The organism is Lysinibacillus sp. FSL M8-0337, assembly GCF_038593855.1.
In the GTDB taxonomy this organism is placed as follows: domain Bacteria; phylum Bacillota; class Bacilli; order Bacillales_A; family Planococcaceae; genus Lysinibacillus; species Lysinibacillus sphaericus_D.
Map to the genome: position 1 here is coordinate 3,689,738 of NZ_CP151996.1, position 57,671 is coordinate 3,747,408.

General features: G+C 37.1%; 45 protein-coding genes, 1 tRNA gene and 1 other RNA gene (2 of these 47 running past the window's edge). 7 read left to right on the forward strand and 40 right to left on the reverse strand.

Annotation, left to right across the window (positions count from 1 at the left end):
* Window positions 1–594: the 3' portion of a nucleoside transporter C-terminal domain-containing protein gene (locus MKY08_RS18040; protein ID WP_069514431.1), read on the forward strand. It extends 585 nt beyond the left edge of the window; 594 of the gene's 1,179 nt are visible here — the last part of the coding sequence; its start codon lies off the left edge, out of view; its stop codon occupies window positions 592–594.
* A 61-nt stretch (window positions 595–655) separates the two neighbouring features.
* Here the strand turns inward: MKY08_RS18040 and MKY08_RS18045 are convergent, their stop codons facing one another.
* The 6 genes from MKY08_RS18045 to MKY08_RS18070 all read right to left on the reverse strand — a co-directional run bounded on the left by MKY08_RS18045 (window position 656) and on the right by MKY08_RS18070 (window position 7,587).
* Window positions 656–1,504 carry an MBL fold metallo-hydrolase gene (locus MKY08_RS18045; protein ID WP_069514433.1) on the reverse strand — a complete coding sequence of 283 codons (849 nt, stop codon included), beginning with the start codon at window positions 1,502–1,504 and terminating at the stop codon, window positions 656–658.
* A gap of 272 nt (window positions 1,505–1,776) precedes the next feature.
* On the reverse strand, window positions 1,777–2,784 hold the full coding sequence (locus MKY08_RS18050; RefSeq protein WP_024364191.1) for a hypothetical protein: 1,008 nt from the start codon (window positions 2,782–2,784) through the stop codon (window positions 1,777–1,779).
* A gap of 263 nt (window positions 2,785–3,047) precedes the next feature.
* Window positions 3,048–4,751: a hypothetical protein gene (locus MKY08_RS18055; protein ID WP_069514436.1), complete on the reverse strand. Its 1,704-nt coding sequence runs from the start codon at window positions 4,749–4,751 to the stop codon at window positions 3,048–3,050.
* Between the two features lie 359 nt (window positions 4,752–5,110).
* Complete coding sequence (locus MKY08_RS18060) at window positions 5,111–5,683, reverse strand: hypothetical protein (RefSeq protein ID WP_081328068.1); 573 nt, start codon at window positions 5,681–5,683, stop codon at window positions 5,111–5,113.
* A gap of 105 nt (window positions 5,684–5,788) precedes the next feature.
* Entirely contained in the window at window positions 5,789–6,628 is an 840-nt protein-coding gene (locus MKY08_RS18065) for a GIY-YIG nuclease family protein (protein WP_069514438.1), read from the reverse strand.
* Window positions 6,629–6,669: 41 nt separating this feature from the next.
* On the reverse strand, window positions 6,670–7,587 hold the full coding sequence (locus MKY08_RS18070; RefSeq protein ID WP_069514441.1) for an HNH endonuclease signature motif containing protein: 918 nt from the start codon (window positions 7,585–7,587) through the stop codon (window positions 6,670–6,672).
* Between the two features lie 345 nt (window positions 7,588–7,932).
* Between MKY08_RS18070 and mutT the strand changes: the two genes are divergently transcribed.
* Window positions 7,933–8,331 (forward strand): 8-oxo-dGTP diphosphatase MutT, encoded by a 399-nt coding sequence (gene mutT, locus MKY08_RS18075; protein ID WP_069514444.1) that lies wholly within the window; start codon window positions 7,933–7,935, stop codon window positions 8,329–8,331.
* Between the two features lie 24 nt (window positions 8,332–8,355).
* On the forward strand, window positions 8,356–11,247 hold the full coding sequence (locus MKY08_RS18080) for a DEAD/DEAH box helicase (protein ID WP_069514447.1): 2,892 nt from the start codon (window positions 8,356–8,358) through the stop codon (window positions 11,245–11,247).
* A gap of 779 nt (window positions 11,248–12,026) precedes the next feature.
* Here MKY08_RS18080 and MKY08_RS18085 read toward each other — a convergent pair.
* From MKY08_RS18085 to MKY08_RS18140, 12 genes are all read right to left on the reverse strand, one after another.
* A complete protein-coding gene (locus MKY08_RS18085) occupies window positions 12,027–14,936 on the reverse strand; it encodes an HsdR family type I site-specific deoxyribonuclease (RefSeq protein WP_069514450.1) in 2,910 nt (969 codons plus the stop codon).
* 83 nt (window positions 14,937–15,019) lie between these two features.
* A complete protein-coding gene (locus MKY08_RS18090) occupies window positions 15,020–16,171 on the reverse strand; it encodes a restriction endonuclease subunit S (protein WP_081328069.1) in 1,152 nt (383 codons plus the stop codon).
* A 4-nt stretch (window positions 16,172–16,175) separates the two neighbouring features.
* Entirely contained in the window at window positions 16,176–17,660 is a 1,485-nt protein-coding gene (locus MKY08_RS18095) for a class I SAM-dependent DNA methyltransferase (RefSeq protein ID WP_069514452.1), read from the reverse strand.
* The gene (locus MKY08_RS18100) at window positions 17,653–20,070 is read right to left on the reverse strand and encodes an N-6 DNA methylase (RefSeq protein WP_081328070.1); all 2,418 of its coding nucleotides are present in this window, start codon (window positions 20,068–20,070) and stop codon (window positions 17,653–17,655) included. The genes MKY08_RS18095 and MKY08_RS18100 overlap by 8 nt, the downstream gene beginning before the upstream one ends.
* 10 nt (window positions 20,071–20,080) lie before the next feature.
* Window positions 20,081–21,067 carry an HNH endonuclease gene (locus tag MKY08_RS18105; RefSeq protein WP_069514455.1) on the reverse strand — a complete coding sequence of 329 codons (987 nt, stop codon included), beginning with the start codon at window positions 21,065–21,067 and terminating at the stop codon, window positions 20,081–20,083.
* A 14-nt stretch (window positions 21,068–21,081) separates the two neighbouring features.
* Window positions 21,082–22,698: a restriction endonuclease subunit S gene (locus MKY08_RS18110; protein ID WP_069514458.1), complete on the reverse strand. Its 1,617-nt coding sequence runs from the start codon at window positions 22,696–22,698 to the stop codon at window positions 21,082–21,084.
* A gap of 939 nt (window positions 22,699–23,637) precedes the next feature.
* On the reverse strand, window positions 23,638–24,219 hold the full coding sequence (locus MKY08_RS18115; RefSeq protein ID WP_069514461.1) for a hypothetical protein: 582 nt from the start codon (window positions 24,217–24,219) through the stop codon (window positions 23,638–23,640).
* Between the two features lie 514 nt (window positions 24,220–24,733).
* Window positions 24,734–25,318, reverse strand: coding sequence for a hypothetical protein (locus tag MKY08_RS18120; protein ID WP_069514464.1), 585 nt, complete (start codon window positions 25,316–25,318; stop codon window positions 24,734–24,736).
* A gap of 1,920 nt (window positions 25,319–27,238) precedes the next feature.
* Entirely contained in the window at window positions 27,239–27,922 is a 684-nt protein-coding gene (locus MKY08_RS18125; RefSeq protein ID WP_069514471.1) for an HNH endonuclease, read from the reverse strand.
* A 459-nt stretch (window positions 27,923–28,381) separates the two neighbouring features.
* Complete coding sequence (locus MKY08_RS18130) at window positions 28,382–29,221, reverse strand: DNA adenine methylase (RefSeq protein WP_069514474.1); 840 nt, start codon at window positions 29,219–29,221, stop codon at window positions 28,382–28,384.
* A gap of 4 nt (window positions 29,222–29,225) precedes the next feature.
* The gene (locus MKY08_RS18135; protein WP_069514477.1) at window positions 29,226–30,044 is read right to left on the reverse strand and encodes a hypothetical protein; all 819 of its coding nucleotides are present in this window, start codon (window positions 30,042–30,044) and stop codon (window positions 29,226–29,228) included.
* 922 nt (window positions 30,045–30,966) lie between these two features.
* Window positions 30,967–31,383: a hypothetical protein gene (locus tag MKY08_RS18140; RefSeq protein ID WP_069514480.1), complete on the reverse strand. Its 417-nt coding sequence runs from the start codon at window positions 31,381–31,383 to the stop codon at window positions 30,967–30,969.
* An 812-nt stretch (window positions 31,384–32,195) separates the two neighbouring features.
* Here MKY08_RS18140 and MKY08_RS18145 point away from each other — a divergent pair.
* On the forward strand, window positions 32,196–32,507 hold the full coding sequence (locus tag MKY08_RS18145) for a helix-turn-helix domain-containing protein (RefSeq protein WP_256093282.1): 312 nt from the start codon (window positions 32,196–32,198) through the stop codon (window positions 32,505–32,507).
* Window positions 32,508–32,616: 109 nt separating this feature from the next.
* Complete coding sequence (locus MKY08_RS18150) at window positions 32,617–33,780, forward strand: site-specific integrase (RefSeq protein ID WP_305143797.1); 1,164 nt, start codon at window positions 32,617–32,619, stop codon at window positions 33,778–33,780.
* A 138-nt stretch (window positions 33,781–33,918) separates the two neighbouring features.
* On the opposite strand, the gene ssrA is transcribed toward MKY08_RS18150, so the two are convergent.
* From ssrA to MKY08_RS18240, 18 genes are all read right to left on the reverse strand, one after another.
* Window positions 33,919–34,274, reverse strand: a transfer-messenger RNA (tmRNA) gene (ssrA, locus tag MKY08_RS18155).
* A 244-nt stretch (window positions 34,275–34,518) separates the two neighbouring features.
* Window positions 34,519–35,883: a hypothetical protein gene (locus tag MKY08_RS18160; RefSeq protein ID WP_069514486.1), complete on the reverse strand. Its 1,365-nt coding sequence runs from the start codon at window positions 35,881–35,883 to the stop codon at window positions 34,519–34,521.
* Entirely contained in the window at window positions 35,864–36,403 is a 540-nt protein-coding gene (locus MKY08_RS18165) for an RNA polymerase sigma factor (protein ID WP_069514489.1), read from the reverse strand. Before MKY08_RS18165 ends, MKY08_RS18160 begins: the two co-directional genes overlap by 20 nt.
* A 353-nt stretch (window positions 36,404–36,756) precedes the next feature.
* Window positions 36,757–37,224, reverse strand: a complete 468-nt coding sequence (gene smpB / locus MKY08_RS18170; RefSeq protein WP_024363920.1) for an SsrA-binding protein SmpB — start codon at window positions 37,222–37,224, stop codon at window positions 36,757–36,759.
* A 60-nt stretch (window positions 37,225–37,284) separates the two neighbouring features.
* On the reverse strand, window positions 37,285–39,735 hold the full coding sequence (gene rnr, locus MKY08_RS18175; RefSeq protein WP_069514492.1) for a ribonuclease R: 2,451 nt from the start codon (window positions 39,733–39,735) through the stop codon (window positions 37,285–37,287).
* Between the two features lie 37 nt (window positions 39,736–39,772).
* Window positions 39,773–40,519 carry a carboxylesterase gene (locus MKY08_RS18180; RefSeq protein WP_024363918.1) on the reverse strand — a complete coding sequence of 249 codons (747 nt, stop codon included), beginning with the start codon at window positions 40,517–40,519 and terminating at the stop codon, window positions 39,773–39,775.
* A gap of 204 nt (window positions 40,520–40,723) precedes the next feature.
* The gene (gene secG / locus MKY08_RS18185) at window positions 40,724–40,951 is read right to left on the reverse strand and encodes a preprotein translocase subunit SecG (RefSeq protein ID WP_024363917.1); all 228 of its coding nucleotides are present in this window, start codon (window positions 40,949–40,951) and stop codon (window positions 40,724–40,726) included.
* A 246-nt stretch (window positions 40,952–41,197) separates the two neighbouring features.
* Window positions 41,198–42,490, reverse strand: a complete 1,293-nt coding sequence (eno, locus tag MKY08_RS18190; RefSeq protein WP_024363916.1) for a phosphopyruvate hydratase — start codon at window positions 42,488–42,490, stop codon at window positions 41,198–41,200.
* A 2-nt stretch (window positions 42,491–42,492) separates the two neighbouring features.
* Entirely contained in the window at window positions 42,493–44,034 is a 1,542-nt protein-coding gene (gene gpmI, locus MKY08_RS18195; protein ID WP_069514495.1) for a 2,3-bisphosphoglycerate-independent phosphoglycerate mutase, read from the reverse strand.
* Complete coding sequence (gene tpiA, locus MKY08_RS18200; RefSeq protein WP_069514498.1) at window positions 44,027–44,788, reverse strand: triose-phosphate isomerase; 762 nt, start codon at window positions 44,786–44,788, stop codon at window positions 44,027–44,029. The genes gpmI and tpiA overlap by 8 nt, the downstream gene beginning before the upstream one ends.
* Window positions 44,789–44,842: 54 nt before the next feature.
* Entirely contained in the window at window positions 44,843–46,027 is a 1,185-nt protein-coding gene (locus tag MKY08_RS18205) for a phosphoglycerate kinase (protein WP_069514501.1), read from the reverse strand.
* Between the two features lie 427 nt (window positions 46,028–46,454).
* A complete protein-coding gene (gene gap, locus MKY08_RS18210) occupies window positions 46,455–47,471 on the reverse strand; it encodes a type I glyceraldehyde-3-phosphate dehydrogenase (protein WP_069514503.1) in 1,017 nt (338 codons plus the stop codon).
* A 37-nt stretch (window positions 47,472–47,508) separates the two neighbouring features.
* Window positions 47,509–48,537, reverse strand: coding sequence for a sugar-binding domain-containing protein (locus tag MKY08_RS18215; RefSeq protein WP_069514507.1), 1,029 nt, complete (start codon window positions 48,535–48,537; stop codon window positions 47,509–47,511).
* Between the two features lie 246 nt (window positions 48,538–48,783).
* Window positions 48,784–48,906 carry a hypothetical protein gene (locus tag MKY08_RS18220; protein WP_255313811.1) on the reverse strand — a complete coding sequence of 41 codons (123 nt, stop codon included), beginning with the start codon at window positions 48,904–48,906 and terminating at the stop codon, window positions 48,784–48,786.
* A gap of 366 nt (window positions 48,907–49,272) precedes the next feature.
* Window positions 49,273–49,500, reverse strand: a complete 228-nt coding sequence (locus MKY08_RS18225) for a glutaredoxin family protein (RefSeq protein ID WP_069514510.1) — start codon at window positions 49,498–49,500, stop codon at window positions 49,273–49,275.
* A gap of 147 nt (window positions 49,501–49,647) precedes the next feature.
* On the reverse strand, window positions 49,648–51,924 hold the full coding sequence (locus MKY08_RS18230; RefSeq protein WP_069514514.1) for a S9 family peptidase: 2,277 nt from the start codon (window positions 51,922–51,924) through the stop codon (window positions 49,648–49,650).
* 239 nt (window positions 51,925–52,163) lie between these two features.
* Entirely contained in the window at window positions 52,164–52,922 is a 759-nt protein-coding gene (locus MKY08_RS18235) for a TPM domain-containing protein (RefSeq protein WP_069514520.1), read from the reverse strand.
* Complete coding sequence (locus tag MKY08_RS18240; RefSeq protein ID WP_069514523.1) at window positions 52,922–53,503, reverse strand: LemA family protein; 582 nt, start codon at window positions 53,501–53,503, stop codon at window positions 52,922–52,924. The genes MKY08_RS18235 and MKY08_RS18240 overlap by 1 nt, the downstream gene beginning before the upstream one ends.
* 157 nt (window positions 53,504–53,660) lie before the next feature.
* Here MKY08_RS18240 and MKY08_RS18245 point away from each other — a divergent pair, with 157 nt between their 5' ends.
* Entirely contained in the window at window positions 53,661–54,275 is a 615-nt protein-coding gene (locus tag MKY08_RS18245) for a spore coat protein (protein WP_069514527.1), read from the forward strand.
* 49 nt (window positions 54,276–54,324) lie between these two features.
* Here the strand turns inward: MKY08_RS18245 and MKY08_RS18250 are convergent, their stop codons facing one another.
* The 4 genes from MKY08_RS18250 to MKY08_RS18265 form a co-directional block, all read right to left on the reverse strand.
* A complete protein-coding gene (locus MKY08_RS18250; protein ID WP_024363904.1) occupies window positions 54,325–55,047 on the reverse strand; it encodes an amino acid ABC transporter ATP-binding protein in 723 nt (240 codons plus the stop codon).
* Window positions 55,044–55,748, reverse strand: coding sequence for an amino acid ABC transporter permease (locus tag MKY08_RS18255; RefSeq protein ID WP_024363903.1), 705 nt, complete (start codon window positions 55,746–55,748; stop codon window positions 55,044–55,046). Before MKY08_RS18255 ends, MKY08_RS18250 begins: the two co-directional genes overlap by 4 nt.
* Window positions 55,749–55,843: 95 nt before the next feature.
* Window positions 55,844–56,638 carry a basic amino acid ABC transporter substrate-binding protein gene (locus MKY08_RS18260; RefSeq protein WP_069514530.1) on the reverse strand — a complete coding sequence of 265 codons (795 nt, stop codon included), beginning with the start codon at window positions 56,636–56,638 and terminating at the stop codon, window positions 55,844–55,846.
* Between the two features lie 505 nt (window positions 56,639–57,143).
* Window positions 57,144–57,218: transfer RNA gene (locus MKY08_RS18265), tRNA-Arg, on the reverse strand.
* A gap of 307 nt (window positions 57,219–57,525) precedes the next feature.
* Here MKY08_RS18265 and clpP point away from each other — a divergent pair.
* Window positions 57,526–57,671 carry the 5' end (the start) of an ATP-dependent Clp endopeptidase proteolytic subunit ClpP gene (gene clpP / locus MKY08_RS18270; RefSeq protein WP_024363901.1) on the forward strand. It continues 442 nt past the right edge of the window, so the window shows 146 of its 588 coding nt (coding positions 1–146); its start codon is at window positions 57,526–57,528; the stop codon falls past the right edge of the window.

Here is a 57,671-nt window from a genome sequence, read left to right on the forward strand (position 1 = left end):
GCTTTAGTTTTAAATTTATTTGGCGGTTTTATCATCGCTTCAATTATGAATCCATATGACATTGACCCGAAAGAAGATATTTTAGAAATCGAGCACGAAAAGCAATCGTTTTTTGAAATGCTTGGCGAATATATTTTGGATGGCTTTAAGGTGGCAATTATTGTCGGTGCCATGTTAATCGGCTTTATTGCATTGATGGCAGGATTTAATAGTGTCTTCGAGTTACTGTTCGGCGTTACTTTCCAAACGATTCTAGGCTACATCTTTGCGCCAGTTGCCTTTATTATGGGCATTCCTTCCTCGGAAGCGGTTAGTGCAGGATCCATTATGGCGACGAAACTAGTAACAAATGAGTTCGTAGCGATGTTGGATTTATCTGGAGGCGATTATCACTTTAGTGAGCGGACAATGGGCATTCTTTCCGTATTCCTTGTGTCCTTCGCCAACTTCTCTTCAATTGGCATTATTGTCGGTGCTGTAAAAAGTCTTAACGAAAAACAAGGAAATGTTGTCGCACGCTTTGGCTTAAAATTATTATTTGGCGCTACCCTTGTAAGTGTCCTTTCAGGTATTATCGTAAGCTTAATTTTATAAAGAAAAGGAAGTGGTGAGCTCCACTTCCTTGTGCCAGGCACTAAAACAATTCTGACGATTGTTAATAACCATTCACAAAGTCAGAGATAGTTTCAATTTCATCTTCTGTTAGTTCTCTTTTCACATGCTTTTTATATGCTTGCATAATTTTTTGTGAATCTCCATCACAACTATCGGTATATGTAGCAATCGTTCTAAGCATCGCTACTTCTTGATTAAACGCTTCTTTTGTTATTGGCTGTTGATGCGAAGGAATATATGTATCCGCATCAAATTGCTCTAATTCAGCCAACAGACGAAGCGTTTCCTTAACTGTATAATGTACTTTTTCAGCATACAGATTAGGATAAATACAATCAGCAAGGAACAAAATCTTTTCTTCTTTTATATAAACCACAACCGAGTCAGCCGCATGATCCCCTCCAACATGTTGAAGGATACAAGTGACACCACCTAGGTCAATCTCCACCCGTTTATCAAACGTGACATTCGGCAAAACAATCTGAATATCTCGGTGATCTTTGAATTCTTCTTTAATAGCTCTGGCACAAAATTCAATTTCTATCCCTTCCTTCACACGTGCGTCAAGTGCCTCATCTGACCAAGAAAATGGAATTAACTTCTCCATTGCTGTTTTTGTTTTTTTCGAAGCAATGGACACGATATGACGTAATGCGGAAAGTCCAAAAATATGATCCCAATGCCAATGCGTTAAAACGACCATATCCGGATTAGGAACGCCCATTTTTAAAAGTTCTTCCTGAAAATAGTGTGCATGCTCCTCCGAATTCCCTGCATCGATCATTAATGTTTTGTTATGACCAACTACCATCCCTAAAATGGGACGATCCGTTTCCGCTATAGGCGTCATATACCAAAAACAATCACCTATTTTATTTATTGAATGCATAATAGATAAGCCCCCCCTTTCATAATAGTTTAATTCAAAAAAGGGCAATTTACTCTTTGAAAGAATTTTTTTATACATATAACCGCTTTAGAATCACTTTAGGAATTGTAGCTACCGTTTTAGCAGTCCCACTTACTACTGTTATTAGAAAAGGTAAAAACGTCAAAACCCTTAAATTTAAAGGTTTTGACGTTATAAATTTCAAATAACAACAAAATGTAATACTTAATAAAGATGAATTTTTAGAATACCGCCTCAATACGCTTTGTCTCTTAAATATTTTTTACTGCTTCTTTTGACAATGAAATAACTTCATTGACCTCTTCTACTAATACTGTAGGTAATTGGTCTTCTTTTTCTGCAGGCGTTATTAAATCTTGTGTTGATAATTTAAATAATATTGACACTAACTTTATATTATTATCTACGATTAGACGTTCTTCAAATGAATAATTATCATAATCGTTTTTATATGCAACTAAAGCTTCTAACTTAGAAACCTCTTTTAAATAAACATTGTGAATAATTGATAATTCCTTTTCAAAATTTTTGGCAAGTAAAGTTACTTTCTTTAAAAATTGCACTGACTTATTGATAACAGACACTATTTTCTCAACTTCACGTTCAGCTTCTTCCGCTTTATCGAGACTAGAATTTCCTTTGGCATTTAATAATAATCCACCAACTGCAATTATAGGTCCTGCTACTGCTCCTGTTAAAATCTGTGTACCCAATGCAATGCCACCACCACCACTAGCAATTGAACCGCCTCCTAATGCTGCTAATGCCGCATTCGTTGCAGCTACACCGGATAATGAGCTAATTGCTGTCCCTGTAGATGCTGTGCCTAAAGCGAGTACACCACTATATGCAGCCATCCCAGTTACAGCACCTGCGCCTGCAGAAGCCATTGTAGTACCAATAATTTCAATAGCTTTAATTTGAACTTGTTTAATTTCAATTAATGCATGCTTAGGCATAGTAAATTCTCCAGAAATCTTTTCTTCAAAGTCTGGACGATTATGAATTTTTTCAAATGCATTTGAAAAACGCTCAAAATCTTTCCACACTTGTACTTTTAAAGCACCTAATATATCTAATTGATTTGTCGTTTTCATTTCGGTCTCATTTAAAAGAGATTTAGAATTTTCATATTTTTCATCAGCTTCATTAACGCGCGATTTTGCATCAGCAATCTTTTTTGCACCTTTTGCTCCTGTTACTAGTCCTGCTGCACCTGCTGCAAGTGCAATTCCTCCAACGATAATTGGTAATGGCATTCAAATCTTCTCCTTCATTTTTAAGTTTTTACAACCTTCATAATTTAGCTCATAGTACTGTTCTAACGTTAATGTTTCTTTAAAGTATTTGTCATACATATCGTCAATTCGACATTTTAACGGTCTGTTATCATAAATAGTGCAAAGATTCGTAGCTTCACTAAAATACTTACATATTCCATCACCACGATTTAGATCTTTGTATAGCTCCGAATCATTAAGTGCTTTACAACATAATCCACATTGATCACAATTAAATTTCATCATAGTTTAAATGTTAACGTTGAATTTTTATTTTTTATAAATTGATTTAGCCCTTCAACGGTTCCATCATATGGCAAATCTATTTTGAATTCTTTAACAATTGATGTTAAAGTAACATTCATTTCTTGTGTTGTATTTGCCATTTGTAAACTTACACTCATTTTTTGTACAGCATGCACTTTATTTTGAAACGTATCTAAATCAATTTCAGCTAACTTTGCTGCATATTTTACAAGTTCTGCATGTACTTCACGATAATAGTCAATTTTATAATCTATCGACGACTTTAATTGATTTGCCCAATCAACAAATTTTTGAACCATAGAAGAGTGATCCAAAAAGTACAATAAACTAATACTCATTAGCCCTGTCACGACAGCACCTACAAAATTAGGTAATACATCACCTATAATAGGAATTTTTAATGCTGGGATTTGTCCCATTGCTTCAGAAACAACCGTTCCTAACACTACAGAGGATGCTGTACAAATGATTACTGCAACTGCTTTTATGACATCTCCAAATGGTAATTTATTTGGATTAAATAACAAAATATTTAACGCTTCAACAATTGACGACCAACACTCACGAATTATTTTCCCAACATTTTTTGCCGATGTAGTAAAAATATTAATAAACGTTGTCATTAACGATGATAAAATACCGGAAAGTAACCCATTTGAATAACTTTGAATTACTTCTTTGTATGCTTCTTGAACTTTTTTGAAAGCCCCTTTAAAAATGTCAACTAGCCCATTAAAGAAACACTTTAAGTCGAATTTTACTTTTAACTTTGTTACTAGTTTTGGCACTTCTTCACGAACACTCATCCACACAGCAGTTAAAATAGTTCCCAAAGCCTGTCGAAGACCCATTTGCATTCCCTTTTTATAACTAGCTTTCAATGTGTCATTAATAAACTTCTGACTTGTATAATATTTAGAAGCTATTTCTTTTTCATAAGCTGCACGAGCTACTTCATCAGCCTTTTTCATTTTTTTGATGTCTACTGCTTCTAAATTTTCAAGCTTACGTAATTCTTTACGTTCTATATCTGTTAATTGCTTAGTTGTTTTTAGTTCCGCTATACGATTTTGGCGAATTTGACGATTATTTTCTAACGTATCTGCAAATTGATTTACAGTTTTCTTTCCCTTGGAACGATTGGCAGAACGATTAGTATGCTGTAGATTAGTATTTTGATTGGCTAATTCTACACCGTTAATCTCCGCTAATATGCGCCCAGCATCCTCATGTATTTCTTTAGCAGATATCACATGATCCAAATCAACTTTTTCATTTTGAGCAATCTTCTTTCCTGTATACGCATCTACTAAAGTACCATTATCCTTTTGCACAGAAGCTTGTCTATTTCGCTCAATGTAACGTGAATCACTATGATAATCATGAGAAATATGCTTATCATATGTTTCATTTTTAGAATAAGCATCCTCATTCTTTTTATTTGCATATCCATCAAAGCGATTATCACCTTTTTGCATTTGGCGAACATTATGAATAGTATCCACATCTCCACCATGTCGATCTTTAATTAATAAAAAATCCATTCCAAATGAGGTAATTAAACTTTTTACAATAACTTGTTCATATTCATTAAATAGTTTTTTCAGGGTACTTTCATTAGAATCCTCTATTTCATTATTTTGTAACTCATTAAGGACCCCATAAGTTTCAATAGCCATATAATCACCTCAACTTCATTTACGATAATATTATTATCCCATCCAGTTTCATTTTTTTTACATAAAACAAGGATATTAAACTCAATTATATACCATGTATTGGACAAAATAAGTCCATTATAATCTTTTTATAAAATTTATATCAAAGCAAGCAATGATTTTTAAAGAATTAAAACAGTCTACGCTCTCGACCTCCATCATACTTGCTAACCTAAGATATTCTAGCGGTATATAATTTCTGAATGTCAAAAGATTACGGTAGCCTAGTAGGATAAAAAAAATGACCAATAAAGTCTTATTTGGACTTTATTGGTCATTTTTTATTTATATACTATAATTAGCTTTCAAAAGTATCCTTATTATATGCTCGCCTCAAGTTCTTCAAGAAGTCCAAAAACAAGACAATATAATTGTGCTAACACTTCATGAAACGGCTGTTGCGCACTAAATCCATCGAGCGCATCTAACGCAAGATTCACTTCCCAAAGACCATCTTCCCCAGAAAATACCGCACTATACGTCATCTGCTTATGTTTCAAATGTGCTGTAAAATAGGAATGCAAAAACGCACTATACTTCTTTTGCAATCGCAGTCCAAACAAGGCACTGTACACACCAAACGCCCCATCAAATTCAAGCGCAAACGAATCCACACGGATCACATCCAAACGTTCAGACGTCACATACATAAATTCATTCGCATGCTCTTTTAAATAATGCACAGGCTTTGTTAGAAAAGAAGCTGTTTCTTCCCCTAGTAATTCTTCCGTTTCCTTATGGCAACGTTCAATCACGTCAAATGGCAAAGAAATTGTTTCTACCGTTGCATCCTCGTCTAACAATTCGTGCTTTTGGGCGTATGTCTTTTCTACATCTAGTAATTTACTATGGACTTGGTTATTTATTAATGATTCAATTTGATTTTTTAACACTTAGTATCCTGCTCCATTCGATTGGTTTAGGTATAAGTATAGCTTAGGAGGGGTGGGGTATGGGGATAATTTATAAATAGGATTTCCCCCAATTGGTTCAAATTATCAAACTAAATCCTTCAGACTTTTTCCATTTCTATCTTTCCATTCAATCAATCCATTCGCACTTCGCCCCGTTACAATATCAGCAGCTGCCGACGGGCTAGTAAATAAAAGATCTTCCATTACTACAAATTCATCATTAACAACTTTCACTTTTTCTGTATGTAATAAATCATTTCTTTTTGCTAATAAACGCTCTGAATACGAATTTACAATGCTATTTGCAATTTTAGATCCCTTTAATACGACAAAACCTTCTTGTGTTTGGATACCTTTAGCATCCACACCACGAGTCGATTTTATAGATAAAACATCATCTGCATTAACTTCTGAGCTATCTTTGATCTCTTCAAATAATTTATGGCCCAATGTATTGACCATCATTACAAGATTGCTAATATATTCATCCATTTCTGCACGGTCTGCTTCAGAAATGGATGGCATGGGAGGGATATTGCCATTCATTAGAAAGTAACGATTTGCGACTTTAGCTTTTTCATATAACTTGTTTTCAATGTACTTAATATGAGCTTTATTTAGATTCTCATCTTTACTTATAAATACAATCACTTCATTCCAAAAATCTTTTTCACGCAAGTGGTTTTGTAATCGAGTATAAACTTCCTCTGCTTCCCCTATGTATACAGCCTCTTTATCATCAACATTTCGACCAAATAACATATACACACCAGTAGAATTCAAATTAGGGCGATCCGAGCATTTTTTCACTTCAGTTCTAGGGATTCTATACGCCAGCCCCGTCCAGTTAGATAATTCACACGTTAATCTTCCACTTGGGTCTCCATCAATCAAAAACATTTTTATTGTTTTGCCGAAAGTCATTTTAATCACTCCTATTGAGGGAAGCTTTAACGCCTCCCTACTTATTGAAATATATATTTCCTATGCCATCTAAAATACGACTTATTCTCTTCATACCTTGAAACCTTCATCTTTTGATGGATGTTATACATTCCATAGTCTGTGGCTGGAATCCGTTCTGAAATGTGAATTAAGCCAGTTCCATCAAATGTAATATAACCTTGGTCGTATAACGCATCATGATTACAGCAAAGCAATACACCATTATACGGATCTAAGCGTTCTTTATTCGAACTCTCCCGCCAAGGCTTTGAGTGGCTTGCACGTAAAAGAGCAGGTAGCTCGATACCACAAAGTGCACATTGATGATTCCATAAAGGTAATAAAGCTGCTTTAAATTTCTCTTGGCCAATCCGAATTTTACGTTTCGCTTCAGCTTCTGTTTCTGTAATCACAGGAATAAGCGTATTTCTTTCTGTCCGTACTACAGTTCCAATCGCAAATTCTAGCTGTTCATCATCTACTTGATAAATATTCATATCACTAATAATATCCAGCAGCTTGATTGCCAGCTCTTCATTACAGGGATATAGGTAACCTTGGTTTCCATCTCCATCTTGCTGAAAAGCAGAATATTTAACAGGCAATAACATTTTTAACTCATTAAAATAATCTTTAATCGTTAATGGTTGTTCTAATTCATGATATTGCAGCTTTACGAGAAAACCTTTTTCTTCCCATTGGTCATATGATGTCATTGACGTAGGCTTTATGCCTTCCTCACAATTAGACAAAGCAATGCTAATTGCGACGATCTTACCTTTTACATAATGAAAAATACGGTCTCCCTCGTTCACTTCCATCATACGTCGCCATGAGTGCGGAGTGTTTCCGCCTTTATCTTTTTGTGGTGACCAAATGATTTGTGCTTCTTTTTCTTCTTGATAGGTGTGCCCTTGCATGACGATGTAGTGGTTCATTTTTTTCTCCTATTCTATTATCCATTTCTTCTATTATAACTAAAGTACAATTTCATTTAATCAATAGAATGAATGTCTTTCTTTTGTTCTTGTACCATTTCTTTTTAATAACGTACTTATTTTTAATCCCGTCATCATATGAGACCTTTGTTTTTAGTATGCTTTTGATTATTTTTACTTTTTTGTTCACCTTCCAGATAAATCTTATCCTCAAAAATAAGAAAAACCTAAGTATTATTTATAAAACTAGGCTTTAAGGAATATGATTGAGTTCGTCTATGAGATGTAATATGCTACTAAAATAAGCTAAACTTAAATTATTAAAAAGAAAAAAGGTGATATATTATGAAAAAAACTGTCCATGTCGTTGGTGCGATTATCGAAAATGAAAAAAATGAAATCTTCTGTGCCCTAAGAAGTCCAGAAATGGATTTAGCAAATCACTGGGAATTTCCTGGTGGGAAAATTGAAATTGGAGAAACACCTGAACAAGCGTTAAAACGAGAAATTCAGGAGGAATTTGCTTGTACGGTTCAAGTAGGTGCAAAAGTAGAAGATACAACATATGAATATGAAAGAGTAATTGTTCGACTCGAAACATACAAAGCAAAATTAGAAGAAGGACAACCAAATGCATTAGAACATGCTGCCACAAAATGGGTTACGCGAGATAAACTTACACAGTTGAATTTCGCCCCTGCGGATGTCCCTGCAGTAATGAAGATTACAAATGAAGCAAAATAAATGAATGAAATGATGTGAATTTATATGGAGCAATTGCAACTGATTCAAAAAATCGAAAACTCTCTTTACAAGGGGTTTATAGATCAAAACAAGACTGTCACTGCACAATTTAAACCAAAACTTCTAACAAACAAGCATCATGAAACTGTCTTATCGACAATACTTCAAGAATTAAAAACATGTAAGACATTTATTTTTTCAGTCGCCTTTATTACTGAGGGGGGTTTAGCAACCTTAAAAACAATGCTTTACGACTTAAAGCAAAAAGGAATTAATGGGCGCATTTTAACGTCAACGTTTCTAAACTTTAACCAGCCGAAAATGTTTAAAGAGCTTCTTAAACTTGAAAACGTTGAAGTGCGAGTAACTAGTGAAAAAGGTTTTCATTCAAAAGGCTATATTTTTGAACATCAAGACTACTACTCTTTAATTGTCGGAAGCTCCAATTTAACTGATAGTGCTTTAAAAGCAAACTATGAGTGGAATGTATTTTTAACTTCATTAGTAAATGGAGAAATTATTAATCAATTAAAAAATCAATTTGAAGATGCTTGGAATAAAGCGCTTCCTTTAAAGGAAGAATGGATTGCTAATTACAAACAACATTACGAGTTACAGCCTCTTGTTAAATATACTACTTCGAATACATTAGAACTAAATGCTGAATATTTAACAAATACGCTTAAAGAAAGCTTAGCAATTCAACCAAATAAAATGCAAACAGCTGCATTAGAACAATTAAATACGCTTCGTGCAACAGGCGCTAAAAAAGGATTAATTATCTCTGCAACAGGTACAGGTAAAACGTATTTATCTGCTTTTGATGTTCGAAGCTTTTCACCTAAAAAAATGCTATTTATTGTACACCGTGAGCAAATCTTAAAGAAAGCGATGCAAGATTATCGGAAAATTCTTGGTGGAAATGAAGATGATTTTGGCATTCTTTCCGGTACTTCAAAAGATGTTCATGCTAAATACTTATTTGCAACAATCCAAACAATTTCAAGGGACGGATACTTACAACAATTTTCGAAAGATCAATTTGATTATGTGTTGATAGATGAGGTTCATAAAGCAGGTGCTGAATCCTATTTAAAAATTATCAATTATTTTACTCCAAATTTCTTACTTGGTATGACCGCAACACCTGAACGAACAGATAGATTCAATATTTATGAGTTGTTTGATTACAACATCGCCTATGAAATCCGTCTACAAGCAGCCCTTGAAGAAGAGATGCTCTGCCCTTTCCATTATTTCGGTGTTTTGGACTACGAAAAAGATGGAATAACTATTGATGATGCAACAGAACTTCAAAAATTAGTATCTTCTGAACGTGTAAAACATATTATTGAAAAGATTAATTATTATGGCTATTCAGGTGATCATATTCGCGGATTAATGTTTTGTAGTTCCAAAGAGGAAGTTCATGAACTTTCTACTTCTTTAAACAGTGAAGGTCTTAAAACAATTGGTTTAACTGGTGATAATTCTCAAAATGAACGCGAAGAAGCAATTCAAAAATTGAATAGTGGTGAACTGGAGTATATTTTAACAGTTGATATTTTTAACGAAGGCATTGATATCCCATACTTAAATCAAATCGTAATGCTTCGCCAAACGCAATCGAGCATTATATTTATACAACAGCTTGGTCGTGGTCTACGTAAACACAATTCTAAAGAGTATGTAACAATTATTGATTTTATTGGAAACTATAAAAATAACTATCTAATTCCGATCGCACTCTCTGGGGACCAAACTATGAACAAAGATAACATCCGCCGAAAAACGGTAAATACAGAATATATACACGGTGTATCGACGATAAACTTCGAGGAAATTGCCAAAAAGAAAATTTTTGATGCTATTAACAATACAAATTTATCGACATTAAAAACTTTACGGGATGCTTATACAGAAATGAAAAACCGTTTGGGTCGAATCCCTTTCCTCATTGACTTTATTGAGCAAAACTCAATCGACCCCGAAGTTATTATAGGGTATGCAGATAACTATTATAGTTTCATATTGAAAATGAAAGAGTCCATTCCTTCTCTCACTGAATACGAACTTTCTGTTTTAACAATGTTTTCAAAAGAGTTTTTGAATGGAAAACGAATACACGAAATTCTTTTAATTGAAACGTTACTTTCTGATGAATCTATTTCAAGAGAGTCTTTCGTTCGAAAATTAGAGGAATTTGGAACATATACAGATGATGCAACAATTCAATCAGTTGAAAACATGTTCTCACTAAAATTCCATGTTCAAAATGACGTGAAAAAGTATAAATTTAAGCCAATTATTGAAACCTCTGATGGACACTATCAATTTAACAAGGAAATTCAAGAAAGTTTGAGAAATTCGTATTTCAAAGGATATATTGAGGATATTGTAAAATGCGCTTATGAAAAAAATAAAAAGTATGATAAAACAAAAGCATTGACGTTATTTGAAAAATATTCCCGTCGTGATGCTTGCCGATTATTGAATTGGCCACATGATGATTCATCAACCATTTACGGTTACCGCGCAAAGCATAACACTTGTCCAATCTTTGTTACATATCATAAAAAGGATGAAGTCGAAACAAGCCAAGCTTATAGTGATGAATTTTTAGCACCCGAATTATTTAGATGGTTCACCCGTAATCGCTTAACACTGGAGTCCAGTGAAGTAAAGAACATATTAAATTATAAAAAGTCAGGGATGGAAATTCATCTATTTACGAAAAAAGATGACGGTGAAGGCACAGATTTCTATTACCTGGGCCAGGCAGACATTGCAGATGGTAGTGCAAAAAACGAAGTAATGCCTGATGGGAAAGGAAATCATCTATCAGTCGTTACAATGAATTTAATACTAAAGCAACCTGTACATTATGATATTTATCATTATTTAGTTGGTGAATAGAAGTTAAACTCGAAGTGAATTAATTGCTTCGGTTTTTCCCATCTTTATTTCTCCCTGCTTATACAAAGCATAAATTTTTTAAATAATAATAATGGAGTGAGACAATGACACACTCCATTATATATTATTTTTATTTAAACTTATTTTAGTAAATACTCAATCCGCACTTACATATGATAAGGTTTATCGAAAATAATGAAAGTGCAGTTCTCTTCTGAGTTCATATCTATTTATATCCATTCACCGTAGCCATTTTTCTCTGTGATTTAGCTTTTTTAATTTCTAATTCCCATTCTTTAACTTTTTCGCTATTAGGATTATCATTTATTTTCTTTTGGAATATCTTTATATGTCTATTAAGTTTTCAGCCAAACTAAACTTATGGAGACGGCGGGAGTCGAACCAACCGTCGTGGGATATTGTTAAATCAATGCTTGCGGGGGCATTTGATTTTTTTGACTACGTTTTTGACTACGTTTAACATATAACATTACATTTTATAGCCCCTAATTCCTTAACACTGCATATTATTTCTTTCAATGCCCACATCAACTGCTGCGTTGAAAATAATCCAGTTTTCTTCTGTAGAAGGCAGAAAACTTTTCTCACATGGATGTCATCTACTTAGAAATAGGAAGATTCTAAAATGATATACGTATAAAAACCATCACCCACCTCATAATTAAATGAGGTGGGTGATGGTACGATGAATATTGTTATAGGAATAACCCTCAAAATATCTTTCAAATAAAGTATATTGTTTTATGGATATACCACCATTAATAATACTGCTCAATATAGCTATATGCTTTATCAAATACTTCTTTATCCTTAATCTTGTACTTAATCCAGATGACACTGCGAAGCGCCTTCTTTACTTCATTTTTACCTGTAGTAGTTCTTTGCCATCCGTCGAAACGTACAATTTTTACGATGTCGTCTATATCGGCAACAATACGCTCAACAATGATAGGAGTTTTATCATTTTTAACGCCTTTAAAGAGCTCTGTGAGTGCTGATTTACCACGGTCGATTTCTTCTTCAGGCACAACTTCCTTCTCTGCCTGCGCTGCCTCTCTTGCGAGTTCAAGCAGGAGCTTCAGGAACTCTATGCTAGTAATAAGTCCTTGTTCATGGCGGTCACGGAGTTCTTCCAGCTTCTCTCCTAGCTTTACGAATTTAGGGTCATTTGTATGTTCACGAATCTTAGCAACCAGATCGATTTCTACCTTCATGGTTGTCTTTTTAACATCCCTCTGCTTACGGATAAATTCGTCTATCAGGTTTGCATCAAGCGTAAGAATATCAAGGTCATCATGAACCTGGCCAACTTCGATGTTTGCGTGAACAAGTTCCAATGTCTTAGCACCAAGAGCTGCCCATACAAGTGCACCACGATTGTCTGTTGGCTTTACAGATTCATAAACTTTACTAAGCCATACATAGTCGAATTTGTATTTATCAAGGAATGGATCAGGAGACAGCGCATCCCAGGCTCTATTCAGAACACGATAATCTGCTGCGAACTCATCCTTATCCTTATTTTTAGGAATACACTCCTGTGCAGCCAGTAAACCTTCCCAGCCTTCAACAGTACGGTCAACACCCATAAAGTAACTGAGGCATTTTCTAAGAAGGGCAGGAATCTGCATCTTTACTTCTTCGATATTAGTAATAACCTTCTTCATGCTGGCTTCATCAAAGTCCAAAGCCTTAGCGACATTATCAAAAATACCGATATAGTCTACGATTAATCCATGTGTCTTGCCTTCATCATAGGTACGGTTTGTACGACAGATGGCCTGTAGAAGGTTATGATCCTTCATCGGCTTATCCAAATACATCGCCTGAAGAATAGGGGCATCAAACCCTGTTAAAAGCTTTGCAGTTACAATGACGAACTTCAGAGGATTACCCTTATCACGGAACTGATCCAAAACCTTTGCTTCCTCATCACGGCTGCGGCGATACTTCTTATAACGGTCTTCCTTATCATTGTTGGTATCCATTACGATTGTGGTTGCATCAGGAGGAAGCAGCTTATCCAGCTCTTCCTTGTACTTAAGGCAACACTCACGGTCGTATACAACAATCTGGCCTTTGTAACCGTTAGGCTCAATCTTCTCTTTGTAATGTTTTACGATGTGTTCACACACTTTACGGATACGCTTAGGGTCATACATAATTGCCTTCATATTTACGCGTTTGGACAGCTCTGCACGGTCAGCATCTGATAGCGTTTCTGTAAGAGCATCAAACTCCGCATTTACTTTATCCTTATCAACATGGAGGTCAACTGGAACCGGCTCGAAGTTAAGAGGAAGAGTCGCATTATCTCTGATGGAATCAGAGAAGGTATATCGACTCAAATATCCGCTCCTATCTTCGGTTGCGCCAAAAGTACGGAATGTATTCTTATCAATACGGTTAATAGGCGTACCGGTAAGTCCGAAGAAGAATCCATTTGGTAACGCTGCACGCATCTTTTCACCAAGATCACCTTCTTGTGTGCGATGAGCCTCGTCGACCATGATGATAATGTTATCTCTAGGATTAAGAACACCTTCCACATCGCCAAAGCGGAAGATAGTCGTAATAGCAATCTTACGAATGTCCTGCTTGAAGAAGTTCTCAACCTCTTCTTTAGAAGCAAGTGACACTAGGTTCGGAACATCTGAAGCATTAAAGGTTGCTGTAATCTGTGTTTCAAGGTCAAGACGATCATCAACGATTACTACGGTCGGATTCTTAAGCTCAGGAATCATACGAAGCTTCTGTGCCGCAAATACCATAAGCAATGACTTACCAGAGCCCTGGAAATGCCAAATAAGGCCTTGCTTAGGATATCCAGCAACAACACGCTGTACGATAAGGTTAGCTCCTTCATATTGCTGATAACGGCAGATGATCTTGTACTTTACATGCTTCTTGTCTGTTGCAAAAAGGGTAAAGAACTGGAAAATATCCATAATCTTCTCAGGCGTAATCATATCTCCTACACTGACTTTAACATCGGCAAGACTACCTTCTGACTTATGGTCAGGAGTATGCCAAGGTCCCCACATGTTGATTGGCATTCCAACAGAACCATAGCGATAGCATTTACCTTCTGTAGCGAAGTTGAAGACATTAGAAACAAACATCTCAGGTATGCTCTTTTCGTAGGAAGATATATCACTGGCAGCGTCTAACCAAGTTATCGCATTGCGAACCGGAGTCTTGAGCTCACCGATAGCAATCGGGAAACCATTGATCAGCAAAACGATATCAAGTCGCTTTCCATCTTCCTTTTTGGGATAAACCCACTGGTTCGTGACGACGTATTCGTTAAGTGCAAGATCTTCCTTTTTCATTGTGCCGAAAAAGCGTATCGGAATCATTCGACCATCTTTCCCAAAAGGATAGGCGTTTTCCTCAAACACTATCTTCTTAAAAAGCTCATTCTGGGTGATAAGGTTACGCGGCTGCACCGATAGAATGATTGTACGCAGTTTGTATATGACTTCATCTGCACGGGATGGTTCTTCTGCAATTTCTGGATTCAGGCGGATAAGGGCATCTTTGACCATAGGCTCTACCATGACATCGGAATAATCTCGAGACAGCTCTTCTGCAGGGATGTAGTTCCACCCATTTCCTTTAAGAGTTGAGATTACCATCTGCTCCATTGTATTATCTTCGTTGAACATAAACATTTCCTCCCATCATTAAGTTTTTCAAATCCGTGCCGGACAGCATCTTTGCGTCAGCCAGGCACCTCGATTCTTTGGATTTAACCAAGGTTTTCAGAAATTATCTTCTTAAAGGTGGCAGTTAACTCTGCGAGCGCTTGTTCCAGTTCAAATTTTGATTTATCGCTCTGCTGGACAAAGGCTGCAAATTGCTCTTGCAGGGCCAGTGGTGGTAGCGATATCTTATAATCAGCCAAGTACGAAATAGGAACTCTCCGCTGTCCGCCTGTGCCAGTCATAACTTTTTCAGCATCAGTTCGGAATTTGCTAAACATCGTAATGATGTATAACCAGTATGGATTGCTTTTCCCGACTATAGGACGTAGTACATGGAACTCCGTAGAGCCAAAGGCGGCACCATTTTTCAGTCCTACAGCCACACCGCCCTTGCCATTTTCCATACAAGGCGTAATTTTTGCAAACAAAACATCATTCTCTGCAAAATATGTGAAACCCTTGCATACTTCTGGATATGGACGCCAGATACTTGTATCTACAATGCCTTTTTCGCTAACTGATGGCATAGCTACAAATGAATATTCCGCTTCCGTATCCATGTCTTTCGGACGTCTTGGATTAAGTTCGCAACATTCCCCAAGTGTAGTGAGTCCCCAGCCTTTTTCATCAGCTCCGGGTATTCCAAACATCTCGATAAATTGAGCTTTCACTAACTCGTCCGTTTTCAGCAGTAACTTCTGGTAGGATCTCTTTGTGGCATACATAGCCCACAGCACCTTGGCAAGCTCGTGCTGTTTTTCAATGTCAGGCAATTCAAACTCATAATCTGCAAGATCTGAGAACAGTACATATGGATTTGTTGAACCTTTTGACTTCATAATTGACCATTGCGTAAATCCTTCTGAGAGCATAACAAATGGCAGCAATTCTTGAAGAAACTTTTTTTCATCACTAGTTTCAAGGACGAATGTAGTGTTAGCAGTTACGCCATCAAAGTCCGCTACAGCGACCTTCTTTAAATACGTTCTCCTGGAACCATATAATACCTGTCCTGCTTTAAACTCTCTGATAAACGCCGGTCCAACGTCATCAGTTGCAAATTTCCCTCTACGATGAATTTCAAGGTCTTCAGAATCCATATGATTACCAGCAACATAGAACTCGTAAGGATTATTATTTCGGTCTACCTTGTTTTTTACATCTGTCACTATATCTCCGAATCTTACTTTACTCACATTCTTAGACCTCCATTTCCATCATAGCATGTAACTTTGCATAACTTTGTTTCGCAGTTTCAGATAACCCTCTCCAGTTCTCATAGCGTTCTTGCACAGAACGCTCATCAACTTCACCCTCTCGTAGAGAATGCTTGATGTAAAGGGGAATACTGAGAGAAAAGTTATTATCTTCAATATCTTTGAGAGTAACGACCTTTGCAAAATCCGGAACGTCTTCATATTTGTTGTAAGCCAAAGCGATTTTCTGGATATGGTTATCTTCTAGATAGCTCTGAGCATTTTTTCTCCCCACTTCATTGATAGCATTGATTAGGAGGACCTTTCCTCTACGTTCTGGCCTCTTGTAGGTTCTACAGATTACAACGCACGCTTCCATACTCGAGTTATAGAACAAATTGGGCCCTAAACCTATAACACATTCTAACAAGTCGTTTTTCACAAGTTTTTCGCGCATTGCACTTTCTTCATTTCTAAAAAGAATTCCATGTGGAAGGAGAATAGCACAACGTCCAGTGTCTTGCTTTAAGCTTTTTAGGATATGCTGGATAAAGGCATAGTCAGCACGACCTTGTGGGGGTATACCCAGGAAGTTACGTCCATATTTATCGCTTGCAAATGCTTCTCTGTCCCACTGACTAATTGAATACGGGGGATTAGCAAGAACCATATCGAATTGTTTGATCATTCCGTTTTCTACAAAATATGGTGATTTTAAGGTGTCACCATTCACAATATCAAAGTCCTTCACACCATGAAGAAAAAGATTCATCTTGCCAATTGCAGAGGTTAGTACGTTGATTTCCTGACCGTAAATAGCAACGTTTCGCCATTCTTTTTTCTGCTGCTTTAGGTACGCAATAGCAGAGATTAGCATGCCGGCACTGCCGCATGTCGGATCATAGATTGACTCGCCAGATTCTGGCTTGAGCATTTCTGTCATCAGATGGACTACGGTACGATTCGTATAGAATTCCTGAGCTGTGTGACCGCTGTCGTCAGCAAACTTTTTGATCAGATATTCGTATCCCTGTCCAAGTTCGTCCTCAGGACAGTTTTCGATAGACAATGTCTTAGTGCTGAAGTGCTCGATGAGCTCTTTCAGCAGACGATCTGGTAAACGGTTCTTGTTTGTCCAGGTACCATCACCAAAAACGCCTTGCAGTTTATCTAAATTTGCATTTTCTATCTTACGGAATGCGTCTACAATGGCAACACCGACATTTTCCGAAACCGCTCGAACATCATTCCAGTGGGCACCTTTGGGCACCTGAAAGCGGTGATTTTCCTCAAACTCCAGAGCTTCTTCGTCACCATATTCTTCTATGATCCGCTGACACTCTTCATCATAAACGTCACAGATGCGTTTGAAGAACAGTAACGGGAAAATGTATTGTTTATAGGACCCCGCATCTATACTGGTACGGAGAAGAACAGCAGCATTCCATAGATAGGACTGCAGTTCTTCGATTGTTATGCGTTTACTCATTGACGTATCCTCCTTCCATGAGAAGATTTCTCATTGTTTTCTCTGCCTCCAGCATTTCATTAAAGACTCCGAAGTATTGCTTGCGTACTTCAGCCGGAGGAACGATTTCTTGTGCTTTCTTTTCGATATAGTTGTTAATAGCTAAGGTGTAGTCTTTTTTTCTTACATCTGGGATAGTGACAACCTTCACCTTATCGATAACATCTTCGTAGTCTGTGTAGAGTTTGTAGACCTTGTTGATATCATCTTCCGTCATTATGTTTTGTGCCCGCTGCGGGGTATAGATGTCAGAGGCATCGATCATGCATATACGCCCTTTGTGGTCGTTCTTTTTATCGTTATTTAGAAGAAGAATACAAGCCGAGACACCCGTGGCGTAAAAGACACCACCTACCAATGTAATTATACATTCCAGCTTATCCGATTCAACGAGCTGCTTGCGAATTTCGCCTTCTTTGCCGCCTCGGAATAACACGCCCTGCGGCAGAACAACTGCACATCGACCGGTCTTCTCATTCATTGATTTCACCATATGCTGCAACCATGCATAGTCGGCATTTGAATCCGATGGACAGCCCCACATGTTTCTACCATATATATCTGAACTAAACTGTTCGGCGCCCCAGCTCTTCAGGGAAAACGGTGGATTTGCAACGACACAGTCAAAAGTCTTCAACTTGCCACCTTCATGATAATTCGGAGAGTGAAGAGTGTCACCCTGCGTTACCTTAAAGTCCTTTGCTCCATGTAAAAAGAGGTTCATTCGGGCGATTGCGGAAGTGGATAGATTTTTCTCCTGACCATAGATGCGACCGTATGTCAATTTATCATCCTTCATATAACGGATGGCTTCAATCAGCATGCCGCCTGTTCCGCAAGCGGGGTCATAGACCATTTCTCCAATCTTGGGATCCATCAGCATGATAAGAAGTTTAACAATGGAACGCGGGGTATAGAACTCACCTGCGTTTTTCTTGGACAGATCGGCAAACTTCTTAATAAGGAATTCATAGCTATCGCCCATAACGTCTGCAGAGTAGTTAGTATTACCGACTTTTATCTTGGACATATGCTCAATGAGGTTTTTCAGTCGCTCATCGGATAGCTTCGTTTTGTCAGTCCAGTTGGCATCATCAAAGCTACTGAACACACCACTTAAAGTATCTGGGTTAGCACTCTCAATTCCATTCATCGCTTTGACGATTGCGACACCTACGTTTTCGCTGGCCTCACGGACATTCTTCCAGTGGCACCCTTCCGGAATGTCGAAGCTGTGGTTTTCCGGAAAACTAGCATATTCTTCATCGCCTCCAGAGCGCTCAAGGGCATCTTGTGTTTCTTCATCGTAGACATCACTAATTCTCTTGAAGAAAAGGATAGGTGTCACATAGCTTTTGTACTCATCTTGGTTTATTGGTCCTCGAAGAATATTACAAGCCTCAAAAAGGTGATTAAATAACCGCTGACTAGTTGTTTCTTCGTTTGTTGGAATGGAGTCTTTTAATTCTTTATCCGCTGTTTCTACAGAGGACTGAATCATAGCATTTCGATCTCCTGTCTCAACTTTAATTTCTTTGCGTCTTTCGATACCAATACTACCATCGGCATTTAATTTTTCCATCTTGGATGGATACTTGTTTTCAAACTCTACAAGTATCTTTAGCAGACGCTCATCAAGGAAGGTCAAAGCGTGTTTTCTAATATCTGTAGGTATCCCGTAGTAAGCTTCTGCAATGCCCCCTGTAACGGCAGCAAGGGTATCGCTATCACCGCCGATAGATATTGCATTACGAATTGCATCTTCAAAATTCTTTGACTCGAAGAAAGCTTCCAATGCTTGAGGCACTGTATCTTGACAACTTTCGGTAAACTCATAGCTGTCACGGATTTCATCAAGAGTAAAATTCAGTGGGTAATAGTTCTTCGTAATGTAGTCACGAATCTCAAGTAGGTTCTTTCCAGAGCAAGCGAGGAAGATAGCAACTGCTGTTGCTTCAGCACCTTTTAATCCCTCTGGATGATTGTGCGTTACTTCGGTCACTGCTTTGGATAGCTGTTTAGCCTCTTCCAGGCTGTTGGCCACGAAACCACACGAACTGACACGCATTGCCGCTCCATTTCCGTAGCTTCCATAAGGCTTCGGATTATCAGAATGTATCCAGCCTCTGAATCGACTACCATATCCGCAATTCGGATAGTGCACTCCGATACTTTGCATATACTTCACAGCATTTTCAGACAGGTCACTATAATCTGCTTTGCTTTCCAACAGAGCTTTAGCTATAGCTAAAGACATGATGGAGTCATCTGTAACACTGCATTTATAAGTCAGGAAGTCAAACTGCTTGCTCCTGTTATTATTCCATTCGAAACGAGAACCGACTATGTCCCCGATAATAGCTCCTAACATAATGTACCTCCTATTTATAATAAGACAGTAACTGATCGAGTGTTAATGAAAGTCCACATGCGTCCAGCGCTGTCTTACGGTCTTCGTATATTTTTGTAACAATAGGTATTTTATCTTCAAATTTCCCGTAATGAAGAAGATTATGACAGTGGCTACAAAGTGAAACCATGTTCTCCAGAACATCGAGTGAATATGGAAACTCTCTATATTTGCATATCGGGATTAAATGATGAGGCTCAGTGTAAGGCTTTCCATTCTTGCGAAGGAAGGTACGGTCAGTTGGATCATACTCACACAAGAAATCTGCTTTAAGCAGAGCATCTACAGCGCGCTTTGGATTTCGCGCCGGTTTCTCTCTCCCTGTAGCTGATGAAGTTGTTGTTGCCTGCTTCTCCCGAATACCACTCCAAGTTGGCTTTGCTATTGAAGCAGACTCTTCTGCTAACTTATTGATAGCATCTTTCTCAAACTCATCGTATTCAGATTCTTTATCTTCAATTACACTATTAAGGGCATCCTCTAATACACCAAGAATTTTTGCATCCGTCTGTTTCTTTTTAATTTCGGTAAGAAGATAAATCGCATATTCATCATGAAGATGATTCATGTACTTTCCCTGACTAACGGCTCCATTTACATTGAATACTCCACCAGCGTTGTGGTGAGCTGCAATCCATTTTGAATGATCATTAATTTTTATGGGGTTTACATCCAAATACTCGACGTCCACCTTATAACCATTAGTGCTCCAGCCGCCGCTTACTCCCACGGTAAAAGCAACTGGCTTAGGACTATCGTAACAATCTGTAGCAGCTATCCCGATGGAGACAATACTTCCCTTACAATGGTTAAGTATAGTGTCACCCTTTCTTACTTGCGACATAGTTGTATATCCAGGAATTATAGCTTTATTTCTTGCCACTTTCGGTGACCAAACAAAACCACCAGTGCGTTCCTCTTTATATGTTTTAGACTGTACTACATAAAACACCGCCATAATTTAACCTCCAATCAGAATTCTCGTAGCTTATCCACGGCCTCATTCCAGCGATTTTCAGCAGCTACAATGGTTTCCTTATAGATTATCAACTCTTTTGTGTATTCATCAGCCTTCCTTTGCTGTTCTTCTATAGAAGGAAGAGGTATTTCTAAAGCATACAAGTCTTTATAGCTGATATTAATTATTACGCTTCCTTGTTGCACACTACTTATCATCTTTTCACCAAGCGGGCTATCTAAAAACAGTTTTAGATAAGTACTGTTAAGCATCTTAGTTTCCGGGCGAATCACAATTATATTTGATGAAGCGATGCAAGGATAACTTTGCTCTTGGAAGATGGCAGTTCTAATTGCTGTACCTCTTGCAGGTATGAGCACATCGCCTTCTTTAAGCAAGTAATTTTTAATCTTACGTTCTTCTTCATCAAAGTGATCAAGGCTATCATAATCAATGTCGTATTCTCCAACATTCGAGATGTTTACAACACCAATGCTTCCGGTTGGATCTTTCTTTGATACTGATTTCCCACGGAAAATTTCTGCAACATCTCCCATTGCTACTTTACGAACAGACGACTCTTGGAATTTAAGCCACTCTTCATCTTGTTGTGAGAAAATTTTGTTTATGTTCCAGTCACCAAGTTCATCAAGCTCATCTGACATTACAAACGTCTCTTCTTCTATAACAAGTTCGTCTGCTATATCACGCCTATTTTTACGCTTCTCAGCTTTGTAACGACGAACTGTGACATCATCATCACCAGGCTTAGTATTAACAACATCAATGAGGTAAGTTTTAATTCCCGTTCCTTCAAAGGTTCCTTCCGGAAGCTCAGCAATTTCCTTAACACGATAAGTCTGTTGCACAAACCTCCTAAGCTCACCGTTCTTTCCTTGAGCGTATGTGATTCTTGCTGGCATTGTGATTACAAGCTCGCCACCAGCAGTTGTATGCAGAAGCAAGTTTTCAAGCGCTACAGCATCTGGATCTCTACACATGAAATTCTCATCTTCTGCAAGGTTTCTCGTTCCAAAGTTAGGAACAGAGAATATTAGGTCATAGCGGTTGGTTGTAAAGCCATACTGATATATGCTGGCATTCAATATCTCTACATTCTTGTATCCAGCAAAAATCTTGTTAATTACATGAAGACTGATTGTATCTTCAGTTGTGATGGTGAAATTGCAACCAGGATGTTCATCAACAAACTTCTTTAGGTTAGGGATGAATTTTTCACCTTCAGCAATAAGCACTGTATCTGACTCAAGATTGAAGCGACTATTGTACTCATTAAACAGAGCATTAGATACTGATATATATCTAAATCCTCTAGAACTCTTCGCCATCAAAATCTCCCACTCGAAATCTCCCCTGAAATCACTGCAAGCTTTATATACTCTGACAAATTGCGCCTTATCCTTAAACGGATTAACAATGTCGAGCCTATCAGCCACAGAGAGCATCGTCTCATAAATTCGTTCTTCCGATTCGTCTGATATTTCTCTACTAAGGTACTCTTCCTTAGTTTCAGCCACAAGAAGTGCAGCAGGGACGTAGGAGTCCATCTCCATATACGCTCTGAATAGATTTATGTATTCAAAGGTAGCCTTTTCGCTTTCTTTAACCATGATTTATCCCCCCAATACTCAATTACATCTTTAATTGCACTAAGAATATCACACTAAAATTCCGCCGTCAACATTTTATCTAATTTTGGTATTCGAATACTAAAATATTTTACGAGCGTAGTTTATTGGTGGTTTATGCTCTTCGTTAGAAGGTATTACTACTCAAACCGCAACAGTTATCTATTTTCAACCATATAGAAAAACAATAGTTCTCTAACTTACACTAATTCCGTGTAAAGTAAGGCCCCGTGAACAAAAAACATTAATATAGCAAAAATACAAAAATTTTCTGGAGGGCACCCAGTACTTTTATTTATTCTATTATTTGAAGAAAAGAGCCCTCGGGTAACCATTTTAAGAATTCATGAGTTTTCTAATCGTTACGTTTACTATAAGAAAAAGTCTCTATTAAAGTCTGGCCGCCTATGTTCGACGTAAAACTTACCTAAAACTATTTAGAATAAGCTCTTCAAGTTAATCCTAATCTGGTGACAATTAATTGATTCAAGCTACATGTGCTAAATAAGCAAGCTATCCAAAAAAACATCAGATAGCTTGCCACTTGTCGTGCGTGCTGTGAGGTGCGCTTATTTTTTGAATTCGAGCTTACAATGTGTAGAATCATTCAAAGTTCTACCGTATCCTATGTATACTCAGAAAAAGCTCACAATCCCTTTCATATCATGGATTGCGAGCTAATAAAAATTTCTTATCGTAACCCAAAATAACCCAAAGATACCAGCAACCAGGTTTGAATCAGCTGTAAAAATATAGATATTATAAGGTTTCATGAATGTAATGTATAAAATATTTATTGGTTTATTTAGTTGATTATCGGTTTACTTGAATTATCTTTCTGATGAAACATACAAAAAAGTACCTATTTTTTTGACCATTAGGTTATGGTTAAATAGGTACTAACTCTTATTTTTATAATGTCTAACTTTCTCTAATTAAATTGCTATTCAAAACATTTACACCGATATGATAGAAATCTGCGGAGCCATCCTCCTCATTCACTACATACGCAAATAGATACCCCTGATTTGCCATAAATATTTCATGCTCCATGTATTCTTTAATAACTAACCTTCGATCACTTTCTTCTGTTATCTCTTCGTCATCTGCCATTGCGTCAGCAAAAATATCCTTTGGTACACAGAGATAACTTTTAGTAACAATCACCTTTTCAAAGCTAGATACTTCATGCTCACATTGAATTTCAATTTGTTTTCCTACCATATAATATGAAAGTAGAACATGATAAACAAGTAACCCATTTTTGTCTAAATCTGAAATTATACCTTCATCTACTTCAGATAATTCTTCTTGATAAATAGAAAGAGGATTTAAGCTATTTGTTTTCAGGATTTTCTCTTCACTGAAAGCAGTTATAATGTTGTCTTTCAATCTAATTGCTTTCATTAAATCAATTGCTAATTTCTCACTTCTTGTTAAAAATGGAATAATACCATTACTATTTTTATCCCATAAACGTAAATCCTTGGTCTTTTTCGGCATTTAACGTAACTCCCTTATGATAGACTTTTTTCGTGGGAAATAAGGTATTTCTAAAACAGAAAAAGCAGAATACCCCTAATATCGCAATTTGCTATAATGAATTACTATTTCTAATTCCGTTCACATCGACTAATATCCTTTAAGATTAAAAATCGTATGAAACCCACAATGTAGATGAAAATTATTTTATAAAAAAAGAGTTGTAACAAATAAGCACCCATCCTTACTAACCCATGTATTAACTAGCTCTTCATTTTCTCGCATTAACGGCTTTTTTATTGGACATTCTACGTTTTATTTATACTTCCCTATTTTAGTTGTTCTTGATAATGTTTAAGCTTTTCATATAAAGTTGATTTTTTCATATCAACTTTAATCATAAATTCCTTTATAGAATAGACTTAAAGAAGTATGAAATGAAAGAGGGGGAAAATGCAAGTAACAACTTATATAAAAAAGTTCGACAAGATCGAGATGTTTCGATTTTGTCGAACTCTATAGGACACCAATCCTTTTAAAAATCCCTTAATAAATCTAATACATCCTCACGCTTTTCAAAGATAGTAGCTTGAATACATAGCCCAGTTGTGGCATGTTTATACACCCGAAGCGTTTCTTCTACTATAATTAAGCCAATATGCCACTCCATCTCAGGTGTAACAATTGCCAATAAAATCGTATTCCTCTTATCGCCTGTTTTAATCTCCGGTATCAAATTCTTTAGAATAAAGTTACGCACGTCTTTCGAAAACTCTTTCTGTAAATGGATCGTGTAAAACATGACATCTTCAACTTTGTCATACCCCCTATAGAGCTCAAATTCATGAGTAGCATTAACGATTTCCTGTTCTATACCTATGCTTGGGAACATGTTACATTGAACTTTGATATCATTCGATTCTCTTTCATTTAAATTAATTGTGTTAGGTTCATGAAATATAGAGCTATTGCCATCTGAGATATACTTTGAAAGAATATTATAGGCAATCAATGTCCATATATGTTCCATGTATGGCTGCTCGATAAAATAGTGCAATTTCCCTTTCGATAAATATTGATTACCCCCTACTACAAAACTGTGTGTGTTTAATTCAAACATTGTCTCCACTCCTCAGAATAAGATTTGAAGTTGTTAACAAACGAAAAGCCTACAAACAATCTAAACCAGTTTGTTAACTCTGTCTTATATATCCAAAAGCAAAAGATATATTTTAAGTAGCCTATATCCTGCTTTGATATATAATGTAGCTCGACAAAAGTTTCCAAAATAATAAAAAAGAGAGCACAGATTTGCTCTATCTCTCTGAAAGTGCTTATTAAGCTTGTAAATGGATGGTGCTTGAATTTCTGTTCATCTTGATGTACTTTCTTCCTACTGAAAATAAAAAAACTCTATAAATATTTTTACTTTAATATTTGTTGCCCAGTATCAAAAATCCAAGCAAATCTTTACAGATTTTTCTTACTCATTAATCTAGCAAATCGTGTAAACTGCGGTTTAAATGCTAACATACCATCCTTATTTTTCGGGTTTATATCAATCAGTGGGATTGATGTTTTTTTATAGCCTACGTTTAAATTAGGAATCGGTAATTTAACTTCACCATTCATGTATCTTTCTAAATTTAGCGATAATATAAATTTTTCCCTCTTATCATCACATAAACAGCTTCCTGCATACTCATCCTGAAGCAAGATATACATAAATTCATATTTAGAAACACTGGATTACTCTCCATCTTGTACCTCCGTAGTGTCTGTTCTTATACTTATGTATATTGTAACTAGTTCGTTTATAAGCGATAACTTTTGAAACGATTAATTTTGAAAACTTCCTGTAGCCCCAGTTACAGCAACGTTTTAATTGCTTTTATAAAGAAGTTGATAACTTTTGTCCATTTTGATAACTTTTTCTGATAACTTTTTAATACATAAATTTTATAAGTTTTTAAGGTTAGTTACGTATTAATATAGTTTTATAAATAAACTCCTAAGTTGAAATTATAAACGTAAATCAACTTTTCGTACTATAGTTGTATCTGTTACTAAAATTAAGGATTAATAAATAATTCTTGTTAGGTTTTGTCAATAGAAAGTCAACTAATTTACAACTTAATAGCTTATTGTTAACCTATTAACAACTTTTGAATTATTGTTATATCAATCAAAATAATTTTATAGGTTTTTTAAAGTTTTGTTTACTCTTGGAAATAAATTTTTGAATAGGTTTGGAGTGTTGAGTAGATTTTCTTTGAGGTTAAGATTTGAACAATCTTTTCTATTTGTAGAATAGCTTTAGAAGTTTATATCAGAAGAAATTTAGAAATCCCACAATATGAAAATGGTGTCTTTTAAAAGTGTCAAACTCTATACTTAGATGGTGATATCTATTGTTAAATATTTAATTTATCACTACTACAATTAAAGGAGATGAACAAGCTGGTTTAAAAACAAAAGACCCTCTGATTTTCTCGGTAGGTAAATCACAAAATGGGGATATATTCGTTGAAGTAACCATTTATGAGCGGAAAGATAGAAGAAATATTTCCTATGGCATTATTATAGGGTGAATCGCTAGTTACCAGAAGACTAGGTTACATCTTATATTTTGCAAGTAAGTCCTACTAAATTAGCATACAATCGAAAAACAATTATTATAAAAATCAAAAGAAAAGGCTACCCCTTTTATAAAAAATTTCATGATTTTTATAAAAGAATCTTTCTCTTTTATTCTTTGTTCTTTTCTTTTATAAAGTTTCTAGCAAATGCGGTGCTCTCAGCTATGTTGCTATTTACACAACCCACACCAGTTACATCAGCTGAAGAGACCACTGGCACTTCAACAGCACAAATCGTTTAAAAATGTTACTCATACTATCACGGCATTAATTAATATACTGATATTATTTTGTAACTCCCATTTTTGTACTTCAGTAGTAAATAATTGTTTTATTATTAGCAAAAAGATAGCAAGATTGTAAAAAGTAATCCTGCTATCTGAAATTTATTGCTACTTCTTTTAAAATATTTTCGGGTTCAATATAGCCTCCACGTCTTTAGAAACAAAAGGTGGTTGATGCTTTATCTCATCATGATAGTGTCTTGCATTCATTTTATGAGAAATGACCTCAAGGTTTTCAGATTTATTATTATATTTATCTCCATCTTTATGGTTGACACAATTAGGATTACCTCCATTTCCAAGAGTAGTTAAGGCAAATGCTCCATATTTAAAAAGTGCCTGTAACTGATGATCAGCAATAATAATCTTTTCGAAATCTCCATTCTTATATATCGTAAAGCATTTGTATCCTCTATTTCTACTCCTTGCTTGACAGCTCTGCATTAACCAATCTCCTTCCGTGGGGTAAAAAGTTCCGTTTTCATAAATAATTCTTTCATTATTAGGTTGTTTTATTTTTTGCAGTTTTATCTTCTTACCTTCTATTATTAATCGATACTTTTTATTATCATACCTAAATACCCCACCACATAGCTGACTTATCAGTATTGTTCTGTAGCCGTAAGTAACAAGGTAGATATCATCAAAAACATATTCTCTCCTTAGGTAGATATCCCAAATTCTTTCCATTCGCGCATTCCAGTTGATAGACTCTAAAATTTGTTGCTCCCTAGCGGAAAGTGCCCCCTCTTTTTTATTAATAGGGTTGCTTGATACGTATTTGAAGTTACTTTTTGTCATTTGTAATCAGTCCTTTTGAGGTAATCAGCTACTTATATCACTATCAAATATGTGTCAGTAATTTACTGCACTCAATTTTCAGAACCCCCTTACCTACTTGCGATTGATGAGCTATTAGCTGGTACCACAATATACTTACTGCTCGAACTGACTGAGAATTTTATCTGTAATTTGCTAGTTTTCATAAAAAAAACAGTTTATTTTTTTGAGTTTTAAAATAAACCTATTTATATCCAATCAATTTTAATAGTTATAAACACTGAGAATAAAAATACCCCTGCAACGCATTTTAAGTCGCCAAATTGACGAGCTTATAAAAGTTACAGGGGTAATTATACCTACGCCCTAAGAGCGATTTATAGCGGAATTAAAGGAGCCGAATATATAACCCTACAATAAATAGTTATTATATACTTGGTACAATTCCTAGAAGCCATCATCCGATGACATGACTAGCAATCAATCTAATAAAATTTGGGGTAATAAATAATTGGAGATATCAATATTAGACCACAAAAATTCCAGTTGAGTGATACCCTTTTTTCCAGATGAAGATTTAGTAATTTCTCCAAGGCAGTATTTCTTCCACCCATTTCCAACCAATATTTTTTCATAATCAGGATTATCAAAGTTAGATATAAGAATAGGAGCTCTACTATTAACTATTAGTTGAGCTAATTCCTTATGATTGACCTCACCATCATACGAAGTAGTCCCGAAATATGGAGGATCTATATATAAAAGAAAATCTGGACGGCGTTTGTATACCTCTAGTACATTTTTATAATCTGTACATAGTACTCTTGTTTTACTCATTGATGGATACAGTTCTTTGAATTTTAGTAAAGATTCATATGAAATACCCATCATTGCATTTGCTTTAGAAAACGCTCTACGATCTGCTGCTCTACTGAATGCTTGAACAATGATTGTAAGTGCTGCGGATTCTACCATCGGTGTACTAGGGTCTACTCGGCGTTTACAAGCACGTTCAAACTCTTCTTTTGATTGAACATAATATTGGTATTGATAAGCTGCATCAATCATTTCCTGTAGTAAGTCTATCTCTGTACAACATGCCATGACATTACAAAAACCTCTGTCAATATCGTTATAAATGACTTCTTCCATGTGTATATCTAAATGTGGGATAAATTTGCACCCACCACCAAACACATCAATGAACCCTATTAACCCATTATCATTTACAAAATCACGCATAATAGGAATAAGTAAATTTAAAAGCTGTATCTTTCCACCAATTGTAGCAAGAGTCTTTACAATTTCAATTTGATGCATAGTATTATTCCCCCGCTCTCTTTAAGCGAGGACTAGTCAATACATAAGCACGCTTTGTTGGTATACCTCTTCGAAGTTTGACTGGCTTATCCTTTCGCAAGTCTACAGATGATTCGTCCAAATACAGATACCCCATTCTTACCCAGTATTCTAATATTGCACCTAATGTATTAGTGTGTGTAATATCAAATACTTCTCGCAAGTACTTAGGCATAATAGCGATTGATTCGCAACCGTACTTCTTGATGCCTTTTTCATCTGCGATGTATACCCCTTGAGAGGTGTTTTCAATATAGCCTTGTTGTGGTTCAGTATCGACATCAATAATACGTTTCGGGAATAACTCGATGTTCTCTTCAATATGCTCTACCAAAAGGTCAAAATAAATTCCCGCTTGAGCATCTGAAATAGCAACATTTATGGACTCTTGAACGTCTTCACTAGCAAGTAGACATGCAATGTCTTCTACTTCTTTATAAGTGCACTCATCTCTTAAAAGCTCAATATAAGACTGGATTTGAGTAAAGCCACTTCGGCTCAGCCCCGCTCTGTTCATTAATTCTAGCTCTATTTTTTTAGCCTTTGAAGAACGTGGGCTCATGAAATCAGCATATTTGTGATAGCTAGGAGCTTGCTCTATATGCCCTTTAATAGAAATGACCAATTGTGTGTGCCCATTCAATTCACCCTTCAAGATTTGGATAGACCACTCTTTTTCAACTACCTGCTTAGCGTTTATCCCCCTTGCATTTAATGGTGGAGATAGCTCGAATTTGGAAATTGCCTGTTGTTCGTGTGTTACTGAATTTTGTTTTTTTGTCATGGTTTCTTAACCGCCTTCTAGTTAGAGCTATAACGACACACGTATCTACCCATTTTGAAAAGGGTCCTTTATCGTTATGCATTCATATAAAGGCTTCTCTCTGGAAAGATCGTTAATTTTATAAGTTTCCCATGAGAAATTTATAAAGTCAGTCTAACTTTTCTCATGCTCACCCTAAAATTAGAAAACTCCCTCGAAAAAAAGTAAAGATGAGTCCAAAATATTTTTAGATGAGTGAGCGAATAAATCCTGCTATCCCACCGCTCGAAGTTTTTCCCTATTTTTTTCGGGAAAGTTATCTGGAAATGCTATATAGATATATTTCCCATAACCGGAAATCTCGATTCACTTAAGGTAGATGTGTATAGAGCTAGGGATTTCTTGAATAGTGGTCTATGTAAAGAAAAACAGGTTACTACACTGTGTTGCCTTGTAGTAACCTGCATCTTATGATTCTCCTATTATTATAAATAGGCTCACTGAAAGTATGACTAGTTTGAAAAAGATCACAAATATTTTATAATTCTTCTATAAAAAGATTCGTTTCGCTTACTTATATATCTACGTAATATTAGGATACTGATTTGACTGATTTGACTGGTTTGACTGGTTTGACTGGTTTGACTGGTTTGGATAGCTTAACTAAAATGAAATGAACGCTACAACGAGTATTCAGATGTATTTAGACTCTCTCCACTTAATATAGTTTAGGTCTCCTTGATACTCGAAAATATATAATTTTCTCTATTAATCTAAAGAATATGACCAATTACATTTCGATATCTATATTATTCTTAGAAAATTTTAATGTTAAGATTTTGCAAGCGTAGATAAATCTATACAGTAAAAGAAGATGCTATTTTTATTGCAATCTTATTGATATTGATTTATCCAATTTAATACAACATTTAATTTTCACTGCTTACAAAGAACAATCATTGCATACAACCACCGTCCATGCACCATCCTGTAATTCCCCAATCTCACCACATATTTCACATACCTGCCCAGATAGTATCTCGTATTTATTTAATATTTCTTGTAGTCCCGTAACCCCATTTTTCATATAAACTCGTAGTAAGCCCTGTTTCTCCTTTATTTCATAGAAGCTTATTTTTTCTAATGGCTCATTTAAAGAGTTATAAAGATTTTCGATTTCAAGAAACATATTCGATATCAGATTAAACCAACCGACTCCTACAAAGCATGGGACTATATCCTTCTGCTCTTTTCCATTATCTAAATCACTCTGTTCAAGCCAAGGAAATCTTTGAAGCAATTGTTCCTCTAAGTCTTCCCTCATAAAAATTAGTTCGTCTGCTATCACTATTTTATCCATAGATACCCCGCACCTTTCTGTATAGTTTAATACTTCAGATTTGTAACTAAAACTTGAAAATGCGATTAGTTACTAGTAAGTCTATCCTACATATTACTTACTAAACAATCACGCTTATTATGTGAAAATACTTAGAATTAAACTCTTAAAACAGGAAAATAATTTAACCTTTACGAAAATTAGAAAGGCTAGGATAAAAAGGTGACAACAATAGTCACCTATTCTTTCATATTCTCCTTTTAGTTAATTAGGAAATATTATTTAAATGTTTTCTCATAACGATGGAAGAATGCCACCGCATGTACTCATATTAACGAACAAGGTTGTTTAAATTTCAGTTGTAAAACCATTGTAACTAGGATCTTGATAACTACAGCTTGAGATACTGTTTTACCGTAGTGCATTGATGCTAAGATACATGCGAAATTACCTCGAGAAATATCATTATCTGCATACCCCCTGCTTTGAAGGATTGTTTGCACCTAAAACTGATAACTTATACTTAAACGCTAGTTGGTAGTTAACTTCACCATACCATATCGTCTTCGGTTTCGTTGCTCTGTGCTCCGTTGGATTGAAATATTAGAGAGTACGATAAAAAAAATCACACTTATACTGTTTAACCCGAATATTTTTAGGTTTTCCAAAAAATAAGTGTGATTTTTTCTATTTGTGAAGAAGAGTTTAAAAAATATCTAGTAATACAAAGAAATTAGTATTGGTGCATGATACAAATTAAGAGTTGTTATCAGAAATTCTCCATATAGATATGGAGTTGGTCTCCAAATACCTTATTTCGGAGTGAAATAAACATGTCTAATAAATTTGAAAAACTAGATAATATCGTAGTTACAGAGATTCTTGTTGAATTTATCAATGAGGTAATACCGGAACTAAAACGTTTAATGGGGGAGGAAAAAGTAATTAGAACTGAAAATCATAAACATTCTAATCAAATGCATAATGTATGGCTTTCCTTAAAAGAAGCTGCTAAATATGCTGGCGTCTCATACAATACCTTTCAAACATTTCGTCAAATGGGGCTTAAAGTATGTGAAATCGGGAACGTCAAGCGTGTATCACGTAAAGAAATTGACAAATTTTTAGAAACTCACAGTTACTAAATTACTTGAGGGGATTTTCTATTAGTAAAACTATATAATATTACTAAGGGATTAATCCTCTCTTATTTAATTATTTGCCCCCGCAAATATCAAAAGGAGGAAGTTAATATTGAAGAAAAAGATATCCCCCGTTAATAGTTACAAGCTGAAAAATGGTGAAACGCGCTACGAGTTTCCAATTTATTTAGGTGTTGACCCGTTAACTGGTAAACAGAAACGTACAACAAGACGTGGCTTTAAAACACGTAATCAAGCAAATATAGCATTAGCTCGTATTAAGTTAGAAATTGCAGATGGCACATATAAGCAAGAACGTGTAGAAACTTATAAAGAGTTATATGATCTATGGGTAAAGCAATATGAAAAAACTGTTGAAGAAAGTACGTTTGTGAAAACAATAGGCATTTTTAAAAATCATATTTTACCTGCAATGAGTTCTTATAAAATTGAAAAAATCACAGTGGATATATGCCAAAAGCATGTAGATGAATGGGCTGGAAAATTAAAGAATTTTCGTATGGTCAAAGCATATGCAGCGAAAGTATTAGATTTTGCAATTAAGCGTGGCTATATCCAAGCAAATCCATTCACGCATGTAGAAACAAGAATTAAACCTAAAAAGACGATTACCATTGATGAAAAGAACGAGAACTTTTATACTCGTGAGCAACTAAATGAGTTTTTAAGTCATTGTGAACAATCTTTACACTACAAATCATTTACTTTACTGCGTTTATTAGCTTATACAGGTCTGCGTAAAAGTGAAGCCTTAGCTCTTACTTGGAATGATTTACACATTAAAGAAAAAGAGCTTTCCATCACAAAAGCAATCGGCAGAGGGAAAAGTGCAAAGCTATATTTAAAATCAACAAAAACTGGATCACCACGAGTAATTAAAATTGATGATGCAACCATCGTAATTTTAAAAGAGTGGAAAAGGATTCAAAAGCAAGAGTATCTTGTTCTTGGTCATAATACAATGAAGGCAAATCAGCTGATTTTTAGTAATACAAATAATGAATACATTCAGCCTGTTCAAGTTCAAAAGTGGATGTATAGTGTGCAAAAGAAACATTCATTGGTGAAAATCACACCTCATGGATTAAGACACACTCATTGTTCACTTCTCTTTGAAGCTGGAGCATCATTAAAAGAAGTACAAGATCGCTTAGGGCATTCTGATGTAAAGACTACAATGGATATATATACACATGTTACAAAAAAAGCTCAAGAAAGCGCGATTCAAAAATTTGCTACCTATCTAGAAATATAAAAATTATAGGATTTAATTTTTGACTACGCTTTTGACTACGTTCGATTGAAGTCAGATGAAATTGTTTGATATAAAAAAAACGTCAAAACCCATATTTATCAAGGGTTTTGACGCTCATTGAAACTCAATGAAATTGTAAAATGGAGACGGCGGGAGTCGAACCCGCGTCCAAAGACTCCAATACTTCAGCTTCTACGCGTGTAGTTTGTCCATTTGCGTTTCGCGTAGCATTATGCCGACAAACAGGCGTCCTGTACGCTAACCTGGAAATCTCTTGCCGGTGACTCAGGTGGCACCATCGACCGTATCCCACTAAAGTTGGGCCCTACGTACTCTACATGGGCGATAGAGAGGCAGAGCGCTTACGAGCTTACGCTGCGAAAGCTAAGTTTTGTTGTTTGCCAGTTATTATATAACTTCCGTTGATGACGGAGCCGAGACCTCCGACGCGCGACCAAAGCTTGAACCATCCCTGTCGAATCCGTAACGTCCCCTTGAATATGATGCGAGGCACGTGGCGTCGATCAAACAAAGAGCTAGAATTGCTTCTAGTACGGTTGAAGAGTAGTACTACGCTTCAATACATCTGGCATTAACAATTCATATTATAAAACAAACCAAGCTTTACTTCAAGTATAGTGCCTTATTTACAGATTGATAGGTCCCCTTTCAATGCCAAAAAAGCATAGCAAATGAAAAACACCTTTTGAAAATTATTAATCAAAAGGTGTTTTTAGGTTATCGTATATCCACACGAATTGGTTCATCAAAGTAAACATATTGTAATTCTGTTTGGCCGTATAGGATAAACGAATCTAATTGAATCTCCTCATCGAATGTGATTGTTGTATACTGTTTTTCTTTATCTTTTCGAACACGGGCTGTATCCCATGCTGTTTTATTGTTCACTGTAATATGCCAGTCGTTAATCGTCGTTGCCTTTGCGTCTGAGGAAATTTCAAGACGTTGGTTGGGTAAGAGCTTTACTTCATATACTGTATCTTTATAAGTAAAGGAGTACGGTAATTGGTCCAAAGTTAGCGGATGTCGGACATTCGTCGGCAACTCAAACTTGGCACCAGTAACAGCTATATAGCCGCCTTCTTTTACACTTGGATAGGCACTAATTGTTTCAGTATGAGCGTAACGATCATTTTGAATATTGACGTTATCTTCAGGCATCGAGCGTTGTAATTTTTGTCCATCAGCGTCAATAACGTCATATAATATTTGTGCATTATAGCCTGCATAAGATTCTTTTTCAGCTAGCGGTAAATCAGCTGTAAACTTTTCTACTTGTTGCTCTACAAATGTTGCCATGTTCTCCGTAAATTTTGTTTCAAATTTGAAGAGAGAGTTTTGTGGTCCATGTTGTGCACGGATAAAGTTTACGTCAACGCCGTCTTTTTCAAACGCAGAACGTAGTGTGACAGTCTCTGTTTGAGCTAACAATTCCTTGCGATCAATCGGTACTTCAAACGTCCACTGACCATCTACGTCATAAATGTGTTGATAGTTAAAAAGAAGTTTAAATTCATCATGTGTCACATTAAATAAGGGGAACTCAAATTTAATTTCATTCATTGATTGCTCTGCAGAATAACTAGCAATTTCACTTTTCCCGCTTGGTAGTACGAGTGCTACATCCCCCACGGTTGCTTCATTGAAGAAATTTTCATCACCATTATAGCCAGATGTCGCTAGAGTCACTGTAATATAAGCATCTGTGAGCTTAACGTCTTTTACTTTTATCGTAATGGGTGTAGAACTAGTTGCTGGCTCTTGCTGCATAGTCGAGAATACTAGAAATAATAATGCGGCTGTGACGAATGCGACTGCTGCAAAAGTTGCTCGCCAGTCTCGCTTTTTTGTAAGTGAAGCCTTTTTCTTTGGTAATTGATTCATCACTTGATTTGTAAATGAATCGTCAACATGTACCGGAGGAAACAGGGAGCTTATTAGCTGTTCGGTTGCAAGTTGTTCATCCAGTAATGCAGAGCAGGTTGCGCATGATTGAATATGCTTGTCTATTTGCATCATTTTGTTATCTTCTATTCGTCCATCGATAAAATCGTGCATTTCTTCAGTTGATAAGCAGTTCATTATTAATCTCTCCCTTCAACATAGCGTTTCTTAGCCTTTTCTTTGTTCTATGCAGTCGGTTTCGTACTTCCGATATTGGAATATTAAGTGTCTCAGCGATTTCTTCATAGGAGCAATTACTGGCATACTTTAGGACGAAAACTTGGTGCGTTTTGTGTTCCAATGTTGCAAGCCATTGCTGAAGTAACTCGTTCTGTTCTTTTTTGATTATTAATACTTCAGGTGTTTCTAATGAGGGCGTTTCCTCAAGTGGTGTTGCATCTTCCTTATGCTTTCTTTTAAAATCAATCAGTTGATTAATCGCGATACGAAAAAGCCAAGCCTTAAAAGAGCCACCTTTAAAATGAAGTAAGTTATCATAGCATTTGATAAATGACTCTTGTGCAATATCTTTCGCCAATTCCTCGTCGTTCGTTTGATATGTTAAATAGCTGACAAGTGGTTGCTTATATGTATCAACAATGATGCGAAAAGCTTGTTGATCCCCAGCAATGATTTTTTGTATCAGCTGCATATCCATGAGACCCACCTCCTTACTTTAACAACGTAAAAACTTTTAAAAAATCTCAAGTAAATGGAAAATATTTTTGTTTTTTAGGTGGGATTCTTTTGTTTCGCGGGTAAATCACCTTACTTCGCGGGTATTCTCCCTCGTTTCGCGGGTAAATCACCTCATTTCGCGGGTATTTCTCTTTATTCCGCGGATAAATCACATCTCTTCGCGGATATTTCTCTTTGTTCCGAGGGTAAATCATCTTACTTCGCGGGTATTTCCCACAATTCCGCGGGTAAGCCTCCTCACCCTCTCAAATACCCGCGAACATCATTGAAAAAAGCTCACCACAACAAGTGGTGAGCCTTCCTCTTAATCTATTAGTATTGATTTTTTGCTTTGAAGGTGCGTTCCATTTCGCGTTTTGCTTCTTTTTTGCGCATGTCGTCGCGTTTGTCGTAGTCTTTTTTCCCTTTGCCGACGCCGATTAGCAGTTTGGCATAGCCGTCTTTAATGTACATTTTTAAAGGGATAATGGTGTAACCGTCGCGTTTGACTGCGCCGACTAGTTCGCCGATTTGCTTTTTATGTAGGAGCAATTTACGGGCGCGTAATGGGTCATGGTTGAAACGGTTCCCTTGGTCGAATGGGCTAACGTGCATGTTGCTAATCCATGCTTCGCCGTTTGTAATTCGAACGTATGAGTCGCGCAATTGGACTTTGCCTGCACGAATAGCTTTAATTTCTGTGCCTGTTAGTACCATGCCCGCTTCAATTGTGTCTTCGATAAAGTAGTCATGTCCCGCTTTTTTGTTTTGTGCTAATACTTTCCCAGTACCTTTTGCCATTTAGTTCACCCTCTATTCAAAGGTTGAGCAGGGCTAGCCTGCTCACGCTGGATTTTTTCATTATTTACGTTTTGTTTTTTTCTTTTTGCCTTTTTTGGCGATGCCTTCGTAAAACTTTTGTTTTTGTTTTACGCCTTTTTTCGGGCCAGGGCTTGAGCTATCTTTGCGTCGGCCACGTGGATCGCGATCGCTGCTGTCACCGCGTTCTCTGCGTTTTGAAGAGTCGCCACGGCTTTGTTTTTCCTCGTCACGGCGACCTCTGCCACCGCCTGAACGATTGCTTCGGCTACTGCGTCCGTCTTTGTTGTCGCTATAGTTTTTGCGTGCATGAATAACAGTAGGTGTGGCTTTTCTTGTTCTTCCATAAGAAGTTACCATTCCGACGATTTCAAAGTCAATTGATGACTCCTCGATAATGACGTTTGCAACTCGTACTTTGACTTCATCACCGATGCGGAATTGGCGGTTTGTTCGTTCCCCAATCATCATCATTTGGCGATCATCGAAGCGATAGTAATCATCCGTCATATTGCTAATATGCACAAGTCCTTCAATCGTGTTTGGTAGCTCGATAAAGATACCGAAGTTTGTAACAGAAGACACAATGCCTTCGAATTCTTCACCGATTTTATCAGACATATATTGTGCTTTTTTCAGCGAGTCTGTATCGCGTTCTGCATCAACTGCACGACGTTCGCGTTCAGATGTGTGGTCGGCAATTTCATCCATTGCCATTGCCCATTGTGCAAGCGTTTCTTTCGACGTATCTTTATTAATTAAGTACGTGCGAATTAAACGGTGGACAACTAAGTCAGGGTAACGACGAATTGGTGATGTGAAATGGGTATAGAAATCTGTCGATAAACCGAAGTGACCAATGCTTTCTGGATAGTACTTCGCTTGTTGCATCGAGCGTAGTAACATCGTCGAAATAACTGGCTCCTCTGGCATGCCTTCAATGGCTGTTAACACATCTTGCAATGCTTTTGGATGCACCGTATTGCCTGTACCTTTAATTAAAATACCGAAGTTCGTGACGAATTCAAAGAAGCGTTGTAGTTTTTCTGGCTTTGGATCTTCGTGAATACGGTATAGGAACGGTACATTCATCCAGTGGAAATGTTCTGCCACTGTTTCGTTGGCAGCTAGCATGAAATCTTCAATTAACTTCTCTGCAACTGTTCGTTCACGTAGTTCAATATCGACTGGCCAGCCATCTTCATCGACGATTACTTTCGACTCTTTAAAGTCAAAGTCAATAGCACCACGTAGTTCACGTTTGCGACGTAAGATTTTCGATAGCTCTGCCATGTTTTTAAACATCGGTACAAGTGGCTCATAGCGAGCAATTAGTGCTTCATCTTGTTCTTCTAGAATTTTATAAACATCTTTGTACGTCATACGCTCTGTCGTTTTAATGACACTTTGGAAAATTTCATGCGCAATCACATTCCCATTGCCATCAATAATCATTTCACATGATAGCGTTAGTCGGTCTACTTGCGGATTTAATGAACAAATACCATTTGACAGTCGATGTGGAATCATTGGGATAACGCGGTCTGTTAAATAGACACTTGTCGCTCGGTCATATGCTTCAATATCAATTACAGAGCCTTGTGTTACATAGTAGCTGACATCTGCAATATGTACGCCAAGCTTGTAAGTACCGTCTACATTTTTTGTCACTGTTACCGCATCATCTAAATCTTTTGCATCTGCACCATCGATTGTAACGATGGTTTCATGGCGTAAATCACGACGACCTTCTAAATCGGCTGGTGAAATTTCATCTGGCACACGTTGTGCAGCAGCGATGACTTCTTCTGGAAACTCTGGTGGAATGTCATGTTTATACAGAATCGATAAAATATCGACACCTGGGTCATTTTTATGCCCTAAAATTTTTGTAATATAACCTGTTGCTGATTTTAAATCTTCTGGCCATGTGGCAATTTCCACGACAACTTTGTGACCATCAACCGCACCTAATGTATCGCCTTTTGCGATAAAGATGTCCATTGGTAGTTTTTTATCGTCCAATACGACGAAGCCAAAGCCTCTATTTGCTTGGAATGTGCCTACAAATGTTGTTTGTCCGCGTTCCACAACCTTTGTCACAGTGCCTTCACGGCGATCGCCAAAGGATTCCTTTAATACTCTAATTAGGACCGTGTCGCCATTGATAGCACCATTTACTTCGTGCGGTGGAATGAAAACATCATCCATCCCTTCAATATCCGGTGTCACAAAGCCAAATCCTTTTGCATGACCGATAAATTTACCACGGAGTAAATTCATGCGCTCTGGTAAGCCGTAGCGATTGGAGCGTGAGCGAACAACTAAGCCTTGCCCTTCCATTCGCACAAGTGTTTTGACAAGCTCCTTAAATTCTTCTGCATCTTCAAAGCCGAATTCGTCTTCGATTTCTCCAACGGTTAACGGTTTATATTCTTCTTCACCGAAAAAATCGAGTAAACGACTTTGTAGTGAATCTTTTTTGTCTGTCATACTATTCCCTCCCTCATATAAAAATCCTTATTCATTTTTAGTGTGCCCAATTTAGCCCTTCTAAAAAACGATAAATATCTTCATGTAGTTGATCTTTTTCTTGATCTAATGTAATGACATGTTTTGAGTTTTCATACCACTTGATATACTTTTCTAGTGACTCAGTTTGATTATATATAATGTTGGCAGATTCTGTCTCTATAACCTCATCATTTGTCGCTTGTACGACAAATATAGGGGCATAAATCATATCAATTTCTTTTCGAGTCTGCGCAATAAACTCACGAAGTTCTTGTAATGATGGCATCCCTTTGTCAGCAATTAACGCCACTTCTGCATCAATTTCCGCTTCAGTTTTACCTTCAAATTTTTTATAGTCTTTTGCATATTTTAAGACACCTTCGAACATTACATCTGTTGTTCGCATGGTCATTGGTGCACACATTGTCACGATACCTTGTACAGGATTGTTAAGCGCTACATTTAAAGCCATCACACCGCCAAGTGATAAGCCTGCCACCGCAATTTCTTGATAGCCAGCATCTTGTAATTGTTGGTAGGCCGCTTTGACATCTTGCCACCAATCAGCTGGACCTGTTGTGATGAGTTCTTCAGGTTGCACACCGTGGCCTTTATAATGCGGCGCTAATGTAGTATACCCTTTTTTCTCTAAAAATCTACCAAGCATACGCACATCTGCCGAGCTACCTGTAAAGCCGTGTAATAATAACACGGCACGAGGGCCTGCTTGAAAGAAAAATGGCTGTGATAATGATTTATTCATTTGCAAGTTCTCCTTCACTGTAAAACATCTACACTCTATTATAGCCATATCCATGATACATTGGCTTATTTTAGTGCATATTTAGTATAATTCATACCTATTTAACTTCGTTTGTCTATGTACATAATATCAACATTACGCTTTGAACTAAAAGATAAAAGAAAACGCCCAACCATTCGAGGTTAGGCGGCATATCTTCAACTATTATAGTTTTGCAATCGCAACTGCTAAAATAAAGAATAAAATAGATAATACAATTGTTGTACGGTGAAGAATTAAATCCATACCACGTGCTTTTTGCTTGCCGAATAGTTGTTCAGCTCCACCCGAGATGGCACCTGACAAGCCTGCACTTTTACTAGATTGTAATAAGACTACGACAATCAATGCTAATGATACGATAATTAAAGCTACTAATACTGCTGTATGCATACACTGCACCTCCCGAACTTTGAAACATCACAACATACTATATTATAACAAATAAAGGTTCTCATGACAAACACAGAATATAGAGTGCCAGGCACCGAAACAATTCTGTAAACTCCTGCGAGAACGCACGTCAGTGCCAGGCACTCACACAATTTTAGCACTCGCCTAAAAAAAATTGCCTCTAAAAGCACATTCATGCTTTCGAGGCAATTTTCATAAAGGAACGGCTAGTACTAGCGATTCACCTTATTTTAAGTTATAGAAAGAGTTTAAACCAAGGTATTCTGATGTTGCACCAAGTTGATCTTCGATGCGAAGAAGTTGGTTGTATTTCGCAACGCGGTCTGTACGAGATGGCGCACCTGTTTTGATTTGACCAGCATTTGTCGCAACTGCGATATCAGCGATCGTCGCATCTTCTGATTCACCAGAACGGTGAGAGATAACAGCTGTGTAACCAGCGCGTTTCGCCATTTCGATTGCTTCGAATGTTTCTGTTAATGTACCGATTTGGTTTACTTTGATTAAAATTGAATTACCAACGCCTTGCTCAATACCAGCAGCTAATTTTTTCGTATTTGTTACGAATAAATCGTCTCCTACTAATTGAACGCGAGCGCCAATGCGATCTGTTAATAATTTATGACCAGCCCAGTCGTTTTCATCTAAGCCGTCTTCGATTGAGATGATTGGGTATTTAGCCGTTAACTGTTCATACCAGTCCACCATTTCTTCAGATGTTTTGACAACACCTTCACCATCTAAATGGTATTTGCCGTCTTCTTTATTAAATAATTCAGAAGAAGCAACGTCCATTGCTAATTTCACTTCTTCACCAGCTTTGTAGCCAGCTTTTTCGATAGCTTCAAGGATTACAGTGATTGCTTCTTCGTTCGAACCAAGGTTCGGTGCGAAACCACCTTCATCACCTACAGCTGTGTTGTAGCCTTTGTCTTTTAATACTGCTTTTAAGCTGTGGAAAATTTCAGCACCCATACGTAATGCATGACGGAAGTTTTCTGCGCCTACTGGCATTACCATGAATTCTTGGATGTCTACGTTGTTATCCGCATGAGCACCACCATTTAAGATGTTCATCATTGGTACTGGTAATTGTTTTGAGTTGAAACCGCCAAGATATTGATAAAGAGGTACATCTAAATAATCTGCTGCAGCATGTGCAACTGCCATTGATACACCTAGGATTGCGTTCGCACCTAGTTTACCTTTGTTTTCTGTGCCATCTAGCTCGATTAAAGCTTTGTCAATTACTACTTGGTCAAGAACTGAGAAATTACCTTCTAATTCTTGTGCAATAATTGTGTTGACATTTTCGACAGCTTTTAATACACCTTTGCCTAGGTAACGTGATTTGTCACCATCGCGTAATTCTACCGCTTCGTATTCACCTGTAGAGGCACCTGATGGCACGATTGCGCGACCGAAAGCACCTGATTCTGTAAATACTTCAACTTCTACTGTTGGGTTCCCACGTGAGTCTAAAACTTCGCGCGCATAAACTTGTGTAATAAATGGCATAACTAATTCTCCTCTTTTTCGATTAATGATTTCCCTGTCATTTCAATAGGTTGTGACACCTCTAATAATTCTAACATGGTTGGCGCCAAATCGGCTAAAATGCCACCATTTCTTAACATTAAATTTGGTTTTGTCACAATTACTGGAACAGGATTTGTTGTATGAGCTGTCATCGGTTCCCCTTCTAACGTAACAACCTCGTCAGAGTTACCGTGGTCAGCTGTAATAATAGCTGCACCGCCTTTTGCCAGCAGAGCATCTACTACTTTCCCAAGACATTCATCCACTGCTTCAATTGCTTTGATTGTTGGCTCTAACATGCCACTATGTCCCACCATATCGGGGTTCGCAAAGTTTAGAAGGATGCCATCAAATTTATCGGCTGCAATCTCTGCAAGCAATGCTTCTGTTACTTCGTATGCACTCATTTCAGGTTTTAAATCGTATGTTGCGACCTTTGGAGAAGCAATTAAAATACGTTCTTCACCAGCGAATTTCTCCTCACGACCACCACTCATAAAGAATGTAACATGTGGATACTTTTCTGTTTCTGCAATACGAAGCTGTGTTTTCCCATTAGAGGCTAACACTTCACCAATCGTATTTTTTAAGTTGTCATTTTCATAAGCAACTTGCGCATTCACTTCATCACTATAATGAGTGAACGATACGAATTTTACATTTTGCGGGTGTTTTGCTGACAGCGCAAAACCGTCAAATGTTGGATTTGTAAATACTTTTGATAATTGAATCGCACGGTCAGGTCGGAAATTAAAGAAAATAACCGCGTCATTATCTGCAATTGTCGCAACTGCTTCACCATGTTCTTGAACACTAAATGGAATAACAAATTCATCGGTTACTTCACGCTCATAGGACTCCTTCACACCAGCAATTGCACTGTCCGCTGTTTGTCCTATACCATCCACCAGCACATTGTACGTCAATGCTACACGATCCCAACGCTTGTCACGGTCCATCGCATAATAGCGACCATGAATTGAAGCGAATTTACCAATGCCAATAGAAGCCATTTGTTTTTCAGTTTCTTCAATATAGTTGATTGCTGTCGTTGGACCTACATCACGACCATCTAAAAATGCATGTACAAATACTTCATCTACGCCTTGTTCCTTCGCTAGCTTTAACAGCGCAAACATATGCTCATAATGGCTGTGAACGCCACCATCTGATAGTAAACCCATTACATGTAGCTTCGACCTATGTGCTTTTACATGCGCAACAGCATCTAAAAATGCTTGGTTTTTAAAGAAGTCTCCTTCACGAATCGACTTATTTAAACGTGTTAAGCTTTGATAGACGATACGACCGGCACCAATATTTAAGTGCCCTACTTCAGAGTTCCCCATTTGACCGTCTGGCAACCCTACTGCTTCACCTGCTGCTGTTAATGTTGCATGTGGAAATTGATTCCAAAAACGATCGAAGTTTGGTTTCTTTGCTTGCGCAACTGCATTTCCGAATGTTTCATCACGAAATGCAAAACCATCTAAAATAATTAATGCTACTGGCTTTTTAGGCATTTGCTGCCGCCTCCAATAATTTTAAATATGATTCGGCTTGTAAGCTCGCACCACCGACTAACGCACCATCGATATGCTCTTTTGATAACAGTTCTTCAATATTATCAGGCTTTACGCTACCGCCGTATTGAATACGAACAGCCTGTGCTGTTGCGGTATCGTATAATTTTTCAACAACTGCACGAATAGCACCACATACTTGGTTGGCATCTTCTGCCGTTGCTGTTTTACCTGTGCCGATTGCCCAGATAGGCTCATAGGCAAGTACCATATGCTCCACATCCTGTGCGGCAAAACCGGCAAGGGCTGCTGTAATTTGACCAGCTACCTTTTGCTCTGTCGTGCCAGCCTCACGTTCTTGCAATGTTTCACCACAGCAAATAATTGGCACGATATTATGTGAAAGTGCTGCAGCCACCTTTTTGTTAATCGCTTCGTCTGTTTCGTTATAATACTCACGACGTTCGGAGTGACCTAAGATAACATAGTCCACAGCAACGCTCGCAAGCTGCGACGGGCTAATTTCGCCGGTAAACGCCCCTTCATTTTCGTAATGCATTGTTTGTGCGCCAATTGCTAATTCAGATTCACTAGCAATTTGCACAAGCGTTGGTAGGAATAGTGCCGGTGCGCAAATAACTGCATCTACGTTGTCATTTGAAGGTAGTTTATCCTGCACAGCTTCGACAAACTGTATTGCCTCTTCAAATGTTTTATACATCTTCCAGTTACCTGCAATAATTGGTTTACGCATCGTTTATGCCTCCTATCTATTATGTTTGCTAAAAAGATTACTTAATAAACGCTATTATTTATCGTTTAATGCCACAATGCCAGGAAGCTCTTTGCCTTCCATTAATTCAAGTGAAGCACCGCCACCTGTCGAAATGTGATCCATCTTATCAGCTACTTCGAATTTTTCTACTGCTGCTGCAGAATCTCCGCCACCGATTACCGTGTAACCAGCAGTTGTTGCCATTGCCTCTGCTACAGTTTTCGTACCATTTGCGAATGGTTCCATTTCAAATACGCCCATTGGTCCATTCCAAATGATTAACTTCGATTTTTTAATCACCTCTGCATAATGCGCAGCTGTTTTCGGTCCAATATCAAGACCCATCCAATCAGCAGGAATAGCATCAACATCGACAATTTTTGTCTCTGCATCTTTCGAAAATTCATTTGCTACTACCGCATCAATTGGCATATGTAACTGCACGCCTTTTGCCTGTGCTTTTTCAATGAAAGATTTTGCTAGTTCAATTTTATCTTCTTCTAATAAAGATTTACCGATATCATGACCTTGCGCTTTAATGAAGGTAAATGATAGTCCCCCACCAATAATTAAATGATCGACCTTTTCAAGTAAGCTCTCAATCACACCGATTTTATCTTTCACTTTTGCGCCACCAATAATGGCTGTGAAAGGACGCTCTGGGTTTGATAATGCTTTACCTAACACATCTAATTCCTTTTGCATAAGGAAACCTGATACAGCAGGAACATGCTTAGCAATACCTTCTGTTGATGCATGTGCACGGTGAGCAGCACCGAATGCATCGTTCACATAAACGTCCGCAATTTTAGCAAATTGTTCCGCTAATGCAGGATCATTTTTCTCTTCACCCGCATGGAAGCGTACATTTTCAAGCAGAACGATATCGCCGTTTTGCATGTTCGCGACAGTTGCTTCTACGTCTTGACCGATGGACTCGTCTAATTTAGTAACAGGCTTGCCAATGATTTCAGCTAGGCGAATACCGACTGCTGTTAAACGCATATCTTCTTTAACTTCACCTTTAGGACGACCTAAATGAGATGCTAAAATCACCTTTGCCCCTTGTTCGACTAAATAGTCAATCGTAGGAATGGCTGCACGAATACGCGTTTCGTCTGTGATAACCCCATCTGCCATTGGTACATTAAAATCAACACGTACGAAGACGCGCTTACCTTTTACATCAATATCTTTCATTGTTTTCTTATTTAACATGAAGAAACCCCCTTCAAAGTTTGTAGTACGGACATAATAAAATGTGCTTCACCCATCTTGGCTATTCACATTTTGAATTGGCGAATAACAGTTTTGGTAACAAGATTTTTCGAGTATGCTTGTAAAATTCCTTTGCTTATCGAATGGCAAAATGTCCAAGCAAGTGAAAGTATACCTTTACCAATTTTAATAGTAGCAAAAGTACCGTTTGATGTCTTGCCCAAGCCAATCTAACATCTCCTATATCTGTGTACGTTATAACAAGCCATGCGCTAAATATATTTATTAAAAAAAGGAGTAAGGGTACATCCCTTACTCCTATTACCCTTGTATATTATATCTTTTCGATATTATAAAGGCTATACTATTTTTGCGTAAAAAGCGGTATTATGTCACACTTTTTACTTCAAATTGCGAATTATGACACTTATTTATGATTTAACCCTTGTTGAGCAATGTATAATGCAAGATCCATTAAACGAGTAGAGTAACCAATTTCGTTATCGTACCAAGCAAGAACTTTCACCATACTATTTTCTAAAACCATTGTAGAAAGGCCATCTACTGTTGAAGAATGATGATTACCATTGTAATCAATTGATACTAATGGTAGTTCATTGTAGCCTAAAATACCTTTTAGCTCATTTTCTGAAGCTTCTTTTAAAGCGGCATTAATAGACTCTTTTGTAACATCTTCTTTTAGTTCTACCACTAAATCCACACATGATACATTCGGTGTTGGAACACGCATAGAAAATCCATCTAGTTTACCTTTTAATTGAGGTAATACTTTAGAAACCGCTACTGCAGCACCTGTAGTTGTTGGAATCATTGACACTGCCCCTGCACGCGCACGACGCGGATCAGAGTGCGGGAAGTCAAGGATGCGTTGGTCGTTTGTATAAGAATGGATTGTTGTCATCATACCGCGTTCAATGCCAAATTTTTCATCCAAAATTTTGGCTACTGGTGCAAGACAGTTTGTTGTACAAGATGCATTTGAAATGACATCGTCTGTTTTTGGATTGTAATCCTCATGATTCACACCCATTACGAATGTCGGCATATCTCCTTTAGCTGGTGCAGATAAAATGGCTTTTTTAGCACCTGCTTCAATATGCTTCCCTACATCTTCCATTGAACGGAATCGACCTGTACATTCAAGCACAACATCTACACCAAGCTCGCCCCAAGGCAATTGCGCTGGATCTTTTTCAGCGTATACTTTAACCGTTTTTCCATTCACGACGAAAGAATCTTTATCTGCATTTACATCAGCATCATAGATACCATGTACAGAATCGTATTTTAATAAGTGTGCAAGCTGACTAGCATCTGTTAAGTCATTCACTGCAACTACTTCAAATTCATCATGCTTCATTGCTTCACGAAATACTAAACGACCAATACGTCCAAATCCATTAATTGCTAACTTTAATGCCATTGTCAATTCCTCCAATAATGTTTTCATTGATTTATTTTTACAGTAAACGTTCAGCGATTGCCTTTGCTGCAGCTTCATCTGTTATAAGTATCGTCTGCTTCGGTGCTACCTTAAAATAAGATAGCATGGCATTCACTTTTTGTTTGCCTGCTGCCACCGCAATAATATGCTTACATTTTTCAACTTGTTCAAGTTGAATACCAATCGTGCGAATACGATGCACAATTTGTCCTTCGGCATTAAAATAATAGCCGAATGCTTCACTAACAGCACCTTTTTCTTCGAGAATACGTAAATCTTCGGCAGATGTATTACGACGGATCGCCATTTCTTCAGCAGAGCCGATACCATGAATAACGCAGTCAGCACGGTCATAGTAAGCCATTATTTCTGTTACCATAGGCTCTGTTAACATCGCTTGATAAGCCTGTTCACTTAAATGCTCTGGTAAAAATAATGTACGATGCTGGGCATCCATTTGCATAGCGAACGTAGCAACCAGTGTATTGGCCTGCATGTGCATTTCATGACCGATACCACCACGAGCAGCAACAAATGTAATGTTTTGCTGATGATCGACTGGTTGTAAAAACTGCGCTAAGGAGGCAACTGATTTCCCTCCAGTAACAGCCACTACTTGCTCATTGGCAATAGTCGAAAGAAATTGCTGTGCCGCTTCTTTTCCTAGCAATGTTAAAACGGTTTCGTCATCGTTGTAATCACCTGGTACGACTAGCACATGTTGCAACCCTAATTGTTGTTCGAGAGCTTTGCCTAGTTGAGTAAGGCCCGACCATTCATACACTAATACTCTTAACTGTTCAATCACTAATTCACCATCACTCGTACATACCATACCCGACTTTTGGGAATCTAATAACCCTTGCTCACGTAAAATATCTGTTTCTTTACGGATTTCACGTTCTGTCATTTTTAGTGACTCTGCAAGCGTTCGTCTGCCAATTGGTTGCATCAGCTGTATCGATTGTAGAATACGATATCTCGATTGTAGAAGCGGATTCATTTCCGGAAGTAGTCTTCGCTGTGCCTCAGGTACAGTTAACATATCTATCTACTCCCTTTCACTTACAGTGGGTCGTTTTTCGTCCCGATGCATTAAATAATGTCCCACTTACAATTTAATTATAATATGCTTTATAAAAAAGAGCAAGTAATTAATGGTATGAGTTGCTAGTACAACCTTTATACATAGCGACACCCATTATTAGGAAAGTAAAAATGCCACGCTGTCTGTTTTGGTGGCAAAAAAAATCTCGCAATCATCCATTATGATTGCGAGATGGCTTGGTTCTTATTTAGTGAAAGATAATACTGCGTTTTTCTTGAAGCCTGCTAAAGCTTTTGTAGCTTCCGTTTTGTTTGTGTATTCAAAAATACGAACGTCCTTTTGTTCAAATACTGTAATAACCCACATAGTCAAATCTCCCTTTAAGTTTATTTTTGTAATATAACAACCACGTAAAAATGTGGTACTTTTTCTAAACTGTTTTATAACAACCTTTACTTGATTCTTATTCTACTCCTATTTTTTAAAAAAGAAAGCTTTGTGTGAAGGTCTTCACAAACTGTTCATATTCATAACGCTTTCATTGAACAATTTGTGAATAACGTGCATTTTCAGGTTTAAAATAAAAAATTCGTTATTCTCTCGACTAGAGAATAACGAATTTTTTCGCTTTATTTATAACCTTTTGCCTCATTCGATTTTACTTCATTTAGTAAATGGTAATTTTGTTGGCTAAATAGCTATGCTTTTCTCACGTAATGGCTCTTTGATTTGTCACAAACGTTCCATTAATGTTACATAATCTAAATTGCCATACTGTATAACTTCTCCATCCTTTTCCACTACTGGTATCATCAGCATATATTTTTCATGTATCGCTTCATCGGTTTCAATATCGATCATATCAATGGTAAAACCTAACTCTTCTTGAACAAGCTTTAATGTGCGTAATCCTTCCACACAAAGCTCACAATGGGAACGACTAAAAAATTTCACGTCCATTTTACCAACCCCTTTACTTTATGGTGCCAGGCACGCAAACAATTCGCAAACACTTTCGATTTACATGTGATTTTGGCGTAACTATTTATCTTTATTTTAAATGAAAAAAGACTGTGCAAGGTAATTTTTGCACAGTCTCATCGTTTGTTATTTTTTTAAATGGCTGTCGAAGAATTTAACCATTGCATTATAGAATTCAATGCGGTTTTCTTCGTTTTGGAAGCCATGCCCTTCATTTTCTTTAAGCATGTACTCTACTTCCACACCTCTAGCACGCAATGCTTCTACGATTTGATCAGATTCTGCCTGATTAACTCGTGGATCGTTTGCACCTTGCGCAACAAATAATGGTGTTTTAATTTTATCAACATGGAAGACAGGAGAAGCTTCTGTTAATAGCTCTTTGTCTGTCTCTGGATGCCCTACACGCTCATAGAACATGTTACGCATTGTTTCCCAATAAGGTGGGATTGTATCAAGCAATGTGAAGATATTTGATACACCAACATAGTCAACTGCCGCAGCATATAAATCAGGTGTCTTCGTAATACCAGCTAATGTAGCATAACCACCGAATGATGCACCATAAATACCGATGCGCTCAGGGTCCGCGATGCCTTGATCGATTGCCCATTGCACGCCATCTGTAATATCATCTTGAATTTTTAGACCCCATTGCTTATTACCAGCTTGTAAAAATTCTTTTCCGTATCCAGTTGAAGAACGGAAATTCACTTGCAGCACAGCATATCCTCGGTTTGCAAGAAGCTGTACTTCTGGGTTAAAGCCCCACATATCACGTGCCCATGGACCGCCGTGTGGATTCACGATAAGTGGTAAGTCTTTTGCTTCTTTGTTTTTCGGTAATGTTAAATAACCGTTAATTGTCAGTCCATCTCGGCTCTTATACGAAATTGGATGCATTTCAGCAAGTTCTTCTGACTTTAACCAAGGACTTAATGTTGCTAGTTCTGTCATTTCATTTGTTGTTGAGTCATAGTAATAATATTTGCCGTACACAGTGTCACTTGACACGCTGACGATAAACTTAGTCATTTCTTTATTGTAGTCATTGATACCTAGTTCGCTTTCTTCAACACCTAGTTTGTTTTGAATTTTGCGGAATAGTTTCTCAAAATCTTCATCAAAGAATTGGTAATGTGCTTTATCAGTCATATAAGCACCGTATAAAATTTTATCTTTTTCACTATTATATAATACGCCTGCAACGTCTACTTCATCGTTCGACATAATCACTTCTTCTTTACCTTCAAGATCGTATTTCACTGCTTGTACTTTATCTCGACCTTTATTTGAAGTTGCGTAAATATATTTATTATCTTTAGAGAAGGCAAGTGGATTTACTTCATCTCCTGCCGCCATTTCAATAAATGGTTTGAATTCATCTTTTTCTGTTTCTCGGTATAAAATTGTACCTTCTACACCATCTGAAACGACAGCGATACGAATATTGCCATCACGGTCCGCTACCCAATTCGATACGTTCCCAGGATTTTTTGCAACATGTTTTGTTTCGCCTGTTTTGACATTAAGCTTGTACACATCGAAAACTTTCGCATCTTCTTTATTCATCATAATTAATATTTCATCTTTAACACCTTGTAAATTACTTAATACGCCTACAGTTACCCCAGGATAAGGTGTTAAATCTTTTTCTTCTTTCCCATTAAATGAAGATGAATAGATATGGAAGTTCTCATCGCCGCCTTTATCTTTGGCATAAAGCAATGTATCGTCTTTCCAGAAGAATCCTGAAATATCACGATCTTTTGAACTTGATACACGAACAGGTTCACTATCGTCATTCATTTTCTTTACAAATACATTCGAACGAGATTCCCATGCTGAAGCAAATGTAATGTAATTACCATCTGGCGACAATTGGTAACCGAAGTTTCCTGGATTTTTCATAAAATCCTCTACAGAAATTTCTTTTACCCCTTCGTTATTCGTTCCGTTTTTGATCGTCTTAAAAGTTGAAAAGATTTTAGTAGCATCTTGTTTTGAAATGGTTTCACTATTTTCAGAGATACCTTTAAATAAGCCTAGCTTATTCGCTTTTTCCAAATAATCTGCTAATGATGCTTCTTTTTCCTCTTTATCAAGAGCTCTTACTAAAATTCGAGCAACTTCATCACGTTTAATGGCCGTACTTAAATTTTGTAATTCTCCCTCTTTAACCCACTTATCCATGATTTCTTGACGCATTGCCTCTGACCCATGTTGGAATGTTAAAGAAGTCACAGCCAATTCAAGAAATTCTTTTGCTGTTAGGCGCTCCTCTTGTGCAACAATCACATTGCTCGTTTCATTTGCAGCTCGTACTTCCTGAATGGAAACAGGATAGACAACAGAAGCTGTTAAAATGACCGCTAAAGATGCTGACAAAAATCTTTTTTTCAAAATGATTCCTCCTTATATCAGTGTGCGTTATATCGTTAGTCGATACAAAGAAATTATAACAAATCTAGTTTTTTTGTCAATAAATGATAAAACTTATTTAATTATCCTCTTTATCCAAATTAAAAAGACTCTTCGTATGAAGAAGAGTCTTTTAGCTAGTAAATTATTTTATTACGAAAACGTGTCAATCCACTGCGGTTCTAGTGACAAAATTGTTTGGGTGCCTGTCACCATTTTCGTCACCATTTTCGGCTAGCGCCGCCACCAGCAGATGATCCACCGCCAAAGCCGCCAAATCCTCCGCTACCGGAGCCGCCTCTGCCAAAACCACCACCAAAACCACCTGGATACCCTCCTCTTCCCCGTCCTCTTGAACGTGGTCCGCCTCCTCCATTGGAGAAGATAATGACGACGAGGACGAGAATCACGATTAGTACAAACATCCAAGTGGGCATCGATTCATCCTCTACTGTTTGAGTTGGCATTTGACCTTCCCAATGATATTCTTGTGCTACAGTTTGATACAATGCTGTATACGTCGCTTGAAATGCTTGGTCAATTTCACCATTACTTGCAGAAGGATAAAAAGCAGAATCCAATATCCGTCCTAATTTCCCATCTGGTAACGCTCCCTCAAGACCTTGGCCCACCGCGATCACCACATCATTTTTTCCTTGCCCTTGCCCAAATGTAGCCAATAGCAAAACGCCGTTGTTTTTCTGTGCATCACCAATGCCCCAAGCACGAATCAATTGGGTGGCATACATTTTAGCCTCTTGCCCATGAATACTATCCACCGTTACAATCATAATTTCAGCACCAGTGCCTTTATCTAACTGCTCTGAATAAGAATTGAGTTCTTCCTTTACAGGCGTTGATAGTACATTGGCAAAATCATGAATGTACGTATTTTTCATCGGTGTTGGGAATTGAGCATATGCATTGTTGACTGTTACAAGAAATATGAAACAAGCAAGTATTACGGTCAAACGCTTCATTATTGTTTACCTGAATCACTAAAATCTACTGCCGGCGCTTTTTCAGCCCCAGCTGCTGCCTTAAAGTATTCCTTTTGCTCGAAGCCAAACATACTTGCTACTATATTACCTGGGAAGCGTTTTACTATTTTATTAAAGCCTTGCACTTCATTATTGTAATCTTCTCGTGCTACTGCTAAACGATTTTCCGTGCCTGCAAGCTCATCCATTAATTGGCGGAAATTCGCATCTGCTTTTAAATTCGGATAATTTTCTACCACTACCAGCAATCGACTAAGCGCACCATTTAACGCATCATTGGCCATTGCTTGTTGCTCTGGTGTTTGTGCATTACCTAACTGCGCACGTGCCTCTGTTATGCTGGCAATGACTTCTTGCTCATGTTTTGCGTATCCTTTGACCGATTCCACTAAATTCGGAATTAGATCATAGCGGCGTTGTAGCTGATTTTCGACTTGAGCCCATTTTGAATCCACATTTTCCTCTGCCGTCACAAGGCTATTATATTTTGGAATAAATAATAAAGCGCATACACCTAAAATAATGATAATTATTGCGACAGGTCCAAGTACTTTTTTCAATTTTACAGCCTCCTTACTTTCTTTTCTTATACCTCTAATGTGTTGCAAAAAAACATCGCTATGCTAAATATATGCAAACAGATTTATGTCGTATGAAATATGGTGAACAAGACATACTAATTACTGCAACAAACTATACATTCAGGAGGCGTTTTTTTTGTCACAATCTTTTTATAATGAATCAAATGATGTAACATCATCAAACCAACAACAAAGCCTAAATCACGGTGGACATGAAGTAATGGACATGCATGAAGCAATTGGCGAAATTATTGCATGTCTGAATCAATCCATGCTTTTACGTCCGCAAGTAAAAGATCCAGAATTACTTAGCATTTTGGACAATCAATATAATTTCACACTCGGTATGTACAATACGATTGTGGAGTCATTTAAAACAGGGCATGATCCATCTGTGCCAACAGGTCGTTATGAAATGCAAACAGGAAACAACTTCCAATACGGCATTACACCTTCACAGCCGAAAAAGCCAATGCAAAATGTAAGTGAAATCAATGATGAAATCATTTCTGGCTTCTTGCTTGGTGCACATAAAGGGTCTGCTAAATGTTTAACGGCAGCAGCGACAGAAACAACAAATCCAGTTGTGCGTCGTGTTGTTGCAGATAGTATTCCCAACTGTATCGAAATGGCATACGAACTTTCTATTTACCAAAATAAGCATGGCTATTATCAAGTGCCGCAATACTCGCAACAAGATATGCGTGCAATGCTTGATTCGTTCGCTACTACTACAAATCCCCTCCATTAATAACAAAAAACCATTCATTGCGAAATGCGATGAATGGTTTTTCCTAATATTAAAGAACTTTCCCTAAAAAGGCTTTTGTTCGCTCATTTTGTGGATTACCAAAAATCTCTTCTGGCGTACCTTCCTCTACAATAAAACCACCATCCATGAACACAACACGATCGCCCACTTCTCGCGCAAAGCCCATTTCATGTGTGACTACAATCATTGTCATCCCTTCAGATGCTAGATTTTTCATAACATCTAATACTTCTTTCACCATTTCTGGGTCAAGTGCAGAAGTTGGTTCATCGAATAATATAGCCTTTGGTTTCATCGCTAACGCTCTAGCAATCGCTACTCGTTGTTGTTGTCCACCTGAAAGCTGTTCTGGATAGCTATAAGCTTTGCTATCAAGACCGACCTTTTTCAAAAGCTCATGACCTAATTGCTCTGCATCCGCACGACTCATTTTACGAATTTGCATTGGCGCCATTGTAACATTATCAATGACATTCATATGAGGGAACAAATTAAATTGTTGGAACACCATCCCGACTTCTGCTCGGATGGCATTAATATTTGTTTTTGGTGCATTTATCTTGATATCTTCTATATAAATGGCACCGTCCGTTACTTCTTCGAGCATATTGATGCAACGTAAAAAAGTACTTTTCCCTGACCCTGAAGGACCAATGACACAAACCACTTGCTTTTCTTGTATTTCGTAATCAATACCCTTCAATACTTCTAGCTTCCCAAAGTATTTGTGTAGGTTTTCAATTTTAATCATCTTGCTTCTCTCCCTTCTGCTTTACGAGGGACATAACTATTGCTAAATCGCTTCTCTATAAATGCGACTACCTTTGTTACAACATATGTTAAAACCAAGTATAGTAGGGCAGCGACAATATACGGTTCCCAGAAACGGAAGCTCGCACCCGCTACTACTTTACTTGCATATAAAATATCTGGTGCTGCAATAACCGTTACTAGAGAAGAATCTTTTAGTAACGCAATAAATTCGTTACCAAGTGGTGGAATCATACGTCTAAAAGCTTGTGGTAAAATTACTTTTTTCATCGCTTGATTGTGTGTTAAGCCAAGTGAACGTGCTGCTTCCATTTGCCCTTTATCAATGCTCTGAATACCCGCACGAAAAATTTCTGCATTATAAGCAGCACAGTTTAATACAAGTGCTGTAATACCAGAAACCATATAACCTAATGAATGACCAAAAATTGTTGGAATAACCGCTAAATGAATTAGTAAAATTTGCACAAGCATTGGTGTTCCACGGAATAAATCCACATATAGTTTAGATGGCCAGTAAATTAATTTATTTTGCGATAGTTTTCCTAAACCTAATAGTAAGCCTAAAATAATACCACCAAAATAACCGCTGAGTGTTAAAATGATTGTTATACCTATACCACGTATAAACATATCACGGTAGTTCCAAACTATGTCCCATTGTAAATCAAAGATGTCCATCAGAACCCCTACTTTCCCATTCAAATTCTCTACTATTAAATCCCCTAATAAATCAAATGAGCCGCTAGCATGATTAGGGCTAACGGCATCATTTATTACTTAAAGTCCTGACCAGTAATTTCTGCTAATTTACCATTGTCTTTAATTTTTTGTAGACCTTCATTTAATAGTTTTAATAACTCCGTATTGCCTTTTTTCACCATAAAGCCATAGTATTCTTTTTCAAATGCATCATCTTCAATTACTTTAAGTTTTGCATTTGGATTCGCCTTGATATATTCATAAATAACTGCATTGTCGCCAATTGTTGCATCTACGTTACCGTTTAACATTTCTTGAATAGCAACAGGTTGGTTTTCAAATGCCATGATGTTTGTACTTGCATCACCTTGTAATTTTTTTGCTGCCATATGACCCGTTGCATTAATTTGTACAGAAATCTTTTTATCTTTTAAATCTGCTAAAGACTTAATATTAGAATCTTCTTTTACAACGATTAATAATTGAGATTCATAATATGGTTCTGTAAAATCAAATGATGCTTTACGTTCTTCATTGATCGTAATACCAGAAGCACCGATATGTGTTTCACCATTTTTAATTGTTTGGAATACTGGCTCCCAGCCAATGTTTTCCCATTCTACTTTAAAGCCCATTTCATCCGCAATCGCTTGCAAAATATCGACATCTAATCCCACAATATTCCCTTTATCGTCAATTGACTCGAACGGTGCAAATGTAGCCTCTGTTCCTACCTTATACACCTTGTCCTTCGCGCCACCATCAGCCGGTGCATCGCCAGTAGATGTGTCTTCTTTAGCACCGCAGCCCGCTAGCACAAGCGTAAATGCCGCCACGATCATCAATAACGTCCAAAAACGTTTTTTCATAGTTTTTCCCCCTAAACATTTAATGATTTTCCGATCACTTCATTTTTCTCAATTCGGAAATGTTAGACTATTAGGTCAATTATAGTGTCAATAGAGTTGATATACAATACGATTTCGTATAAAAGTGATTATTTTTTCATAAAAATGAATTTTACTAAACATAATGAAGAAAAATTATGTAATAAAAACAAGATGTTCGTCGTAAAATGTATACTTATGCAATTTTAAGATTGTTTTTATACAGATTTTAGATATTTTGGAGCACAAAAAAAGAATCCCCTCAGATAGGATTCTTCTTTTGGGCTAGCGTGCTAGCCTCACGTTCGGTATGTTCACTAAAAAACTTTTTGGAGTTGTTGCTTTTTGAAGGTTTAGAAAGGAATAAATCTGGGAATAATGCCTACGGGACAATATTCCCTCCTATTCCTCTCTTTCTCCCCTAAGCAGGCTGCTAAACTACTTATAGGAGAACGAGCTATAAAAGTATATCAAATAATCAGTAAAATGGCGCCCTCGGAGGGAATCGAACCCCCAGTGCAAGAACCGGAATCTTACGTGTTATCCATTACACCACGAGGGCAATTGAACATAAAAAAAAAGTACTCACTCTAAGGCTTTACGGTAAAGCATCATGTAGATAACCCTCATTTCAGAAGCATACCTGCAAAATAGTGTACTGTACTTTAACTTACGACCTTTCCATTATACAAACGTCTTGCCCATTTTTCAACTATAAATTATTATTTTTGTTATGTATTTTATTTTTTAATATCAGCGTTAATATTTGACCTTCCCTGACTATAATGTGTATGATAAGGTTACAACTGAAATATAATGGATGATTTCAGTAAAAGTATTCGAATTTAGCTTTTTAAGGAGGATTTAACATGAATTTAATTCCTACAGTTATTGAACAAACAAGTCGTGGTGAACGTGCTTATGACATTTATTCACGACTACTAAAAGACCGTATTATCCTATTAGGTAGTGCGATTGATGACAACGTTGCAAACTCAATCGTTGCACAGCTTCT

Coding starts and splice junctions, on each gene's coding strand:
- MKY08_RS18100 (WP_081328070.1), bottom strand. CDS start 20,070: ATGTTAGGAGCTATTATCGGGGACATAGTCGGTTCTCGTTTCGAATGG.
- MKY08_RS18215 (WP_069514507.1), bottom strand. CDS start 48,537: ATGTTAACTGTACCTGAGGCACAGCGAAGACTACTTCCGGAAATGAAT.
- MKY08_RS18095 (WP_069514452.1), bottom strand. CDS start 17,660: ATGAGTAAACGCATAACAATCGAAGAACTGCAGTCCTATCTATGGAAT.
- MKY08_RS18110 (WP_069514458.1), bottom strand. CDS start 22,698: ATGGTTAAAGAAAGCGAAAAGGCTACCTTTGAATACATAAATCTATTC.
- MKY08_RS18065 (WP_069514438.1), bottom strand. CDS start 6,628: ATGACTTTCGGCAAAACAATAAAAATGTTTTTGATTGATGGAGACCCA.
- gpmI (WP_069514495.1), bottom strand. CDS start 44,034: ATGCCTAAAAAGCCAGTAGCATTAATTATTTTAGATGGTTTTGCATTT.
- MKY08_RS18135 (WP_069514477.1), bottom strand. CDS start 30,044: ATGACAAAAAAACAAAATTCAGTAACACACGAACAACAGGCAATTTCC.
- MKY08_RS18255 (WP_024363903.1), bottom strand. CDS start 55,748: ATGGACATCTTTGATTTACAATGGGACATAGTTTGGAACTACCGTGAT.
- rnr (WP_069514492.1), bottom strand. CDS start 39,735: ATGACAGACAAAAAAGATTCACTACAAAGTCGTTTACTCGATTTTTTC.
- MKY08_RS18045 (WP_069514433.1), bottom strand. CDS start 1,504: ATGCATTCAATAAATAAAATAGGTGATTGTTTTTGGTATATGACGCCT.
- MKY08_RS18130 (WP_069514474.1), bottom strand. CDS start 29,221: ATGCATCAAATTGAAATTGTAAAGACTCTTGCTACAATTGGTGGAAAG.
- MKY08_RS18145 (WP_256093282.1), top strand. CDS start 32,196: ATGTCTAATAAATTTGAAAAACTAGATAATATCGTAGTTACAGAGATT.
- MKY08_RS18120 (WP_069514464.1), bottom strand. CDS start 25,318: ATGTTTGAATTAAACACACACAGTTTTGTAGTAGGGGGTAATCAATAT.
- smpB (WP_024363920.1), bottom strand. CDS start 37,224: ATGGCAAAAGGTACTGGGAAAGTATTAGCACAAAACAAAAAAGCGGGA.
- MKY08_RS18260 (WP_069514530.1), bottom strand. CDS start 56,638: ATGAAAAAACGTTTTTGGACGTTATTGATGATCGTGGCGGCATTTACG.
- MKY08_RS18125 (WP_069514471.1), bottom strand. CDS start 27,922: ATGACAAAAAGTAACTTCAAATACGTATCAAGCAACCCTATTAATAAA.
- secG (WP_024363917.1), bottom strand. CDS start 40,951: ATGCATACAGCAGTATTAGTAGCTTTAATTATCGTATCATTAGCATTG.
- MKY08_RS18165 (WP_069514489.1), bottom strand. CDS start 36,403: ATGGATATGCAGCTGATACAAAAAATCATTGCTGGGGATCAACAAGCT.
- MKY08_RS18115 (WP_069514461.1), bottom strand. CDS start 24,219: ATGCCGAAAAAGACCAAGGATTTACGTTTATGGGATAAAAATAGTAAT.
- MKY08_RS18160 (WP_069514486.1), bottom strand. CDS start 35,883: ATGAACTGCTTATCAACTGAAGAAATGCACGATTTTATCGATGGACGA.
- MKY08_RS18055 (WP_069514436.1), bottom strand. CDS start 4,751: ATGGCTATTGAAACTTATGGGGTCCTTAATGAGTTACAAAATAATGAA.
- mutT (WP_069514444.1), top strand. CDS start 7,933: ATGAAAAAAACTGTCCATGTCGTTGGTGCGATTATCGAAAATGAAAAA.
- MKY08_RS18050 (WP_024364191.1), bottom strand. CDS start 2,784: ATGCCATTACCAATTATCGTTGGAGGAATTGCACTTGCAGCAGGTGCA.
- MKY08_RS18220 (WP_255313811.1), bottom strand. CDS start 48,906: ATGTGGGTTATTACAGTATTTGAACAAAAGGACGTTCGTATTTTTGAA.
- MKY08_RS18205 (WP_069514501.1), bottom strand. CDS start 46,027: ATGTTAAATAAGAAAACAATGAAAGATATTGATGTAAAAGGTAAGCGC.
- tpiA (WP_069514498.1), bottom strand. CDS start 44,788: ATGCGTAAACCAATTATTGCAGGTAACTGGAAGATGTATAAAACATTT.
- MKY08_RS18225 (WP_069514510.1), bottom strand. CDS start 49,500: ATGGACGTGAAATTTTTTAGTCGTTCCCATTGTGAGCTTTGTGTGGAA.
- MKY08_RS18140 (WP_069514480.1), bottom strand. CDS start 31,383: ATGGATAAAATAGTGATAGCAGACGAACTAATTTTTATGAGGGAAGAC.
- MKY08_RS18080 (WP_069514447.1), top strand. CDS start 8,356: ATGGAGCAATTGCAACTGATTCAAAAAATCGAAAACTCTCTTTACAAG.
- MKY08_RS18070 (WP_069514441.1), bottom strand. CDS start 7,587: ATGAACCACTACATCGTCATGCAAGGGCACACCTATCAAGAAGAAAAA.
- gap (WP_069514503.1), bottom strand. CDS start 47,471: ATGGCATTAAAGTTAGCAATTAATGGATTTGGACGTATTGGTCGTTTA.
- MKY08_RS18105 (WP_069514455.1), bottom strand. CDS start 21,067: ATGGCGGTGTTTTATGTAGTACAGTCTAAAACATATAAAGAGGAACGC.
- MKY08_RS18085 (WP_069514450.1), bottom strand. CDS start 14,936: ATGTTCAACGAAGATAATACAATGGAGCAGATGGTAATCTCAACTCTT.
- MKY08_RS18180 (WP_024363918.1), bottom strand. CDS start 40,519: ATGAATAAATCATTATCACAGCCATTTTTCTTTCAAGCAGGCCCTCGT.
- MKY08_RS18250 (WP_024363904.1), bottom strand. CDS start 55,047: ATGATTAAAATTGAAAACCTACACAAATACTTTGGGAAGCTAGAAGTA.
- eno (WP_024363916.1), bottom strand. CDS start 42,490: ATGCCATTTATTACACAAGTTTATGCGCGCGAAGTTTTAGACTCACGT.
- MKY08_RS18235 (WP_069514520.1), bottom strand. CDS start 52,922: ATGAAGCGTTTGACCGTAATACTTGCTTGTTTCATATTTCTTGTAACA.